52 protein-coding genes, 7 tRNA genes, 1 pseudogene and 1 riboswitch (1 of these 61 running past the window's edge) are annotated in these 57,671 nt (G+C 27.4%); of the genes and pseudogenes, 5 read left to right on the forward strand and 55 right to left on the reverse strand.

Annotated elements, in window-relative coordinates; genetic code table 11:
* Nucleotides 1–225 precede the first annotated feature (225 nt).
* From secA to NG904_RS09840, 14 genes are all read right to left on the reverse strand, one after another.
* The gene (secA, locus tag NG904_RS09775; protein WP_252231392.1) at nt 226–2,736 is read right to left on the reverse strand and encodes a preprotein translocase subunit SecA; all 2,511 of its coding nucleotides are present in this window, start codon (nt 2,734–2,736) and stop codon (nt 226–228) included.
* A 276-nt stretch (nt 2,737–3,012) separates the two neighbouring features.
* Nucleotides 3,013–3,546 carry a ribosome hibernation-promoting factor, HPF/YfiA family gene (hpf, locus tag NG904_RS09780; RefSeq protein WP_252231394.1) on the reverse strand — a complete coding sequence of 178 codons (534 nt, stop codon included), beginning with the start codon at nt 3,544–3,546 and terminating at the stop codon, nt 3,013–3,015.
* 395 nt (nt 3,547–3,941) lie between these two features.
* On the reverse strand, nt 3,942–4,595 hold the full coding sequence (locus NG904_RS09785) for a ComF family protein (protein ID WP_252231396.1): 654 nt from the start codon (nt 4,593–4,595) through the stop codon (nt 3,942–3,944).
* On the reverse strand, nt 4,571–5,584 hold the full coding sequence (locus tag NG904_RS09790) for a hypothetical protein (protein WP_252214398.1): 1,014 nt from the start codon (nt 5,582–5,584) through the stop codon (nt 4,571–4,573). The genes NG904_RS09785 and NG904_RS09790 overlap by 25 nt, the downstream gene beginning before the upstream one ends.
* 34 nt (nt 5,585–5,618) lie before the next feature.
* The gene (gene recD2, locus NG904_RS09795) at nt 5,619–7,838 is read right to left on the reverse strand and encodes an SF1B family DNA helicase RecD2 (RefSeq protein WP_252231398.1); all 2,220 of its coding nucleotides are present in this window, start codon (nt 7,836–7,838) and stop codon (nt 5,619–5,621) included.
* 336 nt (nt 7,839–8,174) lie between these two features.
* Nucleotides 8,175–9,350 (reverse strand): methionine adenosyltransferase, encoded by a 1,176-nt coding sequence (metK, locus tag NG904_RS09800; protein WP_252214394.1) that lies wholly within the window; start codon nt 9,348–9,350, stop codon nt 8,175–8,177.
* A 121-nt stretch (nt 9,351–9,471) separates the two neighbouring features.
* Nucleotides 9,472–9,573, reverse strand: a riboswitch (SAM riboswitch).
* Between the two features lie 446 nt (nt 9,574–10,019).
* Nucleotides 10,020–10,104: transfer RNA gene (locus tag NG904_RS09805), tRNA-Tyr, on the reverse strand.
* Between the two features lie 6 nt (nt 10,105–10,110).
* Nucleotides 10,111–10,185, reverse strand: a tRNA-Thr gene (locus NG904_RS09810).
* A gap of 20 nt (nt 10,186–10,205) precedes the next feature.
* Nucleotides 10,206–10,281 (reverse strand) — tRNA-Val (locus NG904_RS09815).
* Between the two features lie 7 nt (nt 10,282–10,288).
* Nucleotides 10,289–10,373, reverse strand: a tRNA-Tyr gene (locus NG904_RS09820).
* An 8-nt stretch (nt 10,374–10,381) separates the two neighbouring features.
* Nucleotides 10,382–10,456: transfer RNA gene (locus tag NG904_RS09825), tRNA-Thr, on the reverse strand.
* A gap of 21 nt (nt 10,457–10,477) precedes the next feature.
* Nucleotides 10,478–10,553 (reverse strand) — tRNA-Val (locus NG904_RS09830).
* Between the two features lie 6 nt (nt 10,554–10,559).
* Nucleotides 10,560–10,644, reverse strand: a tRNA-Tyr gene (locus NG904_RS09835).
* Between the two features lie 162 nt (nt 10,645–10,806).
* Nucleotides 10,807–11,214 (reverse strand): hypothetical protein, encoded by a 408-nt coding sequence (locus tag NG904_RS09840; protein WP_252216379.1) that lies wholly within the window; start codon nt 11,212–11,214, stop codon nt 10,807–10,809.
* 112 nt (nt 11,215–11,326) lie between these two features.
* Here NG904_RS09840 and yyaC point away from each other — a divergent pair, with 112 nt between their 5' ends.
* Nucleotides 11,327–11,848, forward strand: coding sequence for a spore protease YyaC (yyaC, locus tag NG904_RS09845; RefSeq protein WP_252216376.1), 522 nt, complete (start codon nt 11,327–11,329; stop codon nt 11,846–11,848).
* Between the two features lie 41 nt (nt 11,849–11,889).
* Here the strand turns inward: yyaC and NG904_RS09850 are convergent, their stop codons facing one another.
* The 25 genes and pseudogenes from NG904_RS09850 to NG904_RS09970 form a co-directional block, all read right to left on the reverse strand.
* The gene (locus NG904_RS09850; protein WP_252216373.1) at nt 11,890–12,924 is read right to left on the reverse strand and encodes a rod shape-determining protein; all 1,035 of its coding nucleotides are present in this window, start codon (nt 12,922–12,924) and stop codon (nt 11,890–11,892) included.
* A 79-nt stretch (nt 12,925–13,003) separates the two neighbouring features.
* Nucleotides 13,004–13,258, reverse strand: coding sequence for a sporulation transcriptional regulator SpoIIID (gene spoIIID / locus NG904_RS09855; RefSeq protein WP_012423010.1), 255 nt, complete (start codon nt 13,256–13,258; stop codon nt 13,004–13,006).
* 90 nt (nt 13,259–13,348) lie between these two features.
* Entirely contained in the window at nt 13,349–14,074 is a 726-nt protein-coding gene (locus NG904_RS09860) for a M23 family metallopeptidase (protein ID WP_252216370.1), read from the reverse strand.
* Between the two features lie 172 nt (nt 14,075–14,246).
* Nucleotides 14,247–15,284: a stage II sporulation protein D gene (gene spoIID, locus NG904_RS09865; RefSeq protein ID WP_252216367.1), complete on the reverse strand. Its 1,038-nt coding sequence runs from the start codon at nt 15,282–15,284 to the stop codon at nt 14,247–14,249.
* Nucleotides 15,285–15,405: 121 nt separating this feature from the next.
* Complete coding sequence (gene murA, locus NG904_RS09870; RefSeq protein ID WP_252231400.1) at nt 15,406–16,668, reverse strand: UDP-N-acetylglucosamine 1-carboxyvinyltransferase; 1,263 nt, start codon at nt 16,666–16,668, stop codon at nt 15,406–15,408.
* A gap of 61 nt (nt 16,669–16,729) precedes the next feature.
* Complete coding sequence (locus tag NG904_RS09875; protein ID WP_252231402.1) at nt 16,730–17,368, reverse strand: YwmB family TATA-box binding protein; 639 nt, start codon at nt 17,366–17,368, stop codon at nt 16,730–16,732.
* Between the two features lie 157 nt (nt 17,369–17,525).
* Entirely contained in the window at nt 17,526–17,930 is a 405-nt protein-coding gene (atpC, locus tag NG904_RS09880; protein ID WP_252216357.1) for an ATP synthase F1 subunit epsilon, read from the reverse strand.
* A gap of 13 nt (nt 17,931–17,943) precedes the next feature.
* On the reverse strand, nt 17,944–19,335 hold the full coding sequence (gene atpD, locus NG904_RS09885) for a F0F1 ATP synthase subunit beta (protein WP_252216356.1): 1,392 nt from the start codon (nt 19,333–19,335) through the stop codon (nt 17,944–17,946).
* Between the two features lie 15 nt (nt 19,336–19,350).
* Nucleotides 19,351–20,202, reverse strand: coding sequence for an ATP synthase F1 subunit gamma (gene atpG / locus NG904_RS09890; RefSeq protein WP_252216353.1), 852 nt, complete (start codon nt 20,200–20,202; stop codon nt 19,351–19,353).
* A gap of 40 nt (nt 20,203–20,242) precedes the next feature.
* Complete coding sequence (gene atpA, locus NG904_RS09895; RefSeq protein WP_252216350.1) at nt 20,243–21,757, reverse strand: F0F1 ATP synthase subunit alpha; 1,515 nt, start codon at nt 21,755–21,757, stop codon at nt 20,243–20,245.
* Between the two features lie 10 nt (nt 21,758–21,767).
* Nucleotides 21,768–22,307 (reverse strand): F0F1 ATP synthase subunit delta, encoded by a 540-nt coding sequence (locus tag NG904_RS09900; protein WP_252231410.1) that lies wholly within the window; start codon nt 22,305–22,307, stop codon nt 21,768–21,770.
* A gap of 2 nt (nt 22,308–22,309) precedes the next feature.
* Nucleotides 22,310–22,789 (reverse strand): F0F1 ATP synthase subunit B, encoded by a 480-nt coding sequence (locus NG904_RS09905; RefSeq protein WP_252216345.1) that lies wholly within the window; start codon nt 22,787–22,789, stop codon nt 22,310–22,312.
* A 50-nt stretch (nt 22,790–22,839) separates the two neighbouring features.
* Nucleotides 22,840–23,058, reverse strand: a complete 219-nt coding sequence (gene atpE / locus NG904_RS09910; protein ID WP_252231412.1) for an ATP synthase F0 subunit C — start codon at nt 23,056–23,058, stop codon at nt 22,840–22,842.
* 32 nt (nt 23,059–23,090) lie between these two features.
* Complete coding sequence (locus NG904_RS09915; RefSeq protein ID WP_252231414.1) at nt 23,091–23,771, reverse strand: F0F1 ATP synthase subunit A; 681 nt, start codon at nt 23,769–23,771, stop codon at nt 23,091–23,093.
* A 1-nt stretch (nt 23,772) separates the two neighbouring features.
* Nucleotides 23,773–24,138, reverse strand: coding sequence for a hypothetical protein (locus NG904_RS09920; protein ID WP_252224391.1), 366 nt, complete (start codon nt 24,136–24,138; stop codon nt 23,773–23,775).
* A gap of 982 nt (nt 24,139–25,120) precedes the next feature.
* Nucleotides 25,121–26,302 carry an acetyl-CoA C-acetyltransferase gene (locus NG904_RS09925; protein ID WP_252231416.1) on the reverse strand — a complete coding sequence of 394 codons (1,182 nt, stop codon included), beginning with the start codon at nt 26,300–26,302 and terminating at the stop codon, nt 25,121–25,123.
* Between the two features lie 128 nt (nt 26,303–26,430).
* The gene (gene wecB, locus NG904_RS09930) at nt 26,431–27,579 is read right to left on the reverse strand and encodes a non-hydrolyzing UDP-N-acetylglucosamine 2-epimerase (RefSeq protein ID WP_252231418.1); all 1,149 of its coding nucleotides are present in this window, start codon (nt 27,577–27,579) and stop codon (nt 26,431–26,433) included.
* Between the two features lie 127 nt (nt 27,580–27,706).
* Nucleotides 27,707–28,201, reverse strand: coding sequence for a deoxycytidylate deaminase (locus NG904_RS09935; protein WP_252231423.1), 495 nt, complete (start codon nt 28,199–28,201; stop codon nt 27,707–27,709).
* A gap of 111 nt (nt 28,202–28,312) precedes the next feature.
* On the reverse strand, nt 28,313–28,942 hold the full coding sequence (gene upp, locus NG904_RS09940; RefSeq protein ID WP_252216329.1) for a uracil phosphoribosyltransferase: 630 nt from the start codon (nt 28,940–28,942) through the stop codon (nt 28,313–28,315).
* Nucleotides 28,943–28,987: 45 nt separating this feature from the next.
* On the reverse strand, nt 28,988–29,437 hold the full coding sequence (rpiB, locus tag NG904_RS09945) for a ribose 5-phosphate isomerase B (RefSeq protein WP_252224387.1): 450 nt from the start codon (nt 29,435–29,437) through the stop codon (nt 28,988–28,990).
* A gap of 123 nt (nt 29,438–29,560) precedes the next feature.
* Nucleotides 29,561–30,610 carry an L-threonylcarbamoyladenylate synthase gene (locus NG904_RS09950; protein WP_252231432.1) on the reverse strand — a complete coding sequence of 350 codons (1,050 nt, stop codon included), beginning with the start codon at nt 30,608–30,610 and terminating at the stop codon, nt 29,561–29,563.
* Nucleotides 30,611–30,628: 18 nt separating this feature from the next.
* Nucleotides 30,629–31,216 carry a hypothetical protein gene (locus NG904_RS09955; protein ID WP_252216388.1) on the reverse strand — a complete coding sequence of 196 codons (588 nt, stop codon included), beginning with the start codon at nt 31,214–31,216 and terminating at the stop codon, nt 30,629–30,631.
* Between the two features lie 81 nt (nt 31,217–31,297).
* The gene (gene prfA, locus NG904_RS09960; protein WP_252216321.1) at nt 31,298–32,380 is read right to left on the reverse strand and encodes a peptide chain release factor 1; all 1,083 of its coding nucleotides are present in this window, start codon (nt 32,378–32,380) and stop codon (nt 31,298–31,300) included.
* A 265-nt stretch (nt 32,381–32,645) separates the two neighbouring features.
* A pseudogene (gene prmC, locus NG904_RS09965) lies at nt 32,646–34,410 on the reverse strand (peptide chain release factor N(5)-glutamine methyltransferase).
* Nucleotides 34,411–34,439: 29 nt separating this feature from the next.
* The gene (locus NG904_RS09970) at nt 34,440–35,027 is read right to left on the reverse strand and encodes a thymidine kinase (RefSeq protein WP_252231434.1); all 588 of its coding nucleotides are present in this window, start codon (nt 35,025–35,027) and stop codon (nt 34,440–34,442) included.
* Between the two features lie 177 nt (nt 35,028–35,204).
* Between NG904_RS09970 and rpmE the strand changes: the two genes are divergently transcribed.
* A complete protein-coding gene (gene rpmE / locus NG904_RS09975; RefSeq protein WP_252216317.1) occupies nt 35,205–35,414 on the forward strand; it encodes a 50S ribosomal protein L31 in 210 nt (69 codons plus the stop codon).
* Nucleotides 35,415–35,553: 139 nt separating this feature from the next.
* Nucleotides 35,554–36,657 carry an MGDG synthase family glycosyltransferase gene (locus NG904_RS09980; protein ID WP_252231436.1) on the forward strand — a complete coding sequence of 368 codons (1,104 nt, stop codon included), beginning with the start codon at nt 35,554–35,556 and terminating at the stop codon, nt 36,655–36,657.
* 47 nt (nt 36,658–36,704) lie between these two features.
* Here the strand turns inward: NG904_RS09980 and rho are convergent, their stop codons facing one another.
* The 13 genes from rho to NG904_RS10045 all read right to left on the reverse strand — a co-directional run bounded on the left by rho (nt 36,705) and on the right by NG904_RS10045 (nt 52,422).
* Nucleotides 36,705–38,222, reverse strand: coding sequence for a transcription termination factor Rho (rho, locus tag NG904_RS09985; protein WP_252231443.1), 1,518 nt, complete (start codon nt 38,220–38,222; stop codon nt 36,705–36,707).
* A 382-nt stretch (nt 38,223–38,604) separates the two neighbouring features.
* Nucleotides 38,605–40,206, reverse strand: coding sequence for a CTP synthase (gene pyrG, locus NG904_RS09990; RefSeq protein ID WP_252231445.1), 1,602 nt, complete (start codon nt 40,204–40,206; stop codon nt 38,605–38,607).
* A gap of 184 nt (nt 40,207–40,390) precedes the next feature.
* Entirely contained in the window at nt 40,391–40,690 is a 300-nt protein-coding gene (locus tag NG904_RS09995) for a hypothetical protein (protein ID WP_252216313.1), read from the reverse strand.
* A gap of 131 nt (nt 40,691–40,821) precedes the next feature.
* Nucleotides 40,822–41,244 (reverse strand): YwiB family protein, encoded by a 423-nt coding sequence (locus NG904_RS10000; protein ID WP_252231448.1) that lies wholly within the window; start codon nt 41,242–41,244, stop codon nt 40,822–40,824.
* Nucleotides 41,245–41,308: 64 nt separating this feature from the next.
* The gene (locus NG904_RS10005) at nt 41,309–42,301 is read right to left on the reverse strand and encodes a tRNA 4-thiouridine(8) synthase ThiI (RefSeq protein ID WP_252231449.1); all 993 of its coding nucleotides are present in this window, start codon (nt 42,299–42,301) and stop codon (nt 41,309–41,311) included.
* A gap of 36 nt (nt 42,302–42,337) precedes the next feature.
* Nucleotides 42,338–42,964, reverse strand: coding sequence for a stage II sporulation protein R (spoIIR, locus tag NG904_RS10010; RefSeq protein WP_252231458.1), 627 nt, complete (start codon nt 42,962–42,964; stop codon nt 42,338–42,340).
* 61 nt (nt 42,965–43,025) lie between these two features.
* The gene (ispE, locus tag NG904_RS10015) at nt 43,026–43,868 is read right to left on the reverse strand and encodes a 4-(cytidine 5'-diphospho)-2-C-methyl-D-erythritol kinase (RefSeq protein WP_252231468.1); all 843 of its coding nucleotides are present in this window, start codon (nt 43,866–43,868) and stop codon (nt 43,026–43,028) included.
* Nucleotides 43,869–44,049: 181 nt separating this feature from the next.
* Complete coding sequence (gene cphA / locus NG904_RS10020; RefSeq protein ID WP_252231470.1) at nt 44,050–46,668, reverse strand: cyanophycin synthetase; 2,619 nt, start codon at nt 46,666–46,668, stop codon at nt 44,050–44,052.
* Nucleotides 46,640–47,485: a cyanophycinase gene (locus NG904_RS10025; protein ID WP_252231472.1), complete on the reverse strand. Its 846-nt coding sequence runs from the start codon at nt 47,483–47,485 to the stop codon at nt 46,640–46,642. Before NG904_RS10025 ends, cphA begins: the two co-directional genes overlap by 29 nt.
* Nucleotides 47,486–47,709: 224 nt before the next feature.
* Entirely contained in the window at nt 47,710–49,272 is a 1,563-nt protein-coding gene (locus NG904_RS10030) for a DUF3794 and LysM peptidoglycan-binding domain-containing protein (RefSeq protein ID WP_252216276.1), read from the reverse strand.
* A gap of 411 nt (nt 49,273–49,683) precedes the next feature.
* Complete coding sequence (locus tag NG904_RS10035; protein WP_003369318.1) at nt 49,684–49,926, reverse strand: Veg family protein; 243 nt, start codon at nt 49,924–49,926, stop codon at nt 49,684–49,686.
* A gap of 188 nt (nt 49,927–50,114) precedes the next feature.
* The gene (gene yabG / locus NG904_RS10040) at nt 50,115–50,978 is read right to left on the reverse strand and encodes a sporulation peptidase YabG (RefSeq protein ID WP_252231482.1); all 864 of its coding nucleotides are present in this window, start codon (nt 50,976–50,978) and stop codon (nt 50,115–50,117) included.
* Between the two features lie 442 nt (nt 50,979–51,420).
* On the reverse strand, nt 51,421–52,422 hold the full coding sequence (locus tag NG904_RS10045; RefSeq protein ID WP_252231484.1) for a CotS family spore coat protein: 1,002 nt from the start codon (nt 52,420–52,422) through the stop codon (nt 51,421–51,423).
* Nucleotides 52,423–52,531: 109 nt separating this feature from the next.
* Between NG904_RS10045 and NG904_RS10050 the strand changes: the two genes are divergently transcribed.
* Nucleotides 52,532–53,674 (forward strand): glycosyltransferase family 4 protein, encoded by a 1,143-nt coding sequence (locus NG904_RS10050; protein WP_252231486.1) that lies wholly within the window; start codon nt 52,532–52,534, stop codon nt 53,672–53,674.
* Nucleotides 53,675–53,880: 206 nt separating this feature from the next.
* On the opposite strand, the gene NG904_RS10055 is transcribed toward NG904_RS10050, so the two are convergent.
* The 3 genes from NG904_RS10055 to NG904_RS10065 all read right to left on the reverse strand — a co-directional run bounded on the left by NG904_RS10055 (nt 53,881) and on the right by NG904_RS10065 (nt 56,779).
* Nucleotides 53,881–54,924 (reverse strand): CotS family spore coat protein, encoded by a 1,044-nt coding sequence (locus tag NG904_RS10055; protein ID WP_252231488.1) that lies wholly within the window; start codon nt 54,922–54,924, stop codon nt 53,881–53,883.
* A 93-nt stretch (nt 54,925–55,017) separates the two neighbouring features.
* Nucleotides 55,018–55,743 (reverse strand): spore coat protein, encoded by a 726-nt coding sequence (locus NG904_RS10060; protein WP_252231490.1) that lies wholly within the window; start codon nt 55,741–55,743, stop codon nt 55,018–55,020.
* Between the two features lie 19 nt (nt 55,744–55,762).
* Complete coding sequence (locus NG904_RS10065; protein WP_252231492.1) at nt 55,763–56,779, reverse strand: CotS family spore coat protein; 1,017 nt, start codon at nt 56,777–56,779, stop codon at nt 55,763–55,765.
* A gap of 146 nt (nt 56,780–56,925) precedes the next feature.
* Here NG904_RS10065 and NG904_RS10070 point away from each other — a divergent pair, with 146 nt between their 5' ends.
* Nucleotides 56,926–57,671, forward strand: the 5' portion of a protein-coding gene (locus tag NG904_RS10070; RefSeq protein WP_252231494.1) for a glycosyltransferase family 4 protein. It continues 376 nt past the right edge of the window; the window shows 746 of its 1,122 coding nt (coding positions 1–746); it begins with the start codon at nt 56,926–56,928; the stop codon falls past the right edge of the window.

Consider the following 57,671-nt stretch of genomic DNA (forward strand, 5'->3'; position numbering starts at 1 on the left):
TATTGCATATATCAACACTCATTTAAAACAGAGCCTTTATTTTTAATAACACCATATTACTTATAAACAATTACATTTACTTATCCACAGGTTTTATGTGTTAACAGTTGATAAAAATAATATTGTTATTTAAAAAACTCCGTAGCAAATTTCATAATATTATTTTACTATGAAACTTCTACGGAATTTATTATACTATCTTTATAAATATTTTAATATTTATTTTTAAGCTTCTCTACCACAACAATTTTTAAATTTCTTTCCACTTCCGCATGGACATACATCATTTCTTCCAAATTTATTAAGATTTCTAACTGGTCCTACTGGAGCTGATGGTTTATCTCCATGCACAGCATCTGTTTCTTGTGCAACTCTTACTCTTTCAGGTGCTCTTTCCACTTTAACATGGAATAACATCTTTACAGTTTCCTTCTTAATAGAATCTATCATTTCTTCAAACATAGCGCTACCTTCCATTTGATACGCTTGAACAGGATCTACTTGTTTGAATGCTCTAAGTCCAATACCTTGTTTTAAGTTATCCATATTGTTAATATGATCCATCCATTTTGTATCAACAGATCTTAAAAGAACAACTCTTTCTATTTCTCTTAATCTTTCTGATGTAAATTCTGCTTCTTTATCTTCGTAGCTTTTAACTGCAACATCATATAAATAATCTACTATTTCTTCCTTTGACATATCTGCAAGTGCAGGTAAATTCACTTCATTTGTTGGTATACATATGTCATTTAAGTATGATATTAAGAATAAGAAGCTTTCTCTATAATCTTCAGCATCTTCTTTAATATGAGCATCAACTGCATCTGACATTACATCTCTTAACATATGTAATATTTCTTCTTTTACATCTTCACCTTCAAGAACTTCTGCTCTTTGTTTGTAGATAACTTCTCTTTGTTTATTCATAACATCATCATATCCTAATAATGTTTTTCTTATATCAAAGTTATTACCTTCAACTTTCTTTTGAGCATTTTCTATAGACTTAGAAACAAGTTTACTTTCTATTGCTTCATCTTCTTGAAGACCAAGTTTTTCAACAACACCTTGAATTTTTTCTGATCCAAAAATTCTCATTAAATCATCTTCTAATGAAATAAAGAATGTTGATTCACCGTTATCTCCTTGTCTACCAGAACGTCCTCTTAATTGGTTATCTATTCTTCTTGATTCATGTCTTTCAGTACCTATTATCTTAAGTCCACCAATTTCAAGAACACCATCTCCAAGCTTAATATCAGTACCTCTACCAGCCATATTAGTAGCTATAGTAACCATACCTTTTTCTCCAGCATGAGTTATTATTTCTGCTTCTTGTTCATGGAATTTTGCATTTAAAACTTGATGTGGAACGCCTTTTTTCTTAAGCATACTTGAAATCAATTCTGATTTTTCAATACTTACAGTACCAACTAGCACTGGTTGACCTACTTCATGCGCCTTTGCTATCTCATCAACAACAGCCATGATCTTTCCTTTTTCACTTTTAAATACTAAATCCGGATTATCTATTCTAACAACTGGTTTATGAGTTGGAACAACAATAACATCTAATCCATAAATTTCTCTAAATTCATTTTCTTCTGTTAATGCTGTACCTGTCATTCCTGATAATTTTTCATACATTCTGAAGTAATTTTGGAACGTAATAGTTGCTAATGTCTTAGATTCTCTTGCAATCTTAACATTTTCTTTAGCTTCTATTGCTTGGTGAAGACCATCCGAATATCGTCTTCCTTCCATAAGTCTTCCTGTAAATTCATCAACAATTATTACTTCTCCATCTTTAACCATGTAATCTTTATCTCTTCTCATTGCATAGTTAGCTTTCAATGCTTGAGTAACATAATGTTGTAATTCTACATTTTCAGCATCTGCATAATTTTCTACTTTAAAAGTTTGTTCTGCTTTATGGAATCCTTCATCAGTTAGCATTACTGCATTAGCTTTTTCATCTATTGTATAATCTTTTTCTTTTACTAATGTTTTAACAAAATAATCTGCTACTTTGTAAAATTCTGTAGATTTTTCTCCTTGACCAGAAATTATAAGTGGAGTTCTAGCTTCATCAATTAATATTGAGTCAACTTCATCTACTATAGTAAAGTTCAATTTTCTTTGAACTCTTTCTTCTTTGTATATAACCATATTATCTCTTAAATAATCAAAACCAAATTCATTATTTGTTCCATAAGTTATATCTGAGTTATATGCTTCTCTTCTTTGTTCATTAGTTAATTCATGAACAATAACACCCGTTGTCAATCCCAAAAAGCCATATAATTCTCCCATTTGTTCAGCATCTCTTTTTGCAAGATAATCATTAACTGTTATTATATGAACACCCTTGCCTGTTAATCCGTTTAAATATGCTGGTAAAGTTGCTACTAATGTTTTACCTTCTCCGGTCTTCATTTCAGCTATTCTACCTTGATGTAAAACAACTCCTCCAATAAGTTGCTCATCATAATGTTTCATATTTAATACTCTTTTAGACGCTTCTCTAACTACTGCAAATGCTTCTGGTAAAATATCATCTATTGCTTCACCATTGTTAAGTCTTTCTTTAAACTCTACAGTCTTTGCTTTTAATTCATCATCTGAAAGTTTTTGCATAGCTTCGTCTAATTCATTTATTTTGCTGACAATAGGTCTAATTCTCTTTACTTCTCTTTCACTATATGTTCCAAATACGGCACTTAATAATCCCATAATGTCATCCTTTCAAACTACATATTTTGTCAATAAAAGTAATTTACTTTCTTGCAAATCGTACATTCTATCATTATAACATTCTCTATCAATTATTTTCAATAAAATTTACAATTTTTTGTTTAATATCAATTTCCAGCATAAGAATAATGTGGATTATATATACGTTTTTATTAAAGTTACCTTAAACCTAGATTTTATCTAGCTTTTTTCATTTAAATTACCATAAAATAAAAATCCTCTAGCATATTACTAGAGGATTTCCAAATTTTTGTTTTATCTATATTCTGGATCTAACAATCCATAATCGCCATCTTTTCTTTTATATATTACATTTATTTTATTACTTTCTACATCTTGATAAACAAAGAAATTATGTCCTACTAATTCCATTTGAAGTATTGCTTCATCTACATCCATAGGTTTAACACCAAATCTCTTTCTTTTAACTAGCTTGGCTTCTTCTTCATCAGCTGCAACTGCAGACAAATCTACTATTTCTCCAAACTTTAATGATCCATTCTTTTTTCTAGATAATTTAGTTTTTTGTTTTCTAATTTGTCTTTCTAGCTTTTCCTCAACTAAATCTATAGCTCTATACATGTCTTCATTAGCTTCTTCTCCTCTTAATACGACTCCATTAAAAGGTATCATGACTTCTACTATTTGCCTATTTCTTTGTACGCTTAAAGTAGCCTTGGCTTCTATATCAGAATTAAAATATTTTCCTAACTTTGAAATTTTCTTTTCGACCATTTCTCTCAATGCATTAGTTAACTCAATATTTTTTGCTATAACTATTACTTTCATAAAAATCCAGCCCCTCTCTGTATAAAACCTTTTAGACAAAATTTATTTTATTTATTAATTATATTTTACTACTTTTTTTCCTAGTTAACAAGAGTAATATTCAGAATTTACAGAAAATTCTTAGTTTCTATTTTATTCTTTTTATTACAAAATATTACTTATAAGCATATAAAAAAAGTAAAGCTAGTTGACCTGGTTTTTGCCCCCACACTCGCCTGCTGGAGCTTTTGCTACTAAAAGTTAATTCCTCACTACTAACCCTCTCACTCTTCATGAATGGCAGGACTCACTTCTATACCGCACCATGCTCATTAGACATTTTGTCTAACTTAAGTGGATCGTTTTGCCTGCGACTAGCATCGACTTTCAACCACAAACCTAGCTTTACATTAATATTATATATGACTTTTCGCTAAGGTCAATAGTTTTATTTCTTTTGCTCCATATTTTTTTAATACTTTATATCCTTCTCTTATGGTAAAACCAGTAGTTGTAACGTCATCAATAAGTATTATTTTTTTATCATTTAAATCAATTTTCTTTATTATATCAAAAGAACCACTAATATTTTCTTTTCTTTCATTTTTATTTAACATTTTTTGTTCTTTTGTGTCTTTTACTTTAATTAACATTTTTTTACATTCCATATTTAACGAACTAGCGATTTTTTTAGCAATATATTCACATTGATTAAAACCTCGCTTTTTTTGAGATTTAGTAGTCATAGGTATATATGTTATTATATATTCTTTATAATTTATATTATCGATAATATATTTTTCTAAAAATTCAGATAGGATATCCCCTGCTGTAAAATTATTCTTATACTTAAATTTAAGTATAAGCTCTTTTATTACTCCACCATAATACCCATAACTTATTATCTCATTATCATTGTTTTTAATACATGTAATTTTAGACTTACAAATATCACATATTCCAGTATAGTCATTTCTATTACATAATATACAATAATTTTCAATTGGATATATTATTGAAACTACACTTTCATATATAATTTTTATTATTTTTTTGATCTTTTTTCCCATATTTTTCTGTTAAATTCTCTTGATAATTCTTTTGCTTTATCAATATCTTCTGAAACACTATTAGATACTAATAACACTTCAGGTAACTCCTTATTTATTTGTCCTATTTTTCCACATAAATACATGAGTTTCTTGTACGTGTACCTAATATCATCTGCAAATAAGATAACCGCATCATTAACAAGACAATATTCACTCAACTCCTTAACTTTATCAGTTATTATAAATATTGCCTTATCTTTATATTTTAATACTCTACCACATCTTTTAAATTCCTCTTCTTCAGATACCTTTATAACTTTTACACCTTTCATTATTAATTGTGTTTCAAAATATTCATAAACCGAATTTAATCTTTCCTTATCTGGAGTATAAATAGCAACTTTCTTTCTCATATTTACAAACCATTTAAGATATTCATATAAATTATACGGTATATCTGTGTTTAAGTTTATTCTTGTTGTTAAAATTCTAGGTTCAACAAATGGTTTTTCATAATTATATGGTGATAATTCAATAAATTCTCCATTTAAACTTATTTTCTCTATTCCATAAAATATTATTTTGTTACTTAAAATAGAACAAATATCCATTTTATTTCTTAGATTTAAATTATCAATATTTGAAAAATATCCTATATCATCAAATATAATTAAATCGTATTTTCCTCTAATAAGACCTAAATTTCTTTCATTTACAAATGTTAAATTAGTAATTCCTTTACCACATTCAATATACGAATAAGTTATCTCTAAGTTAACTTCTCTTAATAGAGTTAATAATTCTCTATTTTCTCTATTATTTCCCCAAATATACAGTATCTTTCCGCCTTGCATCGAAATTTCATTTATTATATCTGAAAATATATATGATGTATTAAAAGGCACTGTAATTATATTTAAAAATTTTATGTTCTTTTTATACCAATGAGCTATTTTATCTATTGCATAATTCAATTCTTCATAATCAAGCTGATTATATTTGCCCATCTAAAAATCTCCTTTTATAAATTATAATATTATGCTACTCTATTGCATTAGTCAGTATATCTTTAATTCTATATTTTAATCCAGAATACCGCTCCATGATATTCGTATTTCCAACCATGTAAATTAAAGCTCTTTTCACACCTACAACTACAACAAGTTCTTTTGCTCTAGTTATACCAGTATATAAAAGATTTCTATTCATCAAAAAAGGACTTCCCATAAATACGGGAATTATTACAACTTTAAATTCACTACCTTGACTTTTATGTATTGTAGTAGCATATGCTAGGTCTAATTCATCTAAATACATAAAGTCATATATAACTTTTCGTTCATCATCGAATGTTATAGTAAAGCTTTTATTTTCTTCATCTATACTTTGTATAAAACCTAAATCCCCATTAAATACTCCAACACCTTCATATTCTCCCTCACCTTTAATTCTAGTCCATTTTAAAGAATAATTATTTTTAGTTTGCATTACTTTATCACCTTCTCTAAAAATAATTTCTTTTATCTTCTTTTCTTTCTTGTCTTTTGATGGTGGATTAAATACCTTTTGAAGATTTATATTTAAATTATTTACTCCAAGTACTCCCTTTCTCATAGGACTTAAAACTTGCATATCTCTAAACTTATCCCATTGCTTATTAAAACTTGGAAGTCTCCTATTTATTAAATCTATGATAACATTAACTGTTTTGTTTAAGTTTTCTTCACCAATAAAGAAAAAATCTTTATTCTTTTGATTTAATATAGGTGCCTCACCTTGATTTATTCTATGAGCATTAGTTGTTATTAAACTTTCAGTTTCTTGCCTAAATATTTCATTTAGCCTTACAACTTTAATATATTCACTTTCTATTAAATCTTTTAATACATTCCCAGCTCCCACTGATGGTAATTGATCAACATCACCAACAATTATTAATCTAGTACCTAAATTAACAGCTTTTAATAAATTATGCATAAGCATTATGTCTATCATGGAAGCTTCATCTATAATTATGACATCAGTATCTAATGGCGATGATTCACTTTTTCCAAAAACAGAATCATCTTCTGATACACCTATTTCTAATAATCTGTGTATAGTCTTTGCTTCACGACCTGTTGATTCTGTCATTCTTTTTGCAGCTCTTCCAGTTGGTGCACCTAATATTACATCCATGCCGTTTTTTTCATATATATCAATTATACATTTAATTATAGTGGTTTTTCCTGTACCAGGACCACCTGTTATTATTTCAATCCCATTATTAAAAGCTCCAAGTATAGCTTCTCTTTGAGATGTAGCAAACTTTATATTATATTCCTTTTCTAATACATTTATTTCAAAATCCAAGTCCGAATTAATAGTTTGTATTGTTTGCATACCCAAAGTAATTATTTTATTCGTAACTCCTAACTCACAATAATAGTAAGGGAGCAAATATACAGCTTCTTCTTCTCCCAATTTTTCTAATATTATATTTTTGGAAGCAGCTATTGAGTATACATTCTCCTCTATTAATATTCTTTCAATGGATAAAAGTTTTTCACAATCTTCTATTAATTTTTCTTTTGGCATATATGTATTCCCTAATAAACAAAACTGATTTAAAGCATGCTTTATACCACTTTTTATTCTAAACTCTGAATTATCACTTATACCAAGATTCATAGCAATTCTATCTGCCGTTTTAAATCCAATTCCAACTATCTCTTCAGATAATATATAAGGGTTTTCTGAAACTATTTGGTTAGATGATGGTCCAAATTTTTTATATATTTTCATACATTGATTATTACTTAATCCATACTTATGAAAATGTAGTATAACTTCCTTTAATCCATTCTGTTCCATATAAGATTCATATATTATCATGAACTTCTTTTTTCCTATACCTTCTATTTCCATTAATCTTTCTATATGATTTTCTAGTATATCTAAAGTTTCTTCACCAAACTTATCAATTATCTTTTTAGCTGTAACAGGACCTATTCCATGTATTATTCCTGCACTTAAATATTTCTCTATTCCATCTAATGAATCTGGTAATACCTCTTCAAATTCAGCTATTTGGAATTGCTGTCCAAACTGTTTATGCACAGTCCAATGTCCTTTTATTTTTACATTTTGTCCCTCTTTTATAAATGGAATAGTCCCAACTGCATTTATTAAGTTTTTAACAGTTCTTATTTTACAAACTACATATCCAGTTTCTTCACTTTTAAATACGATGTTTTCAACAAAGCCATCTATGACTTCCATATAATCTCTCCAAATCATCAAAATAAATTTATTTTATAAACTCTATTAATCTAATCTTTATTAAAAATAATGTTTATAATATTATACTATGAATAATAAATTTATAAAAATTTAAATACATACTGTTTATATTATCGACATGATCTTTAAAAATAATATGTTGTTTTAATAAGAATCTTTTTAAAATTCGATATAGCTTTACTTATGAATACATCACCACTTTGCTAAAATATTTTAATAATATAAATTCCTAAAGAATAAAAAAACTTATCTTACTATTAATACACTTAATAAGTAAGATAAGTCTTTATAAATTATATAAAATTCATTAGATTTCTAAATATATTTTTTTATTTCTTCTAATTTATTTAATCTTTCCCATGGTAAATCAAGATCAGTTCTTCCAAAATGTCCATAAGCAGCAGTTTGCTTAAATATAGGCTTTCTTAAATCTAAATCTCTTATTATAGCACCTGGTCTTAAATCAAATACTTTTTCTACTATTTCAACAATCTTATCTTCTGGCATTTTACCTGTTCCAAAAGTTTCAATTTCAATAGAAACTGGTTTTGCAACCCCTATAGCATAAGCTAATTGTATTTCTAATTTATCTGCAATACCTGCTGCAACTAAGTTCTTAGCCACCCATCTTGCTGCATAAGCTGCTGATCTATCAACTTTTGTTGAATCCTTGCCTGAGAATGCTCCACCACCGTGTCTTCCATATCCACCGTATGTATCAACTATTATTTTTCTTCCTGTTAATCCTGAATCCCCTTGAGGACCCCCTACAACGAATCTTCCAGTTGGATTTATAAAGTATCTAGTTTCTGAATCTAATAATTCAGCTGGAACTACTGAGTTTATTACATGTTCTTTTATATCTTTTTCTATTGTTTCTAATGATACTTCTTCACCATGTTGAGTAGATATAACTATTGTATCTATTCTCTTAGGCTTGTTGTTTTCATATTCAACAGTAACTTGTGTTTTTCCATCTGGTCTTAAATAATCTAAAGTTCCATCTTTTCTTACTTCTGTAAGTCTTCTAGATAATTTATGAGCCATATAAATTGGTAGTGGCATGTATGCATCTGTTTCATTAGTAGCGAAACCAAACATCATACCTTGATCTCCAGCACCTACTGCTTCTACCTCATCCTTTTGACCTTTTTTAGATTCAAGAGCTTCATCAACTCCCATTGCTATATCTGCTGATTGTTCATCTATAGTAGTCATAACTGAACAAGTGTCACAATCAAATCCATATTTTGCTCTATCATATCCAATTTCTCTAACTGTTTCTCTAACAACTTTAGGAATATCAACATAACAATTAGTTGATATTTCTCCCATTACCATAACTAGTCCTGTAGTAGTACATGTTTCACATGCAACTCTCGCATTTGGATCCTTAGTTAAAATAGCATCTAAAATAGCATCTGAAATTTGATCGCACATTTTATCTGGATGCCCTTCTGTAACTGATTCTGATGTAAATAATCTTCTCATTGTTTTCTCCCTTCATTCTGCTCTTTATTATAATAAATTCTTAAACTTATATTTGATTTTGATAAATTTCTAAAGAATAAAAAAACTCTTCAATAAGAAGAGTACTAATTCAATAATCCTTTTCTTATCTTGTAGATACAATTTATCTACAGGAATTGGCACCTTGTATACACAGGTTGCCGGGTTTCATAGGGCCCTTTCCCTCCACCTCTCTCGATAAGAGTAACTTTAATTTAATTTTCATTCGTATTCTAACATATGATGTTTACTTAGTCAACCTATAATTTTTAGCAATTAATAAAACTATCTAAGTTAATAGTTTTTTCTATTCCCTATAAAGTCTCTGTCTTTTAACCTTATCTTAAAATTAAATATGTACATAAACTATACTTACAATAACTTCTGACTATTAAATAAGAACAAAAGTGGCTACGCCACCCTTCAATGAACAATTTACAATTGACAATGGACAATTGTGGTTGAAAGCCGCTGGCTTTCTTAAAAAATATATATTTAGAAATCACATTGTGATTTCATCCTAAATTGTCAATTGTTCATTGTCAATTGAAAAATATATCCATAACCTTAGATTTCATCAGCCTTTCAATCTTCAAAAATTCTATAATTTCCTATACATTAAAAAAGAGAATAAACTATGTTTATTCTCTTTGGTGGAGGAAGATGGATTCGAACCATCGAAACGTAACGTAACAGATTTACAGTCTGCCCCCTTTGGCCACTCGGGAATTCCTCCGCGTTATGGAGCTGGCAATAGGAATCGAACCTACAACCTGCTGATTACAAGTCAGCTGCTCTACCGTTGAGCCATGCCAGCACTTATTTACTTTTTATTAATGGTGGGCACAACAGGGCTCGAACCTGTGACCCTCTGCTTGTAAGGCAGATGCTCTCCCAGCTGAGCTATGCGCCCATTAAATTGGTGGAGGAAGATGGATTCGAACCATCGAAACGTAACGTAACAGATTTACAGTCTGCCCCCTTTGGCCACTCGGGAATTCCTCCTAGTTTTATGGAGCTGGCAATAGGAATCGAACCTACAACCTGCTGATTACAAGTCAGCTGCTCTACCGTTGAGCCATGCCAGCACTTATTTACTTTTTAATTAATGGTGGGCACAACAGGGCTCGAACCTGTGACCCTCTGCTTGTAAGGCAGATGCTCTCCCAGCTGAGCTATGCGCCCATTAATTGGTGGAGGAAGATGGATTCGAACCATCGAAACGTAACGTAACAGATTTACAGTCTGCCCCCTTTGGCCACTCGGGAATTCCTCCAAAATATTTGTTTTTTGTTTTGTTGTGTTGTTGCCAATCAACAATGACTAGTATATATTCAATCCAATTATATTTCAAGTCTTATATATACTCATGTACTTAAATTATATTTATATTACTTTATTTTACTTTATAATACTTCTGTTTAGTATATAACTCTAATTATTTTTTTAAATTTAAATCTAATACTTCTATATCTATAAATTTAGAAAAAATTCCTCTTAACTTTATATAATCCTGTGTTGATAATCTTGTTTGAAAAACTTTAAAAGCTCTCATCAACCCTTCATTTTCATCTTCTAAATTAAATGCTTCTTCAACTTTTCCTATATCACTTGTTGATAATTTATATACTATTCTTGTTAAATCCTTTTTATCATCTTCAGATAATATCGTCATTACAGTGTTTTTATTAACTGTATACATAGATCTTGAATATGACATTACACTTACACTATCATTATTGCTAGTAATTATTGCTTTAGCATCTTTAGGCTGCCAATAAAATATTAAGTAAATATTCATTAATAATGCAAAAGTCATAAATATGATAGTTAAAATCCTCTTCATTATTGCTCACCTCTCATTCTAATATTTTCCACTTTGTTTTTTTTTATACTTTAAACCACATTTTTTATTAAATCCCATCATATATATATGTTAAGAGGGGAGGGTATTGCATTTGACTAAACACAAAGTAAATTATAAATCAACAGATGCTTGTTTTGAGATATCTGAAGCAATTAAAGATTATCTTAATAATAAAACAATAATAGTCTGTATCGGTACTGATAAATGTATTGGTGATTGTTTAGGTCCTTTAGTAGGCTCAATTTTAAAAGATAGCTCATTTGAATTACCTGTATACGGTACACTTTCAAGTCCTATACACGCTTTAAACATAGATGATCGACTAGAAGAAATATACGAAAAACATCCTGATTCTCCAATAATAGGAGTAGATGCATGCCTTGGTAATAAAGATGCTATTGGAGAAATTCATACTAGAGATTATGCTATACATCCCGGAAAAGGTGTTGGTAAAGAGTTACCTGAAGTTGGTATAGCTTCAATAATCGGTATAGTTGATACTGTTAATAATTCAGAAGTATTTTCTTCTTACAGTATAAGACTTTCTTTAGTTATGGACATGGCTAAATTAATATCAAAAGCTTTAATCGATGCATATAATCTAAAAAAATAAAATCATCCCAAAACTNNAGTTTTGGGATGATTTTATTCTTTTTATTCAATAAGAACTATTTCTTGAGAATTTAATTCATTGTCTAACTTATCTAATTGTCCTAAAACTGCTCCTGTTCCTTCAGCAACGCACTCAATAGCATTTTCAGCTATAGTTACTTCCACACCAGTTCTAAACTCTATGAGCTTATCAAGCCCATATAATAATGCACCGCCACCAGTCATTAATATGCCTTTTTCTATTATATCTGCAGCTAATTCAGGTGGAGTTCTTTCTAAGACTGTCTTAACTACATCAACTATAGATTCAACAGATTCTTCTAATGCTTCTCTAATTTCTTCTGTGCCTATTTCTAACTCATCTGGCAATCCTGTTACTAGGTTTCTTCCCTTCATCTTAGCAGTTAAACTTCTAGAACCTTTAAACGCTGAACCTATACCTATTTTTAAATCTTCAGCCGTTTTTTCTCCAATCATTATTTTGTATTTATTTCTTACATATTTTATGATTGCTTCAGTAAATTTGTCTCCTGCAATCTTAATTGAAGATCTCTCAACTATTCCACCTAATGAAATAACAGCTATATCACAAGTTCCTCCACCTATATCTATAACCATGTTTCCATTAGGCTTTGTTATATCAATGCCTGCACCAATTGCTGCTGCCAATGGTTCTTCAATTAAATGAACTGTTTTCGCTCCAGAATTTCTTGCTGCATCAATAACAGCTCTTTTTTCAACTTCTGTAGCTTGAGAAGGTACACAGACCATAACCTTAGGCGCTGTAATATTTCTCTTTCCGCACGCTTTTCTTATAAATTCTTTTAACATTCTTTCTGTTATATCATAATTTGAAATAACCCCATCTCTCAATGGACGAACAGCAACTATATTTCCAGGCGTACGACCTATCATTCTTCTTGCTTCTTCACCCACAGCCAATAATTTATTATTATTTTTATTTATGGCTACTACAGATGGTTCTTTTAATATTACACCTTTGCCTTTTACATAAACTAGCACAGTAGCTGTACCTAAATCAATTCCAAGGTCTGTCCCAGTTCTCCAAAACCACATTCATCATTCACTCCTAAATCGCATATTCTTACCATTAATAACATTTTTCTACTAATTCTATATTATAAACCTATTATGTTTATCGTTCAATAGCTTTATACTTCATTTTTGTAGCTTTTCCACCTCTAATATGACGTTCAGCTTTATTTAATTCTAATATTGTATGGGTTTCTTCTGCTATTATAGGATTTATTTTAGGCAATCTTTCTGTCATGTCTTTGTGAATAGTACTTTTACTAACCCCAAAAACTTTTGCAGTCTTTCTTATTGTGGCTTTTGAATCTATAATATATTTAGCAACTTCTAACACTCTTTCCTCTATATAATCCTTCAAACTATACAACCTCCTTAAAATAATATTTTAAGAATAACTCAATAATAATTATTGAGTTATTCATTTAGTAAGAATTTTTTCCTTAAACTTTTATTTAAGTTTAATATATTTTTCTGGATTTACTTGTTCTCCATTTGGATTAATTACTTGTAAATTTAAATATTCACCAAATGTTTCTTTATCATATAATTTAGCTGTATCTCCAATCTTAGCGATTACTTGATTGGCTGTAACTTTATCTCCAGCTTTTACAGAAACATTTTTATCAAGATTTCCATACCTTGTCTTTAATCCATTGGCATGTTTAATTTCTACTACTGTACCCTCTTCAACGCCTGCATTTTCTACAACATCAACAATTCCATCTGCAGCTGCTTTAACTTCTGTTCCAATTTTAGAACTTATATTTACACCTCTTATAGTTCTGTATAAATTATCTTCTACTTTTACTGGTGCTGGATAAGTATATCCTCTACTTATTTTTCCCTCTATTGGATTTGATAAGTTAACTGTTGTTGAAGCAACACTTTTAGCAGTTTCCTTAGAAGCAGTTTCTTTATTTACCTTAGGTTCATCTTTTGCAGTATTCTCTACTCTCTCCGCATTTGGAATTTCATTTGTAACGCTTTTATCATTAATATTTAAAGTTAGCTCTTTTTCTGGTTGTTGAACCTTTGCAACTTCATGTTGGTTACTTATTCTTTTATAAGAAACAGTTCCTACAGCAGCCATAACGCAAAGGCATAGAAATAAAGCAATATAAAAGCTCTCCTTTCTTAATAAGTCTCTAAACTTTCCTTTAAAATTTTTGTCCATATTAACACCTCCTTTTTTCATTATTTCCCTTTTGTAGAAATTAATACACTAATACTGTTTTTTTATATATAAATTAAAAAATAAAAAAACAAGCCATATTATTTATTTTTAATAATATAGCTTGTTTTCTTATAATTTAATTTTGAATTTATATTTTTCCAATAAATTCAAATTATTTATAAGTTATATTTTTTATTTCAACCCCATCATAATAATGAGTTAATATTTCATTATATTTTTTACCATCTTTAGCCATAGCATTAGCCCCCCACTGACTCATTCCAACTCCATGACCATATCCAGTACAATATATTTTTATAATATTATCTTTTATTGTCCAATTAAAATTTGTGGAATTTAAATTAAATAATTTTCTAAATTCAGTTCCCTTTATAATTTGATCACCTATCTTTAATTCTTTTACTGCTCCACCCTCTGTATATGAATCTATATTCATACTAGAACCTATATTATTTTTTGATAAATTTAAATTAGAATAATTTTTATTTATTTTATCTATGAAATCATCTAAATTAACTTCTATAAAGCTTTTGTATTTAGGAGCAATTTCTTCACCTGTACTATCTGTAGATTTTAAATATGGTATATCATTTGAAAATACATCTTTAGCACTTTCTGTTTTTCCTGAACTAATTGCAAAAAATTGTGGATATTCCAACACTTTTCCATCATAAACAAGTACTTGGCCTTCTGTATCTTTAACTGCTTTTTTTATCTTATCCCAATTTTTATTACCATCTTTTTCACTCCACTTTTTCATTCTCTCATTCTTGTCCATATATACTTGACAATGAGTCGTATCACATATTTCACCTTCACTCTCGCTGGCTTCTTTACAAGGATTGTTGAGTTTGTTTATATAATAAGTTCTTGCAGCTACAGCTTGTGCTTTTAATGCATCTTCATCAAAATTAGCTGGCATTTCACTTGCCACTACTCCAATAATATATTCTTCTATATCTATTTCATCAAGCTTGTCTTTATCTTTTCTATATAATTTAACCTTTTTATTTTTAGGCAGCTCTATTTTATATGTTTCTTTCACTACACTGTTATTAATTTCAAATGGTTTAAATATGTTAAAATCAGAATTTAAAAAAACTATTGGAGATAATATTAATATTATAAGTATTATTAATGTTATTAGTATTATTAACTTTATGTCTTTATTAAATTTGTTACTCCTCATAACTCTTTCCTCCCATACCCTACATCTAAATATATGCTCAAAATCAAGAATTATGTTAAGCCATTAAATATATAAAATAAAATATAATTTTAAAGGGTAAGAATTTACTCTCACCCTTTATTTATACATCTATTCTATAGATTTCAGCACCAAGCTTCCTAAATTTTTCTTCTACATTAACATATCCTCTATCTATATGATATATATCTGCTATTTCTGTTTCTCCTTCTGCAGCTAATCCTGCTAATATCATTGCTGCTCCTGCTCTTAAATCTGTTGCTTTTACTTTAGCTCCAGTTAGCTTAGGTGCACCATCAATTATAGCAGTTCTTCCATCAATTTTTATATTAGCTCCCATTCTTAATAATTCTGTAACATGCATAAATCTATTTTCAAATATGGTTTCAGTTATAATACTTGTTCCTTTAGTTAAACATAATAAACTCATCATTTGAGCTTGCATATCAGTTGGAAAGCCTGGATATGGTAATGTTTTTATATCAACTGGTCTTTTTTCTCCTGTACCATCTACTATAATTGAATCATTCTTTAATCTATTAAATTCAATTCCACATTCTTTTAGTTTTTCTATGACAGGTCTTAAGTGATCTTCATTTACTCCATTAATTTTTATAATACTATTTGTTATTCCTGCTGCTATCATAAATGTTCCTGCTTCAATTCTATCGTATATAGGGGTATAACTTATTCCTTTTAATTCTTTTACTCCATGTATAGTTATCTTTCCTCTTCCTGCACCTTCTATATTAGCTCCCATACTATTTAAAAATCTTGCTAAATCTTCGATTTCAGGTTCTTCTGCTGCATTTTCTATTATCGTTGTTCCATTTGCTAATATTGATGCTGTTAAAATGTTTTCAGTTGCACCTACTGATGGAAAGTCTAAATATATTCTATTTCCCACTAAATTTTTAGCTTTAACTTCAACAAAGCCATGACCAATATTAATATCAGCCCCAAGAGCTTTGAATCCTTTTAGATGTAAATCTATAGGTCTACTTCCAATATTACATCCACCAGGTAGTGATAATTTACAATATCCAAATCTTGATAACATAGGACCCATTATCAAAAATGATGCTCTCATTTTTCTAATAAGATCAGTATTAGCATCAACAGGATTTAAATTTTTAGTATTAATTTTTAATTTATTATTTATTTTTGAAAAACTAATATTACAATTTAATTGAGATAACAATTGACAAATAACTTCTACATCTTCCAACATAGGTGTGTTGTTTATAGTAATATCTTCTGGACATAATATAGTAGCTGCAATTATAGGTAAAACTGAGTTTTTAGCACAACTTATATCAACTTCACCTTCTAGTTTTTTTACACCTTTAACTATTATTTTTTCCATATTATCCTCCATAATTAATTGTTAAACAACCAAAATAAATTGTATATTTATTTTGGTTGTACTAGTATGTTGTAAATATTATAGGTGTTCCAATAATTATATAAGATTTGTCATTATAGCTAACTAGTGCAAAATTCATCTTTTCACCTAATTTTGAAATCCCAGTTCCTGTATAACCATTGCTAATACTCAACATATTTAAATTCACAAGAGATATTAATCCACTAAAATCATTTAATGATTTATCATTATCTATTCTTCCTTTATAATATAAAAATATTTGCACATCTTCCACGTTGGTTTTTTTTATGTTCTCTACTAATTCCTCTAAATGTTTTGTATCATATTTAGAATTTGTATTTATTAAAGTTACTTCAACATATGTGTAGCTATCTTTTTCCCACAAATTAACACAAGCTTTAATATTTTCATTAGAAACATCAAAATTTCTATCATCAACTTTAGTATATTTTCCTTTTAATTCATTAATCAAATATTTTTTTAAAAATATTTGTTCTACATTAATATTTTTTTTAGTTTTAAATTGTACTTTTAATCCGTTTTCTTCAAAATAACTTTCATTAACTATGCTATTTTCTAAATTATAAAAAGACTCACTATTAATGTCCTTAGCTGAAATAGCTACCATATTAAAAAATAAAAATAATATGAGCAAAAATAAACTATATTTAAACTTCATATTTATACCCCCTATTCATTTTTTAATTATGAACAGCTATTTAATTTTTTATTCCATTTATTTAGTTAAGTTTATAATATCAATATATAAATTTTTCGCTAATTTGTGCCAAATAAAAGCTAAAAAAAAGCTTAAGAGGATATTCCTCTCAAGCTTTTTAATTCATTTTTTTTAAGTTTATTCTCTCAATAGATTTTAATAATGCTAATTCTGCTCTTTCTTTATCGTATTTATTTCCTTCAAGTAATCTTTTTTCAGCTCTTTCTTTTGCTTTTTCTGCTCTATTTAAATCAATATCGTCAGAAAATTCAGCAGAATCACTAAAAATTGTCATTTCATTATTAAACATACTTGCAATTCCTTTAGAAACAAATAACTTTTTATCTTTTCCTTCAGCATCTGTAAATTCTACAATAGATGATATCGTACTTGTTACCATATTAGCATGATTTGCTAATATCTCTAATCTTCCTATACTATTTCTTAAAAATATTCTTTTTATATTACCATTAAATACGTCTTTATCAGGGGTAACAATCTTTAATAAAAAAGTATCAGCCATACTAATCATCTCCCTATGCTAAACTTTTAGCTTTTTGTACAGCTTCATCAACTGAACCAATGAATAAGAATGCTGATTCTGGTAAATCATCATATTTACCTTCTAAAATTTCTTTAAACCCTCTTATTGTTTCTTTTACAGAAACATATTTTCCAGGCATTCCTGTAAATTGTTCACCTACTGTAAATGGTTGTGATAAAAATCTTTGTACTTTTCTTGCTCTAGAAACTACGGCCTTATCTTCATCAGATAATTCATCCACACCCAATATAGCTATGATATCTTGTAATTCCTTATATCTTTCAAGTATGTTCTTAATTTTTGTAGCCACATTATAATGTTCTTCACCAACAATTCTAGGATCTAATATTCTAGATGAAGATTCTAGTGGATCTACTGCTGGATATATTCCTAATTCAACTATACTTCTTGATAGAACTGTTGTTGCATCTAGATGTGAGAATGTTGTTGCTGGTGCTGGGTCTGTTAAGTCATCAGCAGGAACATAAACTGCTTGAACAGATGTTATAGAACCACTCTTAGTTGATGTAATTCTTTCTTGAAGTGCACCCATTTCAGTTGCTAATGTTGGTTGATAACCAACAGCTGATGGTATTCTTCCAAGTAATGCTGAAACTTCTGATCCAGCTTGAGTAAATCTAAATATGTTATCTATAAATAATAATACATCTTGACCTTTATCTCTAAAATATTCAGCCATAGTTAAACCTGTTAATGCAACTCTCATTCTAGCACCAGGTGGCTCATTCATTTGACCAAATACTAAGGCTGTTTTATTTATAACGCCTGAATCTTTCATTTCATGGTAAAGATCATTACCTTCTCTTGATCTTTCTCCAACTCCAGTAAATACTGATAATCCACCATGTTCTTTAGCTATATTGTTTATTAATTCTTGAATTAATACTGTTTTTCCAACTCCGGCTCCACCAAAAAGACCTATTTTTCCACCTCTTTGATATGGTGCAAGCAAATCTATAACCTTGATACCTGTTTCAAACATTTCTGGTTCAACGGCTTGATCTTTAAAGCTTGGTGCTGGTCTATGAATTTGATAAATCTCTTCAGCATCTACATCTCCTGCATTATCAATAGGCTTTCCTAATACATTAAAAAGTCTTCCTAATACAGCTTCTCCTACTGGTACAGAAATAGCTTTTTCTGTATCAATTGCATCCATTCCTCTTTTTAATCCTTCAGTTGCTTCCATAGCAATTGTTCTTACTATATCATCACCAACATGTTGCTCAACTTCAGCAATTAGCGTTCTTTCTCCCATATCGATACTAATTGCATTGTATAAATTTGGAAGAGAATCTGAATCAAACTTTATATCAACTACTGGTCCAATTACTTGAACTACTTTTCCAATTTTACCAGGCATAAAAATACCTCCTTACTATTTTTGAGCTTCTGCTCCTCCAACTATTTCTGATATTTCTTGGGTAATAATTTGTTGTCTTATTCTGTTGTATTTTAGATTTAAATTATCTAATATATCATTTGCATTTTGAGTAGCTCCGTCCATTGCTGTCATTCTTGAACTTTGTTCACTACATTTAGCACTTAATAAAATATTTCTAAACTTACCTTTTAAATGAATATTTAATGCATTAATTAAAACTTCTTCATTATTAGGTTCAGTTATAAATTCTTCTGATACACTAGTAATTTTTTCTATTGGTAAAAGTTTTTCTGCTTTTGGTTCTTGTTTTACTGGAGAAACAAAATCTAAGTATGCAACATTAATTTCTGAAACTTCTCCATCTTTATACATTTTAAGAGCATTTTCAAAAACAATTTTAACTTCCTTTACTGTTGGTATATCTGGTATATCAACATAATCGGCTACTGTATCAAGACCTATTCTTTTTATATAACTTAAGCCTTTACTTCCAACAGTAATTACTTTTATGTTTTCTTTTTCATCTCTAATTAAACTATCTAAGTAAGATACTACAGTGTTATTATAACTACCACATAAGCCTGTATCTGATGATACTAAAATGTATAATTTATACTTACTTTTGTTAGATTTAAAATAAATATTATCATCATCTCCTGAAATAGTTGATGCAAGCTTTTCTATAATTTTTTTAGTTTCTTCAAAAAACTTTTTATTTGTCAATAATTCTTTTCTAGTTTTTCTTAACTTAGAAGTGGCAACAAGTCCCATAGCATTAGTTATTTTTCTTGTACTTTCTACTGACTTTATTCTTCGTTTAATTTCTATAAGTCCAGCTGAACCCATACTTTCTACCTCCTAAAGAAGGGCATAGCTTAAAACTAAGCTATGCTTCTTGTAAAAATATCTTTTTAAACTCAACTATCGCTACTTCTAATTTAGCTTTTATTTCATCTGTTAAAACTTTTTCTTCAGCAATTTGTTTTCCTAATTCTCTATAATGAGTATCTACATATTCTAACAATTCTTTTTCAAATTTCTTTATATGTTCTACTTTTATATCAGATAAGAAATCATTAACTGCTGTATATAATATAACAATTTGTTTTTCAACTTCTAAAGGTTTGTATTGATCTTGTTTTAATATTTCTACCAATCTCTTACCTTTTTCAAGTCTCTTTTTAGAATCTTTATCTAAATCTGATCCAAATTGAGCAAATGCTGCTAATTCTCTATATTGTGCAAGTTCTAGTCTTAATGTACCTGTTACTTGCTTCATTGCTTTAATTTGAGCATTACCACCAACTCTTGATACTGATATACCAGCATTAACAGCAGGTCTTTGTCCAGAATTGAATAAATCAGATTCTAAGAATATTTGACCATCTGTAATTGATATAACATTTGTTGGTATATATGCTGTTATGTCTCCAGCTAGAGTTTCTATTATAGGAAGAGCTGTTAATGATCCTCCACCTTTTTCATCTGATAATTTAGCTGCTCTTTCAAGCAATCTTGAATGAATATAGAAAACATCTCCTGGATAAGCTTCTCTGCCTGGCGGTCTTCTAAGAAGTAATGACATTGTTCTATAAGCTACTGCGTGCTTAGATAAATCATCATAAACTATCAATACATCTTTTCCTTGATTCATGAAGTATTCACCAATACTACATCCTGCATATGGAGCAAGATATTGTAATGGGGCAGAATCTGCTGCTGTTGAACTTACTATTATACTATAATCCATAGCACCCATTTCAGTTAATGTATTAACTATATGTGCAACTGTAGATTGTTTTTGTCCAATAGCTACATAAATACATATTACATCTTTTCCTTTTTGATTTAATATAGTATCTATAACAAGTGCTGTTTTTCCTGTTTGTCTATCGCCTATTATAAGTTCTCTTTGACCTTTACCTATTGGTATCATTGAGTCAATAGCTTTAATTCCTGTTTGTAATGGTTCATTAACAGAACTTCTATCTATGATGCTAGGTGCTTTAACTTCTATAGGTCTAGTTTGATTTGTGTTTATTGGGCCTTTTCCATCAAGTTCTTCACCTAATGAATTAACAACTCTACCTATTAACGCTTCACCTACTGGAACTTCAACTATTTTTCCTGAACCCTTAACAATATCTCCTTCTTTTATACCTTCTTCATTTCCTAAAAGAACACATCCGACATTGTCTTGTTCTAGATTTAAAGCCATTCCATATACATCATTTGGAAATTCTAGTAATTCGCCTTCCATACAGTTATCTAATCCATAAACTCTTGAAACTCCATCTCCGACTTGAATTATAGTACCAGAATCTACTGTTTTTATTTGTTTTTCATATTTTTCTATCTCTTTTTTGATAATAGAAGTTATTTCTTCTGGCTTAATATTCATGGATTCACCTCTATTTCTGTTTAAGCATTAAATCTTTCATTTCTTCTATTTTAGATTTGACAGTATCATCTATTACATCATTACCAACTCTTACATAAACTCCACCTAATAAATTACGATCTACTTCAGTTTCAAATAAAATATTTTTATCATATTTCTTTTGAAAAATATTTCTTAAGTTATCAAGTTCATTTGATAAAAGTGGTATAGCTGTTTTTATAATACCTTTTAATGTATTTTTTCTTTCAAGATCTATCTTTTCCATCTCATTTAATTTTTCTCTAAGATAAAGTATTCTATCTTTTTCAATTAATATAAGAAGAAAAGAAAGTAACTCTTCATCAATCTTGTTTTTAAAAATACTAATAAATGTTTTCTTTTTTTTCTTTGTACTTATTTGAGGATGTTTTATTACTTCATGAAATTCATGATTGTTTTCAATAAGCTCACAAATTTCTCTTAAATCTTGTAAGTATTCATCCACTTTTCCTTTTTTTTCAGCAACTTGGTAAAGTGCTAATGCATATCGCCTATCTAAGTATTCATACATAGCTACATACCTACCTTAGTAATAAAATCGCTTATAAGTTCTCTATGTTTACTTTCATCTATGTTTTCTTCTAAAGCCTTAATTGAAAGTTCTATAGCTAAATCTACTGCTTGTTTTTTTATTTCATACTCAGCTTTTTCTTTTTCACGTTGTATATCAGTTTTAGCTCTTTCTAATAAAGATTTAGCTTCTTCATTAGCATCTTCTACTATTTCATCATATACTTTATTAGCTTTTACTTTTTGATTTTCGGTAATTTTCTTACCTTCTTCTTTAGCTGATTGCAATATTCTTTGATTTTCTAGTAGATACATTCTTGCTTTTTCTGAGTCTTCATCAACTTTTAATAATTGTTCATCAACAAAATCTTGTCTTTCATTAATTATACCTTTTATTTTGTCCCAGAAAAAATGCTTTAAAATAGCAACTAGAATACAAAAGTTAATTATTGTCATCAAAATTACTGAATAATTAGTTTCCATATCCTTATCTATATCCTCCCTTCGGAGTCAATATAATCAACTCATAAATATTATTTTGTTGTCAATATCATAAATGCAATTATTAATCCATAAATAGCTGTTGCTTCTGCAAGCCCAGCTCCTATGATTAATGCAGTTTGAATTTTACTTGCTGCTTCTGGTTGTCTTGCAATTGCCTCTGTAGCTCTTCCTGTAGCTATACCAATTCCAATACCTGCCCCTAATCCTGTTAATACAGCAATACCTGCTCCGATAACTGCTAAATTCATCGTAATTCCTCCTTAAAATAAATAATTTTTCACTAATGTTCTGCTGTTGTTTTAATATTAATTATAGTTAACATAGTAAATACTAGCATTTGGATTGTTCCATCAAACAAATCAAAATATCCATGGACTATTATTGGTAAACCAATTTGAGCTACCATGCCTATATGTCCTAATGCATTATATACTAAATCAACTAAAATTGTCGCTGCTAACATGTTACCAAAAAGTCTGAGTGCTAAAGATACAGGTAACATAACTCTTTCCATAATATTTATAGGTAACATACCTATAAATGGATGTCCAAAACCTTTTAAATATTTGCCTAAGCCATTTCTCTTAATTGCAGTAAAATTAATAACTACAAATGTTGTAATTGCAAGACCAACAGTTACACTTAAGTTTTGTGTTGGCGGTTTTATACCAACTAATCCTGTAAAATTTAATAATAGTAAGTAAATTATCAATGTACCTACATAGGGTACAAACCCTACATAACTTTCTCCCATAGTATTACTAACAAGTGAAGTTACTGTTTCATAAAACTTTTCTAATGCAGCTTGTTTCTTATCTGGCTTTTGTTTTAAATTCCTTGTTAGTAAATATGCCGTTATTGCTACAGCTAGAATTATTATCCATTGAACTATTACTTCTGGAATAATATCTACTGGGAAATCTCCAATTTTAAAGGAAAATACAACCTTACTGGGTTCCACTTTAAACACTTCCTTTCTTACTGTTTATACAGTTAAATGTTAAAAATACATAATGTGAGATAAAGCCACACATATAACAAGAAATGTATTCTACATTTTTTATAAAAGGTAATGATGCTAAAATTACAATACCTATTTTTAATGGTACACTCATAGTTATGTATTTATTTTTATTACTATATCCTAAAAAACTTCTGGTAATATACACATTTATCATAAAGTTAATTAAAGATACTATAATACCTGCTAAATATATACTTGCATCCTTAAAAGAAAAAAGGATACTTATAATTAAAGATACTAAAAGTCCACCCCTTAAATCTAATTTAATCATATCTTTAAGAAGTTTAATCGGCTCTCTATTCATAATTCTCTCCTCTTGACTTCAATATGACATATTATATAACCATATCAATGTTTAATAAAATACTATTTATAGTAATAAATTGCTTTTTATTCTCATAATATGTGTTTATCTTCTATTTCCTTTGGTATATGAAGGTAAATTTCTCATTTAATCAAATTATCTTTAAAAATAAAATAATCAACTTCAATTCTTGCAATTATCAGAATATTCATTTTTTTGAATATTTTCTTTTTTTTTATGGTATCGTTTTCTAATGTTATTTTACATGAATATACAAGTTTTATTAAACTTTATTCAATTTTTTTGTTAGATTTTTTTGTAATTTTGTAAAACGTTGTCGTTTTTGTTTTTGTACTAATGAATATAAAAAATTTGCTTTATTCAATTTTTTTTTTAAAAATTCATTGATAAACCCAGTTACAGGCTTATAATCACTTTATTAAGTAGTATTTATAATTATTTAATTCAATATTGTTCTTTACATCTTGCATATATTCTTATTACATATACCATTAAATAGAGCAAAATTTGAAATTTGTAGGAATTCATTCATAACTATTATATTTATGTTATGTAATTTTATTACCTTTTATTATAATAAATTATAATAATTTATTATTACTGTATAAAAAAACTACACTTATAAATTAACTTTTTATTTGTAAATTACAATCTTTAAATCTTATTTATTAATTTAATTAAAAATTAATAACTAGAATTTTAAAATTATGATTAAAATCCTTAATCTTTCTAAGATAATATGCTTTAAAATACTTATTAAGAACCTTTCATTTAACTTTCCAGTCTCAATTTTCAACTAAACATTTACCTTAACCTAGATTTTATAAACCTTTTAAACTTTAAAAAACGGTATTCTAAAAGTTATCCACAAATTCTTTAATAATATAAATTCCTAAAGAATAAAAAAATTGCTATGATTAATAATCATAGCAATTTTCTTAAGAGTAATTAGTACTACTAATTATAGTCTTTCAACTATAAGAGCAGTTCCCATTCCTCCACCTATACAAAGTGTTGCTAAACCTTTTTTAGCATCTCTTTTTTCCATTTCATGAAGTAATGTAACAAGAATTCTACCACCAGATGCTCCAACTGGATGTCCTAATGCGATAGCTCCTCCATTAACATTAACTTTTTCCATATCGAATTTTAAATCTCTAGCAACTGCTAAACTTTGAGCTGCAAAAGCTTCATTAGCTTCGATTAAATCCATATCATCTATTGTTAAGTTAGCTTCTTCTAAAGCTTTCTTAGTTGCATGGAATGGTCCATATCCCATTATAGATGGATCTAATCCTTTTGATCCGTAAGAAAGTATTTTAGCTAATGGCTTAACTCCTAATTCTGCTGCTTTTTCAGCACTCATAACAACGAAAGCTGCTGCTCCATCATTTATTCCTGAAGCATTACCTGCTGTTACTGTTCCTTCTTTAATGAAGGCTGGTTTTAATTTAGCTAAAGATTCTTTAGTTGTTCCAAATCTTGGGAATTCATCAGTATCAAATACTTTTGGTTCTCCCTTTCTTTGTGGAATCATAACTGGAACTATTTCATCTTTAAATCTTCCAGTTTCAATTGCTTTTTGAGCTTTTTGTTGAGATGAAGCTGAGAAAGCATCTTGTTCTTCTCTAGTTAATCCCCATTGTTTTGCGATATTTTCAGCAGTAACACCCATATGATAGTTGTTAAATGCATCCCATAATCCATCTTTTATCATAGTATCTGTCATTTTAGCGTCGCCCATTCTTTGGCCCCATCTAGCACCTGGTAATACATATGGTGCTGCTGACATGTTTTCCATACCACCAGCAACTATAACATCAGCATCTCCTGCTTTTATCATTTGAGCTGCTAAACTAACTGCTCTTAATCCTGAACCACAAACTTTGTTGATTGTCATTGATGGAACTTCTACTGGTAATCCTGCTTTAACAGATGATTGTCTAGCTGGATTTTGTCCTAAACCAGCTTGTATAACATTACCCATTATAACTTCTTCAACAGCTTCTGGTTTAATACCAGCTCTGTTTACAGCTTCTTTAATTACAGTTGCTCCTAATTCTACTGCTGGAACAGTTTTTAATGATCCACCAAAGCTTCCAAGAGCTGTTCTTACTGCACTTACAATAACTACTTCTTTCATGTGTAAATCCTCCTAAAAATTATATATGTTTAATATCCTTATCGTTAAATTATTAACATAACATAATTATACATTTATTTTTTTTATTAATCAAGACTTTATTGTTAAATTTTAGACAAAGTTTATATTTATATTTTAAATTCTTCAACTTCTTTTTCACTTAACTCAAAATATCTCAATATAGAATCTACTATTCTAATTGAAGCAACACCATCTCCGTATGGATTTACTGCTTTACTCATACTACTATATGCATCAACATCTTTTAATAATTTATTTGCTTCACTAACTATTTTTTCTACATCAGTACCAACTAGTTTAACTGTTCCATATTGTACTGCTTCTGGTCTTTCTGTAACATCTCTTAATACTAATACTGGTTTTCCTAAATGTGGTGCTTCTTCTTGTAATCCACCTGAATCAGTCATAACTAAATATGATTTATTCATTAAATTATGAGTTTCTTTAGTATCTAATGGTGGTAATAAATGAACTCTGTCTAAATTGCCTAATTTTTCAAACACTACATCTTTAACAATTGGATTCAAATGAACTAAATATACTAATTCAACATCTTCATTATTTAAAACGATTTGCTTTAATGAATCACAAATATTATTTATTCCTTCACCCCAATTTTCTCTTCTATGAGCCGTTACCATTATAACTTTTTTATTAAAATCTATTTTCTTTAATTCATCATTTTCAAATTCATAATTTTCCTCTACTGTATACTTCATAGCATCTATAACAGTGTTTCCAGTTATATAAATAATATCTTCTGAAACACCCTCTTTTAATAAATTCTCTTTAGAACTTTTTGTCGGTGCAAAATGTAAATCAGACAAGTTTCCTGTTAGCCTTCTATTCATTTCTTCAGGAAATGGGAAATATTTATTAAACGTTCTAAGTCCAGCTTCTACATGACCAACTTTTATTTGCTTATAAAATGCTGCTAATGCTCCTGCAAAAGTTGTTGTAGTATCTCCATGTACTAATATCATATCCGGCTTTTCTTGTTCAAATATTTCTTCTAATCCCTCTAATACTTTGTTTGTTATTCCAGTTAAAGTTTGTCTTGTTTTCATTATATTTAAATCAAAGTCTGGTTTTATATTAAATAACTCTAAAACTTGATCCAACATTTCTCTGTGTTGAGCTGTAACGCACACCTTAGATTCTATTTCTTCTCTTTTTTTTAGCTCTTGAACTAATGGAGCCATTTTTATTGCTTCAGGTCTCGTTCCAAATATAGTTATAACTTTCTTTTTACTCATAGTATTTCCTCCAATCTGCGATAATAGATCTTACATACTTATTTTTTATATATAAAAATCTATTAATTCTTCTTAATATTTTTTGCATTATGTTTGTATATATTCTAAATTTAATCTATATAATTTTTTAATAACCAAAGTTCTCATTTATATTTAATGAATCATCATTTTTTACCCAATCTTCTACATCTATTTTAATGTAATCTTCTTTATCCTTTCTTATAACAACATAAGAAATTCCAGCATTAATTATAAGTCTTTTACACATAGAACAAGAATTAGCATTTTCCACATATGATCTTGTCTTAACATCTCTTCCTACTAGATATAATGTTGCTCCAATCATATCTCTTCGTGATGCACTAATTATAGCATTAGCTTCACTATGTACACTTCTGCAAAGTTCATAATGTGTTCCTCTAGGGACTTGTAATTTTTCTCTTATGCAACTATTAATATCTATACAGTTCTTTCTTCCTCTTGGAGCTCCGGTATATCCTGTTGATATTATTTCATCATTTTTAACTATTATTGAGCCATAATTTCTTCTTAGGCATGTACCTCTTTCCAATACAGTTTCAGCAATATCTAAATAATAATTCTCTTTGATTGTTCTTTCCATTTTTAATTCTCCTAAAAATAACATTATTTATGTTAATTATAACAGATAAATTTAAAAGGAGTATCTTTAAAATTTTTATTTAAGATACTCCTTTTGTAATAATATAAAATATTATTTAGTTCCGAATAATCTGTCTCCGGCATCGCCTAATCCAGGAACTATATAACCTTTTTCATTTAATTTTTCATCTACAGAAGCTACATATATATCTACATCAGGATGTTTTTGTTGTACTAATTCTATTCCTTCTGGAGCTGAAATTAAACACATTAGTTTTAAATTCTTAGCCCCTTTTTCTTTTAACATAGTTAATGCATCCGCTGCTGAACCACCTGTAGCAAGCATTGGATCTACAACTATAACATCTCTTTCTTCTATATCTTTTGGAAGCTTACAAAAATATTCTACTGGTTGTAATGTTTCTTCATCTCTATATAATCCTATATGACCGATTTTAGCAGCTGGTATTAAACTAAGAACACCATCAACCATTCCAAGACCTGCTCTTAAAATAGGCACTATAGCCATTTTCTTTCCAGAAACAACTCTACATTTTGTTTTACAAACAGGAGTCTCAATTTCTACTTCATCCATATTTATATCTCTTGTTGCTTCATAAGTTAGTAACATTGAGATTTCTTTTACTAATTCCTTAAAATCCTTTGATCCTGTATCCTTACTTCTTACCATCGAAAGCTTATGTAGCACTAATGGATGATTAACTTCAATTACTTTACTCATATTTATCCCTCCAAAATTAAATGTTTAAATATATTAAAATTAATATTATTTACTGTGTTTAGCTTCTATTGCACTAATCTTATCTATTCTCTTTTGATGTCTATCACCTTCAAACTTAGATGATATAAAAGTTTTTACTATGTCTAAAGCAAGACCAGTTCCAACAACCCTTTGACCTAATGTTAATATATTTGCATTATTATGTTGTCTTGTTGCATGTGCACTAAAAGTATCTGAACATAATGCAGCTCTTATACCTGCAACCTTATTAGCAGCAATTCCTATACCTATTCCTGTACCACAAACTAATATTCCAAGTTCGAATTCCTTAGCTACAACAGCTTCTGCTACTGGTAATGCTATATCTGGATAATCGCAAGATTCTGTTGAATGTGTACCAAAATCTTTAACTTCATGTCCTTCACTTTCTAGAAATTTTATAATTTCTTGTTTTAATTCAAATCCACCATGATCGCATCCGATTGCTAATTTCATAATCAAAACCTCCATACTATAATATATCTATTCATAAAAAAAGAAGAAAAAGCAGATTATTAAACTTTATCTTCCTCTTATTTTAAGCAATAATCAAAATCTTATTTATATATTCTTGTAAAATTATACTTCTATAATATCAAATCCAGCTGCTTTATTTAGTCTATTCATAATAGCTATTCCTACACCTTTTTCTTCATAAGCCTCTGCTAATATTACATCTGCACCTAAATCATCGCATTTTCTTAATGATTCAAATAAATTTTGTGCAACCATAAGTAAATTTTCTCTACTGCCTAGTACTACTTTGATTCCTTTATTATATTCTTTTTCATTTTCTTGTATTGTAAGTATACACACCTTTTTATTATTATCTATATAATAATCTACCATTTCTTTCATTTTTTCAATAGTTTTTTTTCTTTCACCTGAAATTATCTTAACTTTAGCTTTAGGTGCATAGTGTCTATATTTCATTCCTGGTGCTTTTGGTTTTAAATCACCAGTACTCTTTTTCATTATAGCTCCATCTATTTCTATTCTATTATCTATCTGTTTTAACATTTCTAAAGTTATTCCACCTGGTCTTAATACTAATGGTGGATTAACTGTACAATCTAATATTGTTGATTCTAATCCTATATCACTTTTATTTCCACCGACTATACAGTCTACTCTACCTGACAAATCTTCTATGCATCTTTCTACATCTGTCGGGCTAGGTCTTCCACTTATATTAGCAGATGGTGCTGCAATAACCGTATTAGACATCTCTATTAATTTTAATGCTATTTCATTATTAGGCATTCTTATTCCTATAGTATCTAAATTTGCACTAGTCATATTAGGAATTATAGACTTCTTCTTTAAAATTAATGTTAATGGACCTGGCCAATATTTGTCTATTAATTTTTGAGCTATTTCTGGTATATCTTCAACTAAATTTTCTATATTTTTTGATGCAACATGAACAATTAAAGGATTATCTTGAGGTCTTCCTTTAGCTATAAAAATTTTTTTAACAGCATCTTCATTTAACGCATCAGAACCTAATCCATATACAGTTTCTGTTGGAAAAGCAACTATGCCACCATTTTTTATTATTTGTGCTGCTTCTTTCATTTTTTCTTCATCATCAATAATATTATTAATTTTTATAATATTGGTATTCAAAATATGTGCCTTCTTTCTTTAAACTATTGTTTGTCCTCGTGCAATCTTTATATTTTGTATACTATAATCAGTATATATAGCTTTAACACAATTTCTATATATGCAGTCTAATAATAAATACTTCTTTAATCCGCCTTTTCTTACTATTTGAAAATAATAGGTTTTATTTGGATTTTTCTCCTGTATCTTATCATATTCCTTTTTTATTTTAGGATGTCTTTTAAGAAAATTAGCATCTACAGTTCTCAATAGACTATTTTTAAATGAGACACTTGTAATAATAATTATTTCCATATCATAATCCGATTTATTAGTATGTACTAAAACAACTTTGTCACATAATATTAACGATGTTGTTGTTAATATTCCTGTTTTAAACGTTAGACGATTATTATTACATCTGTATTCTACCTTATATCCATTTAATTTAATAAGTATAGAAATTACTATTAAAAATTCAATAAAGGTTAAATATATTAAATAAAATACATTTAAAAGATTAGTTATTAATAAAACTGCCGGTAGTGTAGTTGCTAATATTATCATAAATATTATAAATCTTTTTAAAGATGATTTTTCTTTCTTTATAGCAGTATAAATATCTATAACATCACCCCCTATTATTTAAAAGCCTCACATTCTAAAATGTAAGGCTATTAAATAATGTCTGACATTTAAAGTAATGTCTTACATTTCACTATTTCCCATTTTTTGCATTTTTTCTGCTTGATCTGCAGTTATTAATGCATTTATCATTTCTTGAACATCCCCATCTAAGAATGAATCTAATTTATATAATGTTAATCCAATTCTATGGTCAGTAATTCTTCCTTGTGGATAGTTATATGTTCTTATTCTTTCACTTCTATCACCAGTTCCTACTTGGCTCTTTCTATCTGCAGCTATTCCATCTGCTCTTTCTTGTTCTGCTTTTTCAAATAATCTTGATCTAAGAACTTTCATAGCTTTTTCTTTGTTTTTTAATTGAGATTTTTCATCTTGACATGATACAACAAGACCACTAGGTAAATGTGTTATTCTTACAGCTGAGTCTGTAGTATTAACGCATTGTCCACCATGACCAGAAGCTCTAAATACATCTATTCTAACATCTTTGTCTGCTATTTCTATTTCAACATCATCAACTTCTGGTAATACTGCTACTGTTACAGTTGAAGTATGTATTCTTCCACTAGATTCTGTATCTGGAACTCTTTGAACTCTATGTACTCCACTTTCATACTTTAATTTTGAGTATGCTCCATTTCCTTTAATCATAAAGACAACTTCTTTAAAACCACCAATATCAGTTTCATTTAAACTCATTATTTCTGTAGACCATCTTTGTCTTTCAGCGTATCTTGTATACATTCTAAATAAATTGTATGCAAATAAAGCAGCTTCTTCTCCACCTGCTCCACCTCTTATTTCAACAAAAACGTTCTTATCGTCATTTGGATCTTTAGGAAGTAATAATATTTGAATTTCTTTTTCTAATTCTACTTCTCTTTGAGATAAAGATGATATTTCTTCATTAAGCATTTCTTTCATTTCTTTATCGCTTTCTTCGTTTAGCATATCTTTATTAACTTCTAAATCTTCAATTACTTGTTTGTATTCTTTATATGCATTAACAATGATTTCTAAGTCAGATTGTTCTTTGCATAATTTTCTCCATTCATTTTGATTTTGCATAATTGATGGATCACTAATTTTAACTGATAGTTCATCATACTTATTTTCTATAAAGGCTAATTTATCTAATAACATTTAATCACTCCGTAATTCATTTTTACACATATCATATATAAAATATTTTTAATAATATATTTTAATTTCACTTCAAAAATTTCGTTAAATATGGTCTTATTAAATGAAATATTATTTCCTTAAATTCAAGACCACTTAGTATTATAGCATATTTTTAAACTCTTAATCAATAATCAGGTATATATAGAATGTATTCTTTAGTTAATTAAATTTATTATACCCTCTTATATAAAAATAAATTTATAATAATTTTACATTTAAGTTCTTATTTATAATATTTTCCTAGTACTACTCTATCTAATCCTGCTAAATCTTTTATTATTTTTACTTCAATAAAATTCTTTTCTTCCATTAATCCTTTTACATCAGTACCTTGATTATAACCTATTTCAAATGCTAATATTCCGCTTTTATTTAAAACACTTATACTTTCATTTATTATTCTTTTATAAAAATCTAATCCATCTTTTCCACCACTCAAAGCTATGTGTGGTTCATAATTTTTAACATCTTCCATTAAATCATTTATTTCGCATTCTTCTATATATGGGGGATTAGAAACTATAATATCATATATCTTTGCTTCATTTATGCTTTTATTCAGTAGGTCACTCTTTATAAAACTTGCTCTATCTGAAACATTAAATTTTTCTATATTAATTAATGTAACTTTTTCTGGACTTTCATAATAATCAATTAAATCTACATTAATATCTTTTCTTAAATTAGCTAAAGCTACTCCTATCGCACCTGAACCACAGCATAAATCACATATATTTTTGCTATTATTTTCATCTATATATTTTAAAACTTCCTCAACCAATATTTCTGTATCTGCTCTTGGAATAAGTACTCCTGGTTCTACATAAAAATTCATATTCATAAATTCACATTCATTTAATATATATTTAACTGGCATTTTTTCTTTTCTCTTATTAACAAGTTCCATATATATTTTTTCATTTGTTTCATCTATTTTTTCTTCTCTATGCGTTATTAAATATATCTTTTCTTTATTTAATACTTTACCTAATAATAATTCTGCATCTAATCTTGAAGTACTAATTCCACAGTTCTTCAAAATAGCAGTTCCTACATTTAATAATTCACCTATATTTTTATTATTCATCATCTTCAATACCTTCCGCTGCTTTAAGTGATGCAATTGCAACTTCTATCTGATAATCATCTGGTTCCTTTGTAGTTAAGTATTGTAATTTTAATCCTGGCCATGCAATTGCTTTTGCCAAAGAATTGTTATTCTTTCCTAACCATTTTATCAATTCATAAGTAATACCTGTAATTACAGGTATTAATACAATTCTTAATATTAATCTTTCGGTGATACTTCCCCATCCTGTAAAAGAAAATACAATTATACTAACAAACATTATTAAAAATAAAAAATTTGTTCCACATCTAGGATGAAATCTACTACACTTTTTAACATTTTCCACAGTTAACTTATCCTCATGTTCATAACAAAATATAGTTTTATGTTCTGCTCCATGATATTCTAGAACTCTATATATATCGTCTAATTTACTTATAATAAACATATAGCCTATAAGTATAATTATTCTAATAATAGCTTCTATAAAATTTAACAAAACATGAGATATAGTAAAATTTTTAAACAAAGCTGCTATACTAGTTGGCAATAATACAAAAAGAGCTATAGATATCATAAATGAAAATATTAAAGTCATAGCCATGATTAAATCATTTGATTTATCTCCTAATTTTTTATTAATCCATTTTTCAAATTTTGAAGGTTCCTCATCTTCATAAAAAAACGATGCAGAGTAATTTAATGAATTCATTCCAACTTTTAATGAATCAATTAATACAAAAAAACCTCTTAAAAAAGGAATATTTAAAAATTTATATTTTTTAGTTATTGATTCTGTTTTATCCATCTTTATTTCTATGTTTCCTCTTGAAGTTCTAACAGCTGTAGCTAAACCTCTGCTACCTCTCATCATGACACCTTCAATAACTGCTTGACCTCCGACATCACATCTTTTCATATCTCTTCTCCCTAATTATCATTTATTTTTCAATTAATCTTTTTATATTTGTAATAACATTCACCACATAAAGATTCATAATGAACATCATTTTCTTCATCTATTGCCACTTGTTGTCCTTGAAATACAAATTTATCATTAATTTTTCTACCATTTAATATAGCTTTTTTTCCGCATGCACATATTGTCTTCATTTCTTCAATGCTATGTGCTAATAATAATAATCTTGTACTACCTTCAAATCCATTCATTTTAAAATCCGTTCTTAATCCATAACATATAATAGGAATATCTAATGTAACAGCAATCTTAAATAACTGATCTATTTGATTTGATTTCATAAATTGTACTTCGTCAACTAATAGACAATCAATTTTTGATTTTTGATTTATATATTCTGATACTAAATCAAAAATATTATCTTTTTCTGAAATTATAATATCTACTTTTTTTTCCACACCAAGTCTAGATACTATTTTATCTCCACCTTTATTATCAACAGATGGCTTTATAATAACTACATTCATTCCCCGTTCTTCATAATTATACGCCACTTGCATTAAATGAGTAGATTTTCCAGAATTCATTGCTCCATACCTAAAATATAATTTGCTCATGCTTAAATACTCCTCTTCTTTTAATTATCTTAATCGATTATAACATTTAATACATATGTAAAAAAGAGCTTTTTACTACCATAAATTTGTATTGACCGTCATATTACGCTATGATATAATTTAATAGCTATTTAATAATAGTAATAATAAGTTAACTTATTGGAAGAGGTGAAAAATATGAAACAAGGCATACATCCAGAATACCACACAGACGCAGTGGTTAAGTGTGCATGTGGAAACACTTTTACAACTGGTTCTGTTAAAGAAGAACTTAAAGTTGAAATATGCTCTAAATGCCACCCATTCTTCACTGGTAAGCAAAAGATCGTTGACGTTGGCGGTAGAGTTGAAAAATTCAACAAAAGATTCAATCTTGATACTAAATAGAACGTTGAGGGAAAGACTTAGTCTTTCCCATTTTCTTTTTATGCATATATAATTAAAAGCTCTATAAAATAATATTTAAAAATTATGTTAAACATGATAAACTACTTGTATGTAATTTAGTAGAAATGAGTGGAATTTAATGAAAAAAGTTTTAATTTTAACAACTTCTACGGGGCAAGGTCATAATCAAGCTGCTGATTCTATATCAGCAACGTTTAAAAGCTCTGGATATGAAACTGTTAAATATGATTTCTTATATAAAGGTAGTAAATTTTTAAGTGATTTAATTGTAAAAGGATATGAAATTCTAGCTTGTAAGCTTCCATATTTTTATGGATTATTTTATAAGTTAACAGACACCAAATTTACTAATAAATTATTAAAAATAGTTTTTTTCTTTACTAAAAAGAAGTTATTTAAATTAATAAATGATACTAAACCAGACATAATAGTGGCTACTCATGCATTATCTATAAATATAGTAACAGCATTTAAAAAACAAGGATTGAATATTCCTTATATATTAATAGTTACAGATTTTAAGGCACACTATACTTATATAAGTGATTCTGTAGATGCTTATATTACTGGAAGCAACTACACAAAACATTCTTTAATAAATAAAGGAATAAATCCAGATATAATATATCCTATTGGTATTCCTATTAAGAAGATTTTTTATAATAAAAATAATTCTCTTAATAATTTAAATGATGAATATTTTAATTTATTATTAATGAGCGGAAGTCTTGGATTAAATACAATTTCATTGGTTTTAAAAGAATTATTAAAAAATCCTCATAAATTAAGAATAACAGTAGTTTGTGGAAAAAATAAAAAATTAGAAAAATCGTTATATGATTATTGTTCTAATAATTCTTATAACAATAAAAAACTACATATTTTAGGATTTACAAAAGATATTCCTACATTAATGGATTATTGCGATATAATAATTTCAAAACCTGGCGGATTAACCGTAACTGAATCTATTGTGAAAAACATTCCTTTAATAATTCCTTTTGCAATTCCTGGTCAAGAAATGGAAAATACAGATTTTTTAGTTAAATCTGGTTACTCTCTTTATGTAAAAGACTTAACTCAATTAAATAATACTGTAAATTATTTAATTGATAATCCTATAGAATTGCAAAATTTAAAAAATAAATTAATGCTACAGTCATCTAATTATAGTGTAGATGAAATTGTAAATATAGCTGAAAATTTAATAAATAAAAAATAAGTAGAAATTTAAAACTTCTACTTATTTTTTACTTAATACATTATTTTTTATCTGTTATTCTGCTTTCTTTTTTCAAACTCTACTTTCTTAAATACATTTATAAACTCTTTATTATCTGCAGTTTTAGATAACATACCTATAAGATTTTCTGTTACATCTTCTATGTTTCCATCTCTATACATAACTTTTCTTATTGTATATGCTACTTCTTGTTCTTCTTTAGAGAATATTAGATCTTCTTTTCTAGTTCCTGATTTATAAATATCAATTGCAGGGAATATTCTTCTCTCTTGTAATTTTCTATCAAGATGAACTTCCATATTTCCTGTTCCCTTGAATTCTTCAAATATCATATCATCCATTCTAGATCCTGTATCTACAAGAGCTGTTGCTAAAATGGTTAAACTTCCACCCTCTTCAATATTTCTTGCAGCTCCAAAGAACTTTTTAGGCATTATTAATGCTCCTGGATCTAATCCACCTGATAAAGTTCTGCCTGTCGGTGTTATAGTTAGGTTGTACGCTCTTGATAATCTAGTTATACTATCCATAAGTATCACAACATCTTTACCTTGTTCAACCATTCTTTTAGCTCTTTCTAATACTATTCTTGATACTTTAGCATGATTTTGAGGCTCTTCATCAAATGTTGAATATATTACTTCTCCATTTATAGATCTCTTCATATCTGTAACTTCTTCCGGTCTTTCATCGATAAGAAGAACTATTAGCTTTATATCAGGATAATTTGTAGATATATTTTGTGCTACTTTTTTTAATAAAGTTGTTTTTCCCGCTTTAGGTGGGGCCACTATAATTCCTCTTTGCCCTTTACCTATAGGGCAGATTATATCCATAAGCCTTGATGATAAATCCTTTTCATCAGAAGTCTCAAGTCTTAATCTTTCTTTAGGGTAAATTGGTGTTAATGTTTCAAAATATTTTCTTCCTATTGCCTTTTCAGGATGTTCACCATTTACCTTTTCAACAAATAAAAGAGCTTTAAATTTTTCTCCTTCTTTTGCTTCTCTTACTTTACCTTGTACTTCATCACCTGTTCTTAAATTAAATCTTCTAATTTGAGAAGGTGAAACATAAATATCTTCACTACTAGTTAAATAATTTTTACATCTTAAAAAACCAAAATTATTATTTTCTAGTATCTCTAAAATCCCCTTAGCACTGTTAGATTCGCTTATCATGTTATTTAATTTTTCTTGTTTTAATGCTGGATTTTCCTCATTACTTTTGATACCAGTCTTATTATCTGTATTATTAAAACTATTACTATTATTATTAAAATTACTATTATTTGAAGCATTATTAGTAAAAGTAGTGTTATTATTAGTAACATTATTACTAATAAACTTATTATCATTTCTTACTTTTGAAGATATTTTTTCTCTTAAAATAACACCTTCTTTTTCTACTGTATTAGGTGATTTTTTTAATATTTCATCTATCAGTTCATTCTTTTTATATTTTGATATATTCTTTATTTCTAATTTTTTTGCAACATCCTTTAATTCAACTAAAGTCATGCTTTCATATACTTGCTTTGTCAAGCCAGCACCTCCAATTTTAAATTAACAAATAAATTATTGCGATAAAAATCATAATAATTTTATTCATTAGCTTCTTATAAACTAATTTAAATTTCTCATTAATAAAAATGCATACTTAAAATTTTATTATTTATATTTCAATTAACATCAGCTTAGGGAATTCTTTTAAGATTCTAAATCAAGATATGTATAAAATAACACTTTTAAATTCTCTTATAACTTATTATATCCAAATAAATATTGCATTAAACATATTTATATCGCATTTATATATTTAAAGTATTAACTAATATTATAATTACTTTTAAGATATTAGTAAATATATAATTATTTTAACATAAAAAAGAGCTTTCTTTTTCAAGAAAGAAAACTCTTTTTTATCTTATCTTTGCTTTATAGCTGCTTCAATAAATCCTGTAAATAAAGGATGTGGTTTATTAGGTCTAGATTTTAATTCTGGATGGAATTGTACCGCTACATACCATGGATGATTTGTAACTTCAACAATTTCAACTAATCTTCCATCAGGACTAGTTCCAGCTATTTTCATTCCTAATTCAGCTATTTGTTGTCTAAATTTATTATTAAATTCATATCTATGTCTATGTCTTTCACTTATAAGTTCAGAATTATAAACTTTATATGAATTACTTTCTATATCTAATTTACAAGGATATTGGCCTAATCTCATAGTTCCACCAAGATTTTCAATATCTTTTTGATCATTCATAAGATCTATCACTGGATATTTAGTACATGGATTTATTTCTGAACTATTTGCTCCATCATATCCTAACACATTTCTAGCGTATTCTATAACAGCACATTGCATTCCTAAGCAGATTCCAAGAAAAGGTATATTATTTTCTCTAGCATATTTTATAGCTGATATTTTACCTTCTATTCCTCTATCACCAAATCCACCTGGAACTAATATTCCGTCAACACCACTTAAAACTGCACTTACATCTCCTTGTTCTAGTTCTTCTGCATTAACCCATCTAATTTCTACTTTTGTATTATTCGCATATCCACCATGATTTAATGATTCAACTACTGATATGTATGCATCATGTAATTCTACATATTTACCAACTAATGCGATTTCTATTTTTTCTTTAAGACCTTTAATCTTTTCAACCATTTTAGTCCATTCATAATTGTCTATGTCTCTACATCCTAAATGAAGTTTTTCACAAACTAAATTATCTAATCCTTCTTCATGTAACATTAATGGTACTTCATAAAGATTATCTGCATCTAAGTTTTGAATCACTGAATTTCCATCTATATTACAAAATAATCCTATTTTAGCTTTTATATCATCACTAAGTTCTTTTTCTGTTCTACAAACTATAATATCAGGTTGTATACCTATAGTTCTCAATTCTTTTACTGAATGTTGAGTAGGTTTTGTTTTTAATTCTCCAGCTTTTCCTAAGTATGGTACTAATGTAACATGAATATAACAAACATTTTCGGCTCCTACTTCACTCTTTATTTGTCTAATAGATTCCAAGAATGGTTGGGATTCAATATCTCCAACTGTTCCACCTATTTCTGTAATTACAACATCTATATTTCTTTCTTTTGCTACTTGATATACTTTATCTTTTATAGCATTTGTTATATGAGGAATAACTTGAACTGTTCCACCTAAGTATTCTCCTCTTCTTTCCTTTTCTATAACAGAACTATATATCTTACCAGTTGTAACATTTGAATTTTGAGTTAAACTTTCATCAACGAATCTTTCATAATGACCTAAATCTAAGTCTGTTTCTGCTCCATCATCTGTTACGAAAACTTCCCCATGTTGGTAAGGACTCATTGTTCCTGGGTCTACATTTAAATATGGATCAAATTTTTGAATTGATATATTTAGACCTCTGTTTTTCAATAATCTACCTAATGATGCAGCCGTTATTCCTTTACCTAATGCAGATACAACTCCACCTGTAACAAAAACGTATTTAGTGCTCATACTTATCCTCCCTATGAGAAATTTATTATTTTTTCATTTTTCTTATTGATTATATAATTAATTAGTGATATAATTGAAATTACCCCACTAATTACATAATGGGGTTATTTGTGCTGTAATAATTGCATTGCAACAACATAGATATTATAATAACACACAATTAAATTCATGACTAGACTTTTTTTTATATTTTTTCTATTCTATCTATATTATCTTGAATTTCAAAATATTTTTTTCTAAAATCTCTATTAATCAATAACTTTTCCTCAGCTGACTTCAAATTATTATTAACACTTTGGGAGGATTTTACTCTTAATATCTCTTTAGCATTTTCTTGTTCTAAGCAACTGTAATTTTTCAAAAGCAATAATAATAAGTATTTATTTTCTCTTTCTTTTAATAATTCTATTAAGTCTTGTTCTCCAATACCGTAGTATTCACAAAGTCCATTAAGTATATTTATATATTTCATTTTACTTATCACAAATATCACCTCCTTATTTAAATTGTTTCCATAAATTTCATATTAATTCAATATATAGATTTTAAAACAATAAAAAAATAAAAAAGATAACCCTTGTATAGATTATCTTTTTTTATAAAAACATTTAATATTTATTTATCATTTACCTTTATATCAACTACCAAATTAGTATTCATAGCTACTTGACCTTCTATCCCCATAGAATACTTAACATCAATAGTTCCACCATTTTCATTCACATCTATATCTAAATTTTTAGTATCTACATTCAATTTAAGAATTCCATATGGTGTTTTATATAAAGATGTTGATTTCATTCTTTTTTTAAAGTCCATCTTAGTTGTAGTTGATCCTTTTCTTTCTAATACGAATGAATTATCTCTAATAAAAATTATTGTTTTGGTTCCTTCCATTCCTGATATCTCAGTTTCATCATATTCAACTCTAAATTCATTATCATCTATATAAAATTCGCCAGGTGATATAACTTCTATTAGCTTATTATCATCCATAGAAGCATTGCTTTTAACCGTTATAATAGCCTTCTTTTTCATACTCGTCTCCCTCTTAATATGATATGATATTCAATCATACTATTATGTAAATAACTTTATATTATTATTTGTTTAAATTATAATCTTCTAATTCTTTTTGAGTAACAGAATCTACATTTTTAAATTTATTAAATTCAGTAGATACATTTCCATATTTAACTTCTACAGATTTTTCATCTTTTCCTTTACTATATCTAACTGCAAATCTACAAGCCAAAGTCAAATCTTCTTCCGTTGGATTATTACCTTCTGGAATTATAACCATTGCACCATTAAATTTAGATGTAAGAAATACTAAATCTTCTTTTATTAATAATTTCTTAAACTCTTCCCCTTCCTCTGCTGTTCTAGAAACTATAATTTTAACATTATTAGGAGTAACAAAATGTCTTCCATATTTTAAAAGATCAATTTCTCTTTGAGTAATATCAGATTTTCTATTTACTAATTCTCTAAGTCTAATAGAATAATTAGGTTCTGTTAATTTACATCCACCTGCTGGTGATGGATAATCTTTTATACCCCATTTTTCAGCTAATTCCATTTGAATAGCTCTGCTTCTACCAGATATTTTTAGTAATTTTTCTCTATCTACTAAACCATCAATTTCCATTTGAGTAGGATTTAAATTTTGAGCACATAGAGGACGTAGTATTTTATCTGAATACCCAGATTCTTTCTTTACTATATTCAGAGCTTGTCTATTTTGAGACATTGGACGTTGATTTAAAACTTCACCTGTAATTATGAAATCAGCATTAAATTTTTCTAATAACTTTCCTGAATAATTCATCATCATTGAGTGACAATCAATACATGGGTTCATATTTTTTCCCCAACCATGTTTAGGATTTCGTACCAAATCAAAATGTTCTTCTGAAAAATCTATAACTTCTAGCTTTATACCTATTTGCTCTGTCATTCTCTTTGCATTTTCTTCATTAAAGAAATATGATTTAAAACAAATCCCTATAACTTCTATACCTTGTTCTTTTATTAACTTTGCTGCTAATATGCTATCAAGTCCTCCTGATATCATAGCTAATGCTTTTGCCATATATTAATCCTCCTATTTATAAAGTAATGTTTATTGCTATTTGAATAAATTATCTATTACTTCCACTACTTTAAATTTAATTTTTATATTATCTTTTGAATCCTTTTTGTTAATTTCTTCTTTTATTTTATTTTGAGTTTTTTCGTATTCAATTTTTGCTTTTGACTCATCTACAAAACATAATGGTGGGAACATAACACACCACCAATTTCTTCCTTGTCCACTTCCTATTATAATTCTAAAAGCTTCATAATTTCCTTGTGGCAATACTATATTTCCATAAGATTTTTCCGGAAAATTTTCTCTAGATAATTCAATATTTACATCATAAGCATAATTATTTTCTTTAATTACTTTTTTTGCAATTGATCTTACTTCTTCAACATTATTTTTTATTATTTCTCTAGACTCTTCAAGAGAATCGGATTTATTTAAATAAGGGTATAAGTAATTTATAACCTCATCTCTAACTTTTAATTTTAAACTTTGATCTTCATTTGTATCACTGTTTGCTATAACATGAAATCTTATTAAAGAATTCTTTACTTCTTCATAATTCAACTCTTCCGAACCATTATTATTTACCTTATTAAAACTTGTACATCCTACAATTAATGTAGAAAAAATAATTATAATCACTAAGCAACTTAATACTCTTTTCATAATTTCACACTCCTATACTTGAAATATTTTCCAAATATAAGGAGTTTTATTCAATTTATTTTTAAATTGTTCTAGTTATAAATACATCTACATATTTTTCTTTCATCTTTTCATAACACTTTTGAGCTTTTAACATGTCATCAAAGAAACCAAATACGGTTGGACCGCTTCCACTCATCATGCTTCCTAAAGCTCCACATGTATTGATTTCATCTTTTATTGTAGAGATAATTTTATATCTACCTAAAGTAACATTTTCAAGTAAATTTTTCATATTATTTGCTATAAAATCAATATTATTTTTTTTAATATTTGATATTAATTCATTTGTTTTAGGGTGAAAAATAACCTTTGATAAATCAAAAGCCTTATAAACCTCTTTAGTTGATACTCCAAATGGAGGTTTTACCACAACTAAAATTTTATTTCTAAATGGTTTTAATTTAGTAACTTTTTCTCCAATTCCTTCACATAATGCAGTACCACCACAAATACAATACGGTACATCTGCACCCAAATTTAATCCTAAATTCATTAATTCCTGCTGAGATGCATTTATATTAAACATTTTATTCATAATTTTCAAAACCGCAGCTGCATCAGTACTTCCACCTGCCAATCCTGCTGAAACAGGTATATTTTTTTCTATATTTATACAAATTCCACTTTTTATATTATAAGTTTCTTTAAATAAATTAGCCGCTTTATATGCTAAATTTCTTTCATCTGTAGGCACATAAGACTTATTACATTTCAGGCTTATTCCACTCGGAATCTTTTCAACTTGAACTATATCATATAAATCTATGTTTTGCATTATCATTTTTAATAAATGATACCCATCTTCTCTCTTGCCAATTACATCTAAGGAAATATTTATTTTTGCATAAGCCTTAATATTCATTTTTCTTTGCCCCTTCTAAGTACTTTAGGCACTTTAAAGAAAATAATTTCTATTCAGTTATTTAAGTAAAATAAAAAAAATATCAAACTAAAATTTCTGAATACTTATGTTCTTTCAAATGCCTTAGTAACATTCTAACATAGGGAAAAAATCCTGTCTAATTAAGAATAAAATATTTCTTTTATAAATTAGATAACTTTAAATCTAAGGAATTATTGGAATTTTTATTATTTATATATTTTACAATTGATTCTAAATCTTCAAAAAACACTACTATTGTATCGCCTTTTTTACTTATCATTAATGCCTTTTCTAAAGCTTTTGTTTCATCTAAACATACATGTATTTTAGCATTTCTATTTTTCCTTAACACACCATTTTTTATTAGTGAAGCAATTTCTCCTTCACTTCTTCCTCTTCTATCTTTATCTTCTTTTATTATTATTTTATCTAAAATTTCAGAACATATTTCGCCTATTTCTATAGCTATATCATCACATCTATCACCAGGAATTCCTATTACCCCAATTAAATCTTTATCTCCTTTGATTTTAGATAAAGATGATAGTACCGCTTTATATCCTTCTATATTGTGACCATAATCTAATATTATTTTTCTATCTTCTATTTCATAAATATTAAATCTTCCATTATTACTGTTTAAATCAAAGTTCATTATACCTTTTGAAATCATACAATAATCTACATTAAGGCCTACTAAAGCTCCACATGCAGCCATTATATTTTCTAAATTATATTTTAATAAACCATTATAAGAAAGCGGTACGTCATTTATAGAACATATTAAATATCTTTTATGATTATTTACTACAACTATATTATCATTTTCTATAAAGACAGATATTCCACCATAACTTATATTTTTTTGTATTAATTCATTATCAGCATACTTTGAGAAAAATATTTTATTAGCTTTAATTCTATTAATTATAGTTTTGCTCCATTCATCATCAGCATTTAATATAGTGAATCCATCTTCTTTTACTGCTTCTCCAACTAATGATTTAACAAAGCTTAATTCTTCCATAGAATTAATACCATCTAAACCTAAGTGATCATTAGTTATATTAGTTATCACAGAAATATCTGCAATATCATAAGCTAATCCTTTTCTAATTAATCCGCCTCTTGCGGTTTCTAGTACAGCTATATCAACATCTCTATTTAATAGTATTGTTTTTGCACTGTTAAACCCTGAATCATCACCTTTATGGATACATCTATTATTAACATATATTCCTTCAGTAGATGTCATTCCTACACTATATCCCATTTGACTTAATACATGGTTTATTAATCTAGTAGTTGTTGTTTTACCATTTGTTCCTGTTACAGATACTATTGGTATATTCTTAGGATTTTCACCATACATCATATTAATTATTGCTTTACCAACATTCCTTTCAATTCCTTTAGACGGAAAATGATGCATTCTTATTCCTGGTGCTGCATTAACCTCCATAATAACACCATTATTTTTAGCTATATCACAAGATATATTATCTACACATAAATCTATTCCACATATATCTAGACCCAATGCTTTGGCTGCATTTATGCAATGATTTATATTTTCTTCACATATATCATCTGTACAATCAATAGCTATGCCCCCTGTAGAAATATTAGCATTTTCTCTTAAAAATACTCTTTCATTATCTTTAGGTATATAGCTAAGTGATACATTATTTTTATTTATATATGAAATTAATTGATCATCTATTTTTATTTTAGTTAAAGGTTTTTCATGATCCTCACCTCTTAAAGGATCTTTATTAATATTTTCTATAAGTTCTTTTAAAGTGTCCTTTCCATTTCCTATTACAAAAGGTGGTATTCTTAATGATACTGCCACAACTTTATAATCAACTACACAAACTCTATAATCATTTCCTTTAACATATTTTTCAATTAATATATCTTTGAACTTATTTTTCAAATTATTATATGATTTAATTAATTCATTTTCATTTTTTATGTTTAAATATATTCCATTTCCTTTACTACCATATTGAGGCTTTAGAACTACCGGATATCCAATTTTTTCAGCACATTTTAATAAATCAATTATATTATAAACTTTTCCACCTAATGCTACTGGTATATTTTGATTTTCTAGTAATTGTTTTGTTAAAAGCTTATCACAAGAAATATCTACTGCAACACAGGTTGTTTTTTCAGATATAGCAGCTTCTATTACTTTTCCTTTTTTCCCATATCCAATTTGATAAAAACCACTATTGCCTAACTGAGTTATAGGCATATTATATTGTTTTGCAGCTTTACAAATAGCATTTGTACTAGGTCCTATTTCCTCTGAATTTAATATTTCTTTTATTGAATTTATTCTCTCTTCAAAATTTATCGGAGATTGAATTATAAGAGCATTTATTAAATCAACAGATAATCTAAGGCATTCCATAGCTGTTTTAGCATATTCATATTGAAAAATTATATAATATCTATCTCCTTGTATTTCTCTAGCTTTTCCATAAGCTACTTCTATTCCTAATCTATTTTGCAACGCAATTGTTATATGCTCACATATATGTGCTAAGTAAGTGCCTTCTTTAAGTCTTGTAACAAACCCACCATCTTCATCTATACCACATCTATGTGTATACAATTCTGGTACAAGCTTTAACAAATTAAAATTAAAATTAGGTATATCTTTACTTGGAGTTTCACAATATCCCTGTAAATCTACATCTATTCTTATGCATTTTTTATGAGAATATATGTTTTTTCCTTCATATATCCTTTCCTGTACTACTTTCATTACTTAACTTATCCTCCTCAAAAGGTAACTTTTTTATAAGATCAAATTTTTTACTATTAGTTAAAATATGTAATTTAACATTATACATGCTTAAAATGTCTTCTCCATAAAGTTCTGAGACATTTGTATATGTGATTTCACTTCCATCAATAAAATATACAGCACCTTCACCTATTACTTCTATTTTTCCTTCTTGATTAACTATTATTGCTGTATTTTCATCTATTCCTATACCTAATACTTCTGGATTTTCTGCTATACCAGTTAATAATCTACCAATTCTTCCTCTTTGAGCAAAATGTTGGTCAATTATAACATCCTTTATAAGTCCTAGACCGGGAGCCATTTTTAGAGTACATTTCCTTGGAGATTGTTCATCTGATCCTTCAACTATCATTGTATCGCTCATAACTGATGCTCCAGCTGATGTTCCCACAATAAATATTCCTTTTTTAAAGGCTTCCTTTAAAGCTGAATATATAGGACTTCCTCCAATTAAGCTGGTTATTCTTAATTGATCTCCACCTGTAAAAAATATTAAAGATGAATTTTTAATAAGTTCTACATTTTCCTCATTAAAAGAATCCATTCTTTCACTAATATCTAATACTCTTATATTTTTAACTTTTAATTCTCCAAAAGCTTTTTTATATTTAATCGCTGCTTCTTTAGGAAATTCTGTAGCAATGGTTGCAATTAATAAAATATCCTTATCTTTATCTATTGAAGCACATACTCTTTTTAAAATTTCTTTCTTCCCTTCTTTGTCTTCTCCTCCTCCAATTATTATCAGATTTCCATTTAAATTTTCATTCAAACTTTATCACCTCATATCATGTGCATTAGATATTGTTTCCATCAAAAAAATAATTATTCAAAAAAAAAGAAAAAGGCTTCATTATTCAGCATAATGAAGCCTTTTTCTATTGTTTCAATCTACATTTTAATACATTCTTTATATTTTAGTATAAATATCAAATAAAAGTTTAATTTTATTTATTTCTATTTCAGAATCTTTATATCATAATATGAATATTATTTTTAGAATATAGCTCTTCCAGGAATTATAAGTTTTTTACCACATTCGATATCATCTTGATCTTCTATATCATTTATTTTTATTAAATCGTCTACTGTAGTATTATACTTTTTAGCAAGATCCCATAAAGTATCATCTTCACCTACAACATATATAGTGACACTAGATTTTTTCTCTGGAACTTCCCCTTCTTGCTCTATAACATCACATATAAATTGTTTTTTAACTTCATAGCATATCTTAGCATACAACATTGCAGAAGCCTTTATTGCTATTGTATTTGCTTCTATAGTTGCTTCTAAGCTCTCAAGATTGCATTTTATTATTGCCTTCATTCCCTTTTTAGCACCTTGAATGTCTATTATTGAATTAAATGGTATATCTGCTTTTACATTAGCTAAATACTTATCTTGATCACTTGTTTTATACAACACATCAACTTTTAGAACACCTTCTACAATAATCTTATCATTTTCAACTTGTTTGTCAGATATTAACAATGTTCCATTAGAACAAATTATTTGCTCTGGTATTAAATTATTTTCATTTAATGCTATATTATCCTTAATAATAATTTCTGAACTATTTGTCCCTTGTATAGCACCTAATTCATATTCTTCTTTTTTCAATTCTATTGGAAAATTAGGACAATATGCATCTTTTATTACATCAACATTTTCTTTTGAAAATACCTTTATATTTGCTTTCACTATAAATTCATTATTTATTATTCTTACTTCTCCTAAGTCGTCTTCTTCTAGCATCAAATCATTATTTTGAATATTATATGACACAGAATACATCATATCTGAATTAACGCCTTTTACTTCCTCTTCTTTTGATAAATAAACATCATCTTCAATAGATATTATTTCTTTAGATTCATCGCCTTTATAAAGAATGTTTAATTTACAATAGCAACTTAGATATACTTTATCTTCCAATATTTTTATTTCTTTTTTATGAAGTAATAATGAACATTTTAAGATTTTACTTATTTGAGGTTTGTCCATCCCCACTCTAATATTAGATTTTCCAACTAATTCAACTTCTTCATTTGCACTAATTCTATTAATTTTTTCAGTCTTTTTTAAAATTTCTATATCATCTGTTCCTTCTATATCTTTAACAAATTCAAATTCACTACTCTTATACATCTCCCAATATATTTCAAAAACACCTTGGATAGATATTTTTCTTTCATTCATTATAGTAGCTTCAATATGTTCCACTTTACATTCTAATTCACAAACGATTTTATGTTCTTCTTGGTTCAAATCAATATTGCTACTAAATTTTTCCGTATAGCTAACAGAGTTTACAACCATCCCCTCTTCTCTAGCTAAATACAAAACTGTATATTCAACCATTCCTTCTAAAGCAATTTTATCACCAACAAATTCCTTACTAACTATTACAGGTCTAGCTTCAACAGTTAATATTTCTTGAACATCTGGATGGGTATCTGGAATTAAATATTCTTCTTTTAAAACACAATCTGAATTACTCTCTTTTATTAGTTGTTCAAAACCTATACTTTCTTTTATTGCATCTATTTGTGACATAACATATCCCTCCTATAGAATTTCTACTATTATTTATATAATCATTACTACGATTTTATGAATAAATAATATACTTTTTTCTAAATTATATTTACCAATTAATTTCAGAATTTTTAAATTATTTGTCGTAAAAAATTTTTTTGTGATTTTTATCGATAAATATGTTGACATATATTATATTTTGTCGTATTATTGTAATTGGTTATTGACCATATAACCTCTCATAAATTCTCAATACCCTTTTATACCATAGTTGAAAGATGGAAACCCACCATCTTTCTTTTTTTATGCCTTTAAATAAATTTATTACCTTTTTTATTGTTTTTTATATGAAAAATGCTTTTTCTATAATGCATCACAGTTCAAAAATTCTGTAATTTTAAATGAAAAAAACTTCGATTAAATCGAAGTTTATATTGATTGCGGAAATACCAATTGTACAGTCTTTGTTAATACATCTGAGTAACTATATGTCACAGTCCTTGGGGTGTCAGTCTTTAGTTTTATTACAAATATGCTATCATATACGCTGTCAATTACTCCATCATTAACTAGAATCTTTTTTCTTCCTCCATTAGCTCTTAAGGTTACTTTATCACCTACATGCTTTTCTATGTCTTTTTTTATTGAGGAAATTGTTTTTATTGTTTCCATTTAAACACCCTCTTTCTAATTCAAAATTATACACTGAAAAGAGGTTTTTGTCAAGTAAAATTTATATTTTATCATTTATCTATAGGTTTTGTCAATGTAAATATATTGAATTCTACATTTAAATTTTCTCTTCTTGGTCTTATTATTAAGGTTTAGGTCTTATTTTATTCATTTTTTATAAATTATTTCTAAACAAATGGTGATTTAGGATAACCTTCTCTATATTTACCTCTTGTTTGTAGTCCTCCTATCCCCTTTATACCTGTTATTGTATTCTCTATAACATCTTTAATAGAAACTATTTCATCTATTCTTGTATAGGCTATTTTTTCACAAACAAAAACCGGATCTAAGCAATGAATTAAAACTCTACTTGGAGATGATGCAAAATTAGCTCCTGCATCAAGCATACATTCATAACAGCTCTGACATGCCCCTGCAAATATAACCAATTCATCATAACTAGAATTGTAGTCTCTTAATGCCTTAATAGATTCTAAGTAATATTTAGAATTTCTATAATTATTTAAATCTAAATAATTTCTAGAATTTTTTAACACTCCATCATGACCTGTTAAAACTACTATATCTGGTTTTATCTCCCTTACTAAGTCAACTATAATACTAGGTTGCTTACTCTCAGGAATGCATCTTCCAATTGCATCTAATGATAATTGCTTATATACTTTTAAACATGTCTCCATATAATCACTATCACCATCTACATGAAGTATTTTTCCGGGTCTACCAAACATCAATTCATTATCAGGCTTTATCTTTGGTGCTTTATTTGCTTTTTCCCTAAAATCAGTTCTTACAGATAATGCTTTTTTTATTGCATCATTTACTCTTGTATTTAAAATTTTATCTTGTGAAGCCATGAATTTATCATTAACTTCTTCTAAGTCTTCTTCTGAAGAGTCAGCTATAATTCTTATACTTATTCCCTTTAAAATAAATACATTTTTCCCATTTTCATTTCTAATATCTATTATTTTAAATGTAACATCTTTATCATAAGACTTTCTTACCACAATATCTCCTATATCCATTTTTTCTCCTAAATATATTAGTATAATTCATATTATGATGGTAAAATTAAAAGTTTCTTATGTGGTAAAATTAAAGCAAAGTACCTACGCCACACTTCAATTGACAATAGGCTATATTTTAAATATGTGTTGATATATGCAATAGGTAAAGTGGCATATATCAACACACTGCTAAAACATAGCCTTACAAGAACAAAATCGCTAAGGCGACTTTGGAGCCGTCGATTTTTTTAGCCATGCACCCTTTCCAAACGCAGTGCAGGAATAATGGTGCGGCATATGATTATTTTTTATTCTTTAGGGGTACTCATAATACCTTTAAAACACATTATTTTAAAAGTTATCCACAAATTTTTTAATAATATAAATTCCTAAAGAATAAAATAAGTCCTATTAATATAAGAACAACTTATACTAATAGGACTTTTTCCTATCACATTCATTACTCAATAGTATACTCTTTTTTAAATTCATTTAAGAATGATAAGAATTTATCTTTTTCTTCTATTATTGAACTTAGCTTATTAGTAAATGTATTTTGCCCCCAATTAACTTCATTATAATAATACCTATTTGCCAATCTCCAATATCTTTGTGGAAATTGTAAGTATGCATATAAGACTTTATATTCATCATCTCTAAGTTTAGACACTGAATTATATGATTCAATAATAGCTTTAGCAAAATCAATATTCCAATCTACTCTTTTTAAAACTTTTATCATAAAATTACTTATATCAAAAGTTCTAACTTCTCTCTTGCAATAGTCAAAATCTATTATATGTGACTTTTCATTACTATCTATAATTATATTATGATAAGTAAAATCATGATGACAGAATGTCTTTTCTTGTTCTGCAACCATACACAATTCATAGTAATTTGATTCCTTTAATGTTTGCAAGGCTTGTTTGCCTAATTCCCTGTAGAATTCTACTGATTTTAGATATATCATATCAAAATCATTTTTTATATTTCTTTTTCTTATAATATCTTTCATTTTGTCTAAAGATTTTGTTCTCTTTTCCATTAAATGAGGCCATCTTCCTAAATCACTCTTTAATTTTGAATTTTCTGGTGGATCATATCCCTTAGATGCTTCATGCATATATGCAAGAGTTTGCGCTGCTATTTTCACCTCATCAATATTTCTAAAATCGCACTCTCTGCCTTCTAACCATTCAGATAAAGTATATAAATCCTCATTTACTAGTGCATATGGTTCATCATTAACATTTAAATAATATCTATCTAAATAACCAAAACCATTCTTTATTAAATGTTCTTTTGCACCATATACAAATAATAATTTTTGAGGCCCATAATTTATCCTCTTTAAACATCGTTCTCCCTTGTTAGTCTTAAGATAGTAAACACCCTTATTAGCCTTAATTATTTCTATCTTAATATCGAACTGTCTTTCTATTTCAAATTCCCTCATCATAGTGCTCACCTCCTTTATAATTTATATGTGCATATTACTTCTTTTATTAACATTTTTTATATTCTTTTAATATAATAAATTAATATAAATTCTTTGAAAGGATTAAATAATGCGAATAGGAATAGATGGTAGAGCTGCGAAATGGTATAGAGGCACTGGTATTGGCACATATACTCATGAATTAATTAGAAGCTTAAATACTATTGATAACACTAATGATTATTTAATATTTATGCCAAAGTGTGATTCTCTAAATAATCTAAACGCTAACTTTTCAATACAAAATGTAGAATCAAGCGATGATTATGATAACTTCTGGGATGAAATTAAAGTTCCTAATATTTTAAATAACTCAGATATGGAAATTTATCATGTACCTCAAAATGGAATTGGACTTTCTAAAAATATTAATTGTAAAAAAGTAATTACACTACATGATATTATTCCACTTAGAATGCCAGAAACAGTTAGTGATAGATATCTTAGAATTTTTAATGATGAATTACCTAGTATATTAGAAAATTGCCAAGGTATAATTACTGTCTCTGAGTTTTCTAAAAACGATATAGCTAATGAATTTAATTTTCCAAAAGAAAATATATATGTTACTCCTCTTGCAGCAGAAGAAATTTATAGACCATTAAGTAAATGTCAATGCAAAAAAATAATTAGTGAAAAATACAATATAGATGATAATTTTATTCTTTATGTAGGTGGATTTAGTCCACGAAAAAACATATTAGGATTAATTGATGCATACTCTAAACTTCCTTATAGCACAATGGAAAAAACTAAGCTTGTTATTGTAGGAAAGAAAGGCCAATCATATTTTAGATATAAAGAACGTGCTGAAAAATTAGGAGTATCATCTAATGTAATATTCACTGGTTTTATTCCTCTTGAAGATATGCCTGTATTTTACAATGCAACTGAAGTTTTAGTTTATCCATCATTTTATGAAGGATTTGGACTTCCTCCGTTAGAGTGTATGGCTTGTGGTACACCTGTTATAGTATCTAATGTTACATCTCTTCCAGAGGTATGTTATGAGTCTGCTCTATTAATAGATCCTCATAATATAGATGAATTGTCTTATGACATCCAAAGAGTGCTAGAAAACAGTGTTTTAAAATTAACTATGGTTAATAAAAGTTTAAAGAGAAGTTCTAAATTCTCATGGAATAAAACTGCTTATGAAACTATAAATGCTTATAAATCAATATTATTTGAAAATAAAATTTCACGAAAGTAAATTGGCATGTCTAATAAAGGTTGATATTGTAATTAAGTTTATGTAATATTCACTTCTTAACTTTGAATTTATATTACATAAAAACTTTCTTACAATATCAATAATATTTTTAAACATATGCACTTAAAAAGCTGTCTCAAGTAATTTTGAGGCAGCTTTTAGTTGTTTTTAATTTAATTGCTCCGTCCACTATGATTGTACATATATCAACATTTTGATAAAACATAACTTTTATATTCTTCTATAAAATCTTTTCTAAATTGCTCATTATTTAATTTTGAATTAAATCTATTTAAATAAACTTCATAATCCCATTTCTTTCTCTTGTAATAATAATCTCTTGATATATTATAAAAATCTCTAGGAAAATATAATAGTATATATAATATTTCCTTTTCTTCTTCCATCAAAGGTAAAACTTCTTCATAAGAATTTATTGCTAATAACATCTTATCAATATCAAATGCAGAATTTTTTATAGATTTTAATATAAAATCTGCTATATCCATTATTCTTAAATCTATAGTTAAAAAATCAAAGTCTATTATACTTACATCCTCTTTTTTTATTAAGAAGTTATGATATGCTAAATCATTATGACATAATGATATAGTTTGTCCATTTTTTCTTAAATCAGTATATTTACTTTTTGAAAGCAATTCTTTAACAACTATAATATCTTGCAAATATTTATCAACATTATTAATAAATAAATTATCAAATTCGTTCTTATATTTATATTTACTTACTAGTTCTTTTAAAAAACTAAGTTCATCATATGCCTTCTCAAATTTCCACTCCAATGATTCATCTAAAAAATCTTCATTTAACTTTTTTATTAATTCTTCTCTAATACCACTAGAAGCCTTATGCATTAATGCAATATTCTTAGCACATAATTTTATCTCTAAAGGGTTTGTAAAACATGCTTCTCTTCCGTCTAATAAGTCCATTACAACATAAGTTTTATCTTTCCACTTCTTATATATTGAACCATTTTCAAACTCACTATAAGTTATTATATTATTATACTTATCTTTTATATAATTTAACGATTCATTAATTAAAGTTAATTTTTTTTCATTACAGTCTACTTTTTTTAAAATTTTATTACCATTATCGGTGTATATTATAAATACATTTCTTACTGGACTTATATCGTTTATGTTAATTCCTAATTCATTAAAAAATTCGAAACTCAAATCGTAATCACATAGAGAATTCCTCTCAGCATATCTAATCCTATTCATTTACATCCTCCCTATAAATAAAGAAACAACTCCATTATTGTATCTTCTAGCATTCTTGCTTAGTAAAAATAAAAATATTGTATATATTCACTATCAGATAAATATTTTACTTTCATAATCTATACTATTTTTAAATTGTTTTGAAAATTCTTCATATGTTTTTAATTTTTTATTGACTCTATACTTTTCCCATATTTTCAAAGTATCTCTTGGAAAACTACACAAGGCTCTCAAATAATTTATACTGTAATTAGATAAATGTGATTCATATACAAAAACTTTTATCAATTTTTCTTCATCTATACAATTATTTTTTCTTTTAATTCTTTTTATATATTTATATAAATCTTCTTCTACTAAGTTATATGACATATACTTCAGACTTCCTATTTGAATATTACCATTAAATCTTAAATTTCCTTGATCACTCCTTCCAATACATAACTCTTCTCTATTCATGCTTCTTTCTATAATTCCAAAATAATTATGAGAGTATATATAATTTATTACATCATTTGCTTGATTTAATAATCTTCTACCATCTGAAATAATTAATTTTTCAAAATCATTCTCTATTCCTCTATTCATTATATTTTCATAATCCCTTTGTAATCTTCTTATTTGAACCTTATAACTCTCAATTTCTTTTCCTATAGTACTCTTAATTCTAATCAAAGACTCATTATTATATCCTAATAAAATTTTTTGGAGATTAACCATTGTTTTTACTTGATCTATAGCTTTTTTATTGGTTATATTTTTATCATATTCAAAATACTTCCCCGCAATATCTATTCCCTTACTGTTTAAATATTGCATTATATCTAATTCTTCTATTTTAATCTCCTCCTTTGAAGTAATCCTCTATAAATGCTTCTCTTTCATAACAATCGTCTAAGTATTTATTTAATTTATTAATAAAAAATTCTTCTCCCCAAGATTGTTGTTCCCAATATACTTGTATTCCTAACTGCCAGAAGCATTGTGGAAATCTAATAAATTCTCTCATTAATGGAATTTCTTCTTTTTTCAATTCAATTATATCCTCATAATTTTTCAATATTAAATCTGCTTTTTTATCTTCCCATTTTCCATATTTCATACTTCTTATACAAAGAGATGATAGATCATGTAAATGAGAATCTAGTATACAATAATCAAAATCAATTATATTAATTTCATTATTGTTATCAATTAAAATATTGTGATTTGCATAATCATGATGACAAAATCCTGATTTAAATACTTCTTTCTTCATTATCTCCATATAATTATTTCTTTTTAAACCTTCAATACTTTTTTCTGCTCTTTTTAATTCTTTATCTATATTTTTTAAATATAATAAATCAAAATCTGACTTATTAGCCTTTTGACTTATCCTATTTTTAAAATCTAATATTTCATTAGATCTTGTTTTAAATACATCTTCCCAAGAAAACCAACCTATCCTAGGTTGCATCCTATCATTTATTGTGAAATTCTTACTACACTCATGTAATTCTGCTAATTTATTAGACACCTTAGCCAGTTCAAATGGATTGTCATAATTGCTTACTCTAGATGGTATCCATTCTGTTAAATATGCATATTTTCCATCTAAACTAATATATTCTTTACCATTTTTAGTCCTAATAAATTCAGGAATCTTACTAAATTTATTTTGCTGTAGATGTTTAATTGCAGACAAAATAAAATAAAAGTGTTCAAAATTATACTTTATAATTTTTATAGAATAACCTTTATCTTTTGATATTACCTTATAACTATTTTTAACTTTTTCTAAATTATCTACTTCTATTTCATAATTTTCTTCAATATAATCCTTTATTTTTAATACCATATCATTATTTTTCATAAAATTCCCCAAAAATATTATTCTTTTTATTGTATGTTATTTAATAATTTATTGTGATTTAGTAGATATAAAACAACTAATTTTGTATTCACAAAAACCAAGTTAATTTAATATCTTAGTTATATATGTATGTTAAGAGGTGTTTTATGGAAATCGCTATAGATGCTCGTAGTTCTACATTACATCAGGGGACAGGTATAGGAACTTACACTAACAATCTTATATCTAATATGTTATCTGTAAATTTTGAAGATAATTTCACTTTATTTTGTTCTGGAAAATTTAATAAAGACTTTATTAATAAAAACACAGATATTATATATTCTTCAGGAAAACATTCTAGTTTTTATGAAAAATATTATATTCCAAATATATTAAAAGAAAAGAAGATAGATCTTTATCATATTCCTCAAAATGGAATTGGGCTAAAATATTCTAATGCATATAAAAATGTGGTTACTATACATGACCTAATTCCTTATATAATGCCTGAAACAGTTGGAAAAGGATATTTGGAACGCTTTCTTAAAGATATGCCTGAAATTATTTATAATTCAGATGGTATACTTACAGTTTCTGAATATTCAAAGAAAGATATATTAAAGTTTTTTAATGGTTATCCTGAAGATAAAATATTTGTAACTCCACTTGCAGCTAACTCTAAGTTTAAACTTTTAAATAAAATAAATTGTAAAAATTATTTAAATACAAAATTTAATATAAATCAGCCATTTGCTTTGTATATAGGTGGATTTAGTTCAAGAAAAAATGTTTTAGGAGTTATCAAAGCATATATGAAAACATATAAAGATTTTAAAAAGCCCTATAAATTAGTTTTAGTTGGTGGATTAAAAGATGAAGGTGAAAAATTATTAGATTTTGTTAAAACCAA

Source organism: Clostridium sp. ZBS15 (genome assembly GCF_023845705.1).
Classification (GTDB): domain Bacteria; phylum Bacillota; class Clostridia; order Clostridiales; family Clostridiaceae; genus Clostridium; species Clostridium aquiflavi.

Coding starts and splice junctions, on each gene's coding strand:
- upp (WP_252216329.1), bottom strand. CDS start 28,942: ATGAGTAAAGTAATTGAAGTTAATCATCCATTAGTGCTACATAAGCTT.
- atpD (WP_252216356.1), bottom strand. CDS start 19,335: ATGCCTGGTAAAATTGGAAAAGTAGTTCAAGTAATTGGACCAGTAGTT.
- secA (WP_252231392.1), bottom strand. CDS start 2,736: ATGGGATTATTAAGTGCCGTATTTGGAACATATAGTGAAAGAGAAGTA.
- recD2 (WP_252231398.1), bottom strand. CDS start 7,838: ATGGAAGTCATAGATGGCTTTGTTGAAAACATCGTATTTAAAAGTGAA.
- NG904_RS09935 (WP_252231423.1), bottom strand. CDS start 28,201: ATGGAAAGAACAATCAAAGAGAATTATTATTTAGATATTGCTGAAACT.
- NG904_RS10035 (WP_003369318.1), bottom strand. CDS start 49,926: ATGGAAACAATAAAAACAATTTCCTCAATAAAAAAAGACATAGAAAAG.
- NG904_RS09925 (WP_252231416.1), bottom strand. CDS start 26,302: ATGAAAGAAGTAGTTATTGTAAGTGCAGTAAGAACAGCTCTTGGAAGC.
- NG904_RS09850 (WP_252216373.1), bottom strand. CDS start 12,924: ATGTGGTTTTGGAGAACTGGGACAGACCTTGGAATTGATTTAGGTACA.
- hpf (WP_252231394.1), bottom strand. CDS start 3,546: ATGAAAGTAATAGTTATAGCAAAAAATATTGAGTTAACTAATGCATTG.
- NG904_RS10065 (WP_252231492.1), bottom strand. CDS start 56,779: ATGAAAAATAATGATATGGTATTAAAAATAAAGGATTATATTGAAGAA.
- NG904_RS09970 (WP_252231434.1), bottom strand. CDS start 35,027: ATGAGCAAATTATATTTTAGGTATGGAGCAATGAATTCTGGAAAATCT.
- atpE (WP_252231412.1), bottom strand. CDS start 23,058: ATGAATTTAGCAGTTATCGGAGCAGGTATTGCTGTATTAACAGGATTA.
- metK (WP_252214394.1), bottom strand. CDS start 9,350: ATGAGAAGATTATTTACATCAGAATCAGTTACAGAAGGGCATCCAGAT.
- cphA (WP_252231470.1), bottom strand. CDS start 46,668: ATGAAAGTAGTACAGGAAAGGATATATGAAGGAAAAAACATATATTCT.
- NG904_RS10055 (WP_252231488.1), bottom strand. CDS start 54,924: ATGAATAGGATTAGATATGCTGAGAGGAATTCTCTATGTGATTACGAT.
- NG904_RS09980 (WP_252231436.1), top strand. CDS start 35,554: ATGAAAAAAGTTTTAATTTTAACAACTTCTACGGGGCAAGGTCATAAT.
- NG904_RS09905 (WP_252216345.1), bottom strand. CDS start 22,789: ATGGAAACTAATTATTCAGTAATTTTGATGACAATAATTAACTTTTGT.
- spoIID (WP_252216367.1), bottom strand. CDS start 15,284: ATGAGGAGTAACAAATTTAATAAAGACATAAAGTTAATAATACTAATA.
- rpmE (WP_252216317.1), top strand. CDS start 35,205: ATGAAACAAGGCATACATCCAGAATACCACACAGACGCAGTGGTTAAG.
- murA (WP_252231400.1), bottom strand. CDS start 16,668: ATGGAAAAAATAATAGTTAAAGGTGTAAAAAAACTAGAAGGTGAAGTT.
- NG904_RS09920 (WP_252224391.1), bottom strand. CDS start 24,138: ATGAATAGAGAGCCGATTAAACTTCTTAAAGATATGATTAAATTAGAT.
- NG904_RS09785 (WP_252231396.1), bottom strand. CDS start 4,595: ATGGGAAAAAAGATCAAAAAAATAATAAAAATTATATATGAAAGTGTA.
- NG904_RS10060 (WP_252231490.1), bottom strand. CDS start 55,743: ATGCAATATTTAAACAGTAAGGGAATAGATATTGCGGGGAAGTATTTT.
- NG904_RS09900 (WP_252231410.1), bottom strand. CDS start 22,307: ATGTATGAATACTTAGATAGGCGATATGCATTAGCACTTTACCAAGTT.
- NG904_RS09790 (WP_252214398.1), bottom strand. CDS start 5,584: ATGGGCAAATATAATCAGCTTGATTATGAAGAATTGAATTATGCAATA.
- wecB (WP_252231418.1), bottom strand. CDS start 27,579: ATGAGTAAAAAGAAAGTTATAACTATATTTGGAACGAGACCTGAAGCA.
- atpA (WP_252216350.1), bottom strand. CDS start 21,757: ATGAATATTAAGCCAGAAGAAATAACTTCTATTATCAAAAAAGAGATA.
- atpC (WP_252216357.1), bottom strand. CDS start 17,930: ATGGCTGATACTTTTTTATTAAAGATTGTTACCCCTGATAAAGACGTA.
- NG904_RS10050 (WP_252231486.1), top strand. CDS start 52,532: ATGCGAATAGGAATAGATGGTAGAGCTGCGAAATGGTATAGAGGCACT.
- atpG (WP_252216353.1), bottom strand. CDS start 20,202: ATGGGTTCAGCTGGACTTATAGAAATTAAACGAAGAATAAAGTCAGTA.
- NG904_RS09840 (WP_252216379.1), bottom strand. CDS start 11,214: ATGAAGAGGATTTTAACTATCATATTTATGACTTTTGCATTATTAATG.
- pyrG (WP_252231445.1), bottom strand. CDS start 40,206: ATGAGCACTAAATACGTTTTTGTTACAGGTGGAGTTGTATCTGCATTA.
- NG904_RS10005 (WP_252231449.1), bottom strand. CDS start 42,301: ATGGCAAAAGCATTAGCTATGATATCAGGAGGACTTGATAGCATATTA.
- rpiB (WP_252224387.1), bottom strand. CDS start 29,437: ATGAAATTAGCAATCGGATGCGATCATGGTGGATTTGAATTAAAACAA.
- spoIIR (WP_252231458.1), bottom strand. CDS start 42,964: ATGAAAAGAGTATTAAGTTGCTTAGTGATTATAATTATTTTTTCTACA.
- NG904_RS10030 (WP_252216276.1), bottom strand. CDS start 49,272: ATGTCACAAATAGATGCAATAAAAGAAAGTATAGGTTTTGAACAACTA.
- NG904_RS09875 (WP_252231402.1), bottom strand. CDS start 17,368: ATGAAGTTTAAATATAGTTTATTTTTGCTCATATTATTTTTATTTTTT.
- yabG (WP_252231482.1), bottom strand. CDS start 50,978: ATGGATATAGGAGATATTGTGGTAAGAAAGTCTTATGATAAAGATGTT.
- NG904_RS10000 (WP_252231448.1), bottom strand. CDS start 41,244: ATGAAAAAGAAGGCTATTATAACGGTTAAAAGCAATGCTTCTATGGAT.
- NG904_RS09860 (WP_252216370.1), bottom strand. CDS start 14,074: ATGGACAAAAATTTTAAAGGAAAGTTTAGAGACTTATTAAGAAAGGAG.
- prfA (WP_252216321.1), bottom strand. CDS start 32,380: ATGTTATTAGATAAATTAGCCTTTATAGAAAATAAGTATGATGAACTA.
- ispE (WP_252231468.1), bottom strand. CDS start 43,868: ATGAATATTAAGGCTTATGCAAAAATAAATATTTCCTTAGATGTAATT.
- NG904_RS10045 (WP_252231484.1), bottom strand. CDS start 52,422: ATGATGAGGGAATTTGAAATAGAAAGACAGTTCGATATTAAGATAGAA.